At 69.4% G+C, this 57,075-nt stretch carries 48 protein-coding genes and 1 pseudogene (1 of these 49 only partly in view); 19 read left to right on the forward strand and 30 right to left on the reverse strand.

What is annotated here, in order from left to right; translation table 11 throughout:
* Positions 1 to 136 precede the first annotated feature (136 nt).
* A complete protein-coding gene (locus AC4IJH_RS06320; RefSeq protein WP_490850530.1) occupies positions 137 to 676 on the reverse strand; it encodes a GNAT family N-acetyltransferase in 540 nt (179 codons plus the stop codon).
* Between the two features lie 416 nt (positions 677 to 1,092).
* On the reverse strand, positions 1,093 to 1,230 hold the full coding sequence (locus AC4IJH_RS06325; RefSeq protein WP_490850531.1) for a transposase: 138 nt from the start codon (positions 1,228 to 1,230) through the stop codon (positions 1,093 to 1,095).
* A 208-nt stretch (positions 1,231 to 1,438) separates the two neighbouring features.
* Here AC4IJH_RS06325 and AC4IJH_RS06330 point away from each other — a divergent pair.
* Positions 1,439 to 1,918 (forward strand): annotated as a pseudogene (locus tag AC4IJH_RS06330) (RICIN domain-containing protein); the annotation flags it as partial.
* A 394-nt stretch (positions 1,919 to 2,312) separates the two neighbouring features.
* On the opposite strand, the gene AC4IJH_RS06335 reads toward AC4IJH_RS06330, so the two are convergent.
* The 4 genes from AC4IJH_RS06335 to AC4IJH_RS06350 form a co-directional block, all read right to left on the reverse strand.
* Positions 2,313 to 2,750: an ankyrin repeat domain-containing protein gene (locus tag AC4IJH_RS06335; protein ID WP_490850532.1), complete on the reverse strand. Its 438-nt coding sequence runs from the start codon at positions 2,748 to 2,750 to the stop codon at positions 2,313 to 2,315.
* 147 nt (positions 2,751 to 2,897) lie between these two features.
* A complete protein-coding gene (locus AC4IJH_RS06340; RefSeq protein WP_490850533.1) occupies positions 2,898 to 3,443 on the reverse strand; it encodes a GNAT family N-acetyltransferase in 546 nt (181 codons plus the stop codon).
* A gap of 4 nt (positions 3,444 to 3,447) precedes the next feature.
* The gene (locus AC4IJH_RS06345) at positions 3,448 to 3,588 is read right to left on the reverse strand and encodes a hypothetical protein (protein ID WP_490850534.1); all 141 of its coding nucleotides are present in this window, start codon (positions 3,586 to 3,588) and stop codon (positions 3,448 to 3,450) included.
* Positions 3,589 to 3,644: 56 nt separating this feature from the next.
* Complete coding sequence (locus tag AC4IJH_RS06350; RefSeq protein WP_490850535.1) at positions 3,645 to 4,517, reverse strand: helix-turn-helix transcriptional regulator; 873 nt, start codon at positions 4,515 to 4,517, stop codon at positions 3,645 to 3,647.
* A 208-nt stretch (positions 4,518 to 4,725) separates the two neighbouring features.
* On the opposite strand from AC4IJH_RS06350, the gene AC4IJH_RS06355 reads away from it, so the two are divergent.
* Positions 4,726 to 5,577 carry an oxidoreductase gene (locus AC4IJH_RS06355; protein WP_490850536.1) on the forward strand — a complete coding sequence of 284 codons (852 nt, stop codon included), beginning with the start codon at positions 4,726 to 4,728 and terminating at the stop codon, positions 5,575 to 5,577.
* 410 nt (positions 5,578 to 5,987) lie between these two features.
* Here the strand turns inward: AC4IJH_RS06355 and sbnA are convergent, their stop codons facing one another.
* The 5 genes from sbnA to AC4IJH_RS06380 all read right to left on the reverse strand — a co-directional run bounded on the left by sbnA (position 5,988) and on the right by AC4IJH_RS06380 (position 15,145).
* Positions 5,988 to 6,974: a 2,3-diaminopropionate biosynthesis protein SbnA gene (gene sbnA, locus AC4IJH_RS06360; RefSeq protein WP_490850537.1), complete on the reverse strand. Its 987-nt coding sequence runs from the start codon at positions 6,972 to 6,974 to the stop codon at positions 5,988 to 5,990.
* A 185-nt stretch (positions 6,975 to 7,159) separates the two neighbouring features.
* A complete protein-coding gene (gene sbnB / locus AC4IJH_RS06365; RefSeq protein ID WP_490850538.1) occupies positions 7,160 to 8,230 on the reverse strand; it encodes a 2,3-diaminopropionate biosynthesis protein SbnB in 1,071 nt (356 codons plus the stop codon).
* The gene (locus tag AC4IJH_RS06370; protein WP_490850539.1) at positions 8,227 to 9,231 is read right to left on the reverse strand and encodes a TauD/TfdA family dioxygenase; all 1,005 of its coding nucleotides are present in this window, start codon (positions 9,229 to 9,231) and stop codon (positions 8,227 to 8,229) included. The genes sbnB and AC4IJH_RS06370 overlap by 4 nt, the downstream gene beginning before the upstream one ends.
* Positions 9,232 to 9,288: 57 nt before the next feature.
* Positions 9,289 to 12,393, reverse strand: coding sequence for a non-ribosomal peptide synthetase (locus AC4IJH_RS06375; protein ID WP_490850540.1), 3,105 nt, complete (start codon positions 12,391 to 12,393; stop codon positions 9,289 to 9,291).
* Between the two features lie 133 nt (positions 12,394 to 12,526).
* Positions 12,527 to 15,145 carry a Pls/PosA family non-ribosomal peptide synthetase gene (locus tag AC4IJH_RS06380; RefSeq protein WP_490850541.1) on the reverse strand — a complete coding sequence of 873 codons (2,619 nt, stop codon included), beginning with the start codon at positions 15,143 to 15,145 and terminating at the stop codon, positions 12,527 to 12,529.
* Positions 15,146 to 16,506: 1,361 nt separating this feature from the next.
* On the opposite strand from AC4IJH_RS06380, the gene AC4IJH_RS06385 reads away from it, so the two are divergent.
* A complete protein-coding gene (locus AC4IJH_RS06385; protein WP_490850542.1) occupies positions 16,507 to 17,277 on the forward strand; it encodes an oxidoreductase in 771 nt (256 codons plus the stop codon).
* A 69-nt stretch (positions 17,278 to 17,346) separates the two neighbouring features.
* Here the strand turns inward: AC4IJH_RS06385 and AC4IJH_RS06390 are convergent, their stop codons facing one another.
* From AC4IJH_RS06390 to AC4IJH_RS06405, 4 genes are all read right to left on the reverse strand, one after another.
* A complete protein-coding gene (locus tag AC4IJH_RS06390) occupies positions 17,347 to 18,243 on the reverse strand; it encodes a LysR family transcriptional regulator (protein ID WP_490850543.1) in 897 nt (298 codons plus the stop codon).
* A 325-nt stretch (positions 18,244 to 18,568) separates the two neighbouring features.
* Positions 18,569 to 19,186 (reverse strand): TOPRIM nucleotidyl transferase/hydrolase domain-containing protein, encoded by a 618-nt coding sequence (locus AC4IJH_RS06395; protein ID WP_490850544.1) that lies wholly within the window; start codon positions 19,184 to 19,186, stop codon positions 18,569 to 18,571.
* Between the two features lie 292 nt (positions 19,187 to 19,478).
* Positions 19,479 to 23,174 (reverse strand): nSTAND1 domain-containing NTPase, encoded by a 3,696-nt coding sequence (locus AC4IJH_RS06400; RefSeq protein ID WP_490850545.1) that lies wholly within the window; start codon positions 23,172 to 23,174, stop codon positions 19,479 to 19,481.
* 400 nt (positions 23,175 to 23,574) lie between these two features.
* On the reverse strand, positions 23,575 to 24,117 hold the full coding sequence (locus AC4IJH_RS06405; RefSeq protein ID WP_490850546.1) for an ArsR/SmtB family transcription factor: 543 nt from the start codon (positions 24,115 to 24,117) through the stop codon (positions 23,575 to 23,577).
* Positions 24,118 to 24,174: 57 nt separating this feature from the next.
* Between AC4IJH_RS06405 and AC4IJH_RS06410 the strand changes: the two genes are divergently transcribed.
* Positions 24,175 to 25,080: a S41 family peptidase gene (locus AC4IJH_RS06410; protein ID WP_490850547.1), complete on the forward strand. Its 906-nt coding sequence runs from the start codon at positions 24,175 to 24,177 to the stop codon at positions 25,078 to 25,080.
* Between the two features lie 98 nt (positions 25,081 to 25,178).
* On the opposite strand, the gene AC4IJH_RS06415 is transcribed toward AC4IJH_RS06410, so the two are convergent.
* A complete protein-coding gene (locus AC4IJH_RS06415; protein ID WP_490850548.1) occupies positions 25,179 to 25,748 on the reverse strand; it encodes a molybdopterin-dependent oxidoreductase in 570 nt (189 codons plus the stop codon).
* A 536-nt stretch (positions 25,749 to 26,284) separates the two neighbouring features.
* On the opposite strand from AC4IJH_RS06415, the gene AC4IJH_RS06420 reads away from it, so the two are divergent.
* Together AC4IJH_RS06420 and fabV are read left to right on the forward strand one after the other, a co-directional pair.
* Positions 26,285 to 26,881 carry a TetR/AcrR family transcriptional regulator gene (locus AC4IJH_RS06420; RefSeq protein WP_490850549.1) on the forward strand — a complete coding sequence of 199 codons (597 nt, stop codon included), beginning with the start codon at positions 26,285 to 26,287 and terminating at the stop codon, positions 26,879 to 26,881.
* A 272-nt stretch (positions 26,882 to 27,153) separates the two neighbouring features.
* Complete coding sequence (fabV, locus tag AC4IJH_RS06425) at positions 27,154 to 28,362, forward strand: enoyl-[acyl-carrier-protein] reductase FabV (RefSeq protein WP_490850550.1); 1,209 nt, start codon at positions 27,154 to 27,156, stop codon at positions 28,360 to 28,362.
* A 438-nt stretch (positions 28,363 to 28,800) separates the two neighbouring features.
* Here the strand turns inward: fabV and AC4IJH_RS06430 are convergent, their stop codons facing one another.
* Positions 28,801 to 30,030: a serine hydrolase domain-containing protein gene (locus AC4IJH_RS06430; protein WP_490850551.1), complete on the reverse strand. Its 1,230-nt coding sequence runs from the start codon at positions 30,028 to 30,030 to the stop codon at positions 28,801 to 28,803.
* Between the two features lie 264 nt (positions 30,031 to 30,294).
* On the opposite strand from AC4IJH_RS06430, the gene AC4IJH_RS06435 reads away from it, so the two are divergent.
* On the forward strand, positions 30,295 to 31,023 hold the full coding sequence (locus AC4IJH_RS06435; RefSeq protein WP_490850552.1) for a GbsR/MarR family transcriptional regulator: 729 nt from the start codon (positions 30,295 to 30,297) through the stop codon (positions 31,021 to 31,023).
* Here AC4IJH_RS06435 and AC4IJH_RS06440 read toward each other — a convergent pair.
* From AC4IJH_RS06440 to AC4IJH_RS06455, 4 genes are all read right to left on the reverse strand, one after another.
* On the reverse strand, positions 30,944 to 31,411 hold the full coding sequence (locus AC4IJH_RS06440) for a hypothetical protein (RefSeq protein WP_490850666.1): 468 nt from the start codon (positions 31,409 to 31,411) through the stop codon (positions 30,944 to 30,946). The two genes, AC4IJH_RS06435 and AC4IJH_RS06440, sit on opposite strands and share 80 nt — an antisense overlap.
* 136 nt (positions 31,412 to 31,547) lie before the next feature.
* Positions 31,548 to 33,188 carry an ABC-F family ATP-binding cassette domain-containing protein gene (locus tag AC4IJH_RS06445; RefSeq protein ID WP_490850553.1) on the reverse strand — a complete coding sequence of 547 codons (1,641 nt, stop codon included), beginning with the start codon at positions 33,186 to 33,188 and terminating at the stop codon, positions 31,548 to 31,550.
* Between the two features lie 80 nt (positions 33,189 to 33,268).
* Positions 33,269 to 34,903, reverse strand: a complete 1,635-nt coding sequence (abc-f, locus tag AC4IJH_RS06450) for a ribosomal protection-like ABC-F family protein (RefSeq protein WP_490850554.1) — start codon at positions 34,901 to 34,903, stop codon at positions 33,269 to 33,271.
* A gap of 331 nt (positions 34,904 to 35,234) precedes the next feature.
* Positions 35,235 to 35,429, reverse strand: a complete 195-nt coding sequence (locus tag AC4IJH_RS06455; protein WP_490850555.1) for a hypothetical protein — start codon at positions 35,427 to 35,429, stop codon at positions 35,235 to 35,237.
* 227 nt (positions 35,430 to 35,656) lie between these two features.
* Between AC4IJH_RS06455 and AC4IJH_RS06460 the strand changes: the two genes are divergently transcribed.
* Positions 35,657 to 36,106, forward strand: coding sequence for a DUF5959 family protein (locus tag AC4IJH_RS06460; RefSeq protein ID WP_490850556.1), 450 nt, complete (start codon positions 35,657 to 35,659; stop codon positions 36,104 to 36,106).
* Between the two features lie 410 nt (positions 36,107 to 36,516).
* On the forward strand, positions 36,517 to 36,861 hold the full coding sequence (locus tag AC4IJH_RS06465) for a hypothetical protein (protein ID WP_490850557.1): 345 nt from the start codon (positions 36,517 to 36,519) through the stop codon (positions 36,859 to 36,861).
* 234 nt (positions 36,862 to 37,095) lie between these two features.
* Here AC4IJH_RS06465 and AC4IJH_RS06470 read toward each other — a convergent pair whose 3' ends face one another.
* From AC4IJH_RS06470 to AC4IJH_RS06480, 3 genes are all read right to left on the reverse strand, one after another.
* Complete coding sequence (locus AC4IJH_RS06470; protein ID WP_490850558.1) at positions 37,096 to 37,899, reverse strand: SDR family oxidoreductase; 804 nt, start codon at positions 37,897 to 37,899, stop codon at positions 37,096 to 37,098.
* A 177-nt stretch (positions 37,900 to 38,076) separates the two neighbouring features.
* Positions 38,077 to 38,625 carry a DUF1062 domain-containing protein gene (locus AC4IJH_RS06475; protein ID WP_490850559.1) on the reverse strand — a complete coding sequence of 183 codons (549 nt, stop codon included), beginning with the start codon at positions 38,623 to 38,625 and terminating at the stop codon, positions 38,077 to 38,079.
* Between the two features lie 540 nt (positions 38,626 to 39,165).
* Positions 39,166 to 42,309: an ATP-binding protein gene (locus tag AC4IJH_RS06480; RefSeq protein WP_490850560.1), complete on the reverse strand. Its 3,144-nt coding sequence runs from the start codon at positions 42,307 to 42,309 to the stop codon at positions 39,166 to 39,168.
* A 601-nt stretch (positions 42,310 to 42,910) separates the two neighbouring features.
* Between AC4IJH_RS06480 and AC4IJH_RS06485 the strand changes: the two genes are divergently transcribed.
* Positions 42,911 to 43,468: a DUF3291 domain-containing protein gene (locus tag AC4IJH_RS06485; RefSeq protein ID WP_490850561.1), complete on the forward strand. Its 558-nt coding sequence runs from the start codon at positions 42,911 to 42,913 to the stop codon at positions 43,466 to 43,468.
* Positions 43,469 to 44,165: 697 nt separating this feature from the next.
* Here AC4IJH_RS06485 and AC4IJH_RS06490 read toward each other — a convergent pair.
* Positions 44,166 to 44,504, reverse strand: coding sequence for a hypothetical protein (locus AC4IJH_RS06490; protein WP_490850562.1), 339 nt, complete (start codon positions 44,502 to 44,504; stop codon positions 44,166 to 44,168).
* A gap of 570 nt (positions 44,505 to 45,074) precedes the next feature.
* Between AC4IJH_RS06490 and AC4IJH_RS06495 the strand changes: the two genes are divergently transcribed.
* Entirely contained in the window at positions 45,075 to 45,425 is a 351-nt protein-coding gene (locus AC4IJH_RS06495) for a winged helix-turn-helix domain-containing protein (RefSeq protein ID WP_490850667.1), read from the forward strand.
* Here AC4IJH_RS06495 and AC4IJH_RS06500 read toward each other — a convergent pair.
* The gene (locus AC4IJH_RS06500) at positions 45,373 to 45,579 is read right to left on the reverse strand and encodes a hypothetical protein (protein ID WP_490850670.1); all 207 of its coding nucleotides are present in this window, start codon (positions 45,577 to 45,579) and stop codon (positions 45,373 to 45,375) included. The two genes, AC4IJH_RS06495 and AC4IJH_RS06500, sit on opposite strands and share 53 nt — an antisense overlap.
* Before the next feature lie 167 nt (positions 45,580 to 45,746).
* Positions 45,747 to 46,091, reverse strand: coding sequence for a hypothetical protein (locus tag AC4IJH_RS06505; protein WP_490850563.1), 345 nt, complete (start codon positions 46,089 to 46,091; stop codon positions 45,747 to 45,749).
* Positions 46,092 to 46,216: 125 nt separating this feature from the next.
* On the opposite strand from AC4IJH_RS06505, the gene AC4IJH_RS06510 reads away from it, so the two are divergent.
* Positions 46,217 to 46,897 carry a transposase gene (locus AC4IJH_RS06510; protein WP_490850564.1) on the forward strand — a complete coding sequence of 227 codons (681 nt, stop codon included), beginning with the start codon at positions 46,217 to 46,219 and terminating at the stop codon, positions 46,895 to 46,897.
* Between the two features lie 26 nt (positions 46,898 to 46,923).
* Here the strand turns inward: AC4IJH_RS06510 and AC4IJH_RS06515 are convergent, their stop codons facing one another.
* Positions 46,924 to 47,706, reverse strand: coding sequence for an MBL fold metallo-hydrolase (locus AC4IJH_RS06515; protein ID WP_490850565.1), 783 nt, complete (start codon positions 47,704 to 47,706; stop codon positions 46,924 to 46,926).
* A gap of 96 nt (positions 47,707 to 47,802) precedes the next feature.
* Between AC4IJH_RS06515 and AC4IJH_RS06520 the strand changes: the two genes are divergently transcribed.
* On the forward strand, positions 47,803 to 48,405 hold the full coding sequence (locus AC4IJH_RS06520; protein ID WP_490850566.1) for a TetR/AcrR family transcriptional regulator: 603 nt from the start codon (positions 47,803 to 47,805) through the stop codon (positions 48,403 to 48,405).
* Between the two features lie 750 nt (positions 48,406 to 49,155).
* Here the strand turns inward: AC4IJH_RS06520 and AC4IJH_RS06525 are convergent.
* On the reverse strand, positions 49,156 to 49,560 hold the full coding sequence (locus AC4IJH_RS06525; RefSeq protein WP_490850567.1) for a hypothetical protein: 405 nt from the start codon (positions 49,558 to 49,560) through the stop codon (positions 49,156 to 49,158).
* A gap of 97 nt (positions 49,561 to 49,657) precedes the next feature.
* Complete coding sequence (locus tag AC4IJH_RS06530; RefSeq protein ID WP_490850568.1) at positions 49,658 to 50,329, reverse strand: helix-turn-helix domain-containing protein; 672 nt, start codon at positions 50,327 to 50,329, stop codon at positions 49,658 to 49,660.
* A gap of 84 nt (positions 50,330 to 50,413) precedes the next feature.
* On the opposite strand from AC4IJH_RS06530, the gene AC4IJH_RS06535 reads away from it, so the two are divergent.
* The 6 genes from AC4IJH_RS06535 to AC4IJH_RS06560 form a co-directional block, all read left to right on the forward strand.
* Positions 50,414 to 50,785 (forward strand): DoxX family protein, encoded by a 372-nt coding sequence (locus AC4IJH_RS06535; RefSeq protein ID WP_490850569.1) that lies wholly within the window; start codon positions 50,414 to 50,416, stop codon positions 50,783 to 50,785.
* A gap of 70 nt (positions 50,786 to 50,855) precedes the next feature.
* A complete protein-coding gene (locus AC4IJH_RS06540) occupies positions 50,856 to 51,998 on the forward strand; it encodes an NAD(P)/FAD-dependent oxidoreductase (RefSeq protein ID WP_490850570.1) in 1,143 nt (380 codons plus the stop codon).
* Between the two features lie 835 nt (positions 51,999 to 52,833).
* Positions 52,834 to 53,592, forward strand: a complete 759-nt coding sequence (locus tag AC4IJH_RS06545; protein ID WP_490850571.1) for a TnsA-like heteromeric transposase endonuclease subunit — start codon at positions 52,834 to 52,836, stop codon at positions 53,590 to 53,592.
* Positions 53,589 to 55,634 carry a TnsB C-terminal domain-containing protein gene (locus tag AC4IJH_RS06550; protein WP_490850572.1) on the forward strand — a complete coding sequence of 682 codons (2,046 nt, stop codon included), beginning with the start codon at positions 53,589 to 53,591 and terminating at the stop codon, positions 55,632 to 55,634. The genes AC4IJH_RS06545 and AC4IJH_RS06550 overlap by 4 nt, the downstream gene beginning before the upstream one ends.
* Positions 55,631 to 56,686, forward strand: a complete 1,056-nt coding sequence (locus tag AC4IJH_RS06555) for an AAA family ATPase (protein WP_490850573.1) — start codon at positions 55,631 to 55,633, stop codon at positions 56,684 to 56,686. Before AC4IJH_RS06550 ends, AC4IJH_RS06555 begins: the two co-directional genes overlap by 4 nt.
* A protein-coding gene (locus AC4IJH_RS06560; protein ID WP_490850574.1) for a TniQ family protein crosses the window boundary here: on the forward strand, positions 56,683 to 57,075 show its start. 438 nt of this gene lie beyond the right edge of the window; 393 of the gene's 831 nt are visible here — the first part of the coding sequence; it begins with the start codon at positions 56,683 to 56,685; its stop codon lies off the right edge, out of view. The genes AC4IJH_RS06555 and AC4IJH_RS06560 overlap by 4 nt, the downstream gene beginning before the upstream one ends.

Here is a 57,075-nt window from a genome sequence, read left to right on the forward strand (position 1 = left end):
CGCGAGGACCCGGTAGCCGCCGGGCAGATGGCCGGTGAGCGCGTCGAAGTCGCCGCGGCCGCACGCCCAGCCGTGGACGGACCGCCTCACGCTCGCCCAGCTTGATCGCGGTGAGCAGAAGCCACCCAGCCCGAGCTCAAGCGGACAGCGTGACTGCGGGCCGCTGGCCGAGCCACTGCTCGGCGTCCCATGCCTGGAACCGCTCTACCTCGACGAACCCCAGCTTTGCCGCGAGGCGCATCGAACCGACGTTGGCGGTCTGGGTGGCGAGCACCACCGGCTCGCCGGGAAGGACGCCGTCGAACCAGTCGAGTGCCGCCGCGCACGCCTCGACGGCGTACCCGAATCCCCATGCGCGCGGCAGGAACAGGTAGCCGAGATCGGCCTTCCCCGCCGCGGCAGGACGATGGTGTCCCGGTGCCCTCCTGAGCAGGATCTGACCAATCATCGCCCCGTCGAGCTCAACGACGAAGCTCCCGGGCCACCGCTCGGGCACCTCGGGCAACTCGTGCTCAAGTTCGTCACGCGCCCGCGGACCGCCGAGGTAAGTGTGCACCTCCGGCGACGCCAACAGCTCGATGAACGCCGCACGGTCCCGGGCCTCGGATTCACGGAGCACGAGCCTCTCGGTCCGGATCGGGGCAGGTGGCCAGACGACGGGGCCAAGGTCAGTCATGCCAGCCAGCCAAGCAGCAGGATCGGTAACGATCAAGACTCGCGGGCCGCTCAACTCACCTACCCCGCGCTCCTCGCATCCCCTCGCCAAGCCAACAAGCCGCACGGCTTCGTCTTGCGGATTCAAAGATTGGGTTCTCAACGGCAAGACGAATCTTCGTGGTCAGCCCGCCACGCGAGCGTCCGATCGCGTCGTCGGCGGGATCGCCAGCCGGGCCCCTCTTCGCGGGCCACGGCGCCGTTCCGGTGGACGCGCACGATCGTGGAGTCCACCGCGACGGCCCACTCCAGGTCACTGTCGGCGTCGGCTTGGGCGAGCAGCGCGGTGACGGCCCGATCCCCGGTGCCATCGATGGCCCAGTTCCTCAGCCTCGTATGGACGCCCTTCCACAAGCCGTACTCGGCGGTGAGGTGCACTCACTGCGAGCCGGTTCGGAACTTCCATGCGATTGCGTCGGTCACCTGCCGGTGATCACGCCACCGACCACCTCGCCTTGGCGTCCGGTCAGGCAACAACGGCTCTCTCCGTGCCCGCTGCGCGTCGGTCAACGACACGGCCAGAGCAACGATCTGATGCTCGGAAAGAAGTGCCCTCCCGGTTCGGTGTCCCGTCAGACGTCCTCCGCAAGATCAGCCGGAAGTGATCTTTCCAACCCGATGCTCGTGTGACTTCCTGGATCGGCAACCGTAAACAGCAGTCGGTGAAGGGATGACGATGAGCACTTCCCCCGAAGCAACCGCAGGTGACGAGAGCTCCACCCCGGCGAAGACGGCCGGGTTGCCCGATTCGGGCACGGTGGTCTCCTGGGCCAATGTCCGGAGCAGGTTGCGGATGGGGGTCCTGCGTGAGTCAACCAAGGACGGGGCCGAGGTCCACCAGTCCCTCGCTTCCCCGAGGGATCACCAGCGGTGGCGGCTGGTCGTGGTGGGCCAGGACAACGGGGATGCCCTGTACACGATCGAGAACGTGCGCAGCGGCAAGGTCCTGGAGGTCGTCGGAGCACAGAAGGCGGACGGGGCGTTGGTCGCGCAGCGCACCTACGAGGGTGACGACGCACACCACCAGCAGTGGAAGCTGATCCCGGTGGGCTCCGAGACCGGCACCCCGCGGGTGTACGAGATCGCGAACCGGAACAGCGGGCTTTCCCTGCAGGTCGACACCAACGCCCGTACGGCGATCAAGCAGCACGGGGCGGAGGGGGGCGACCAGCGAGGACGCCAGTGGCAGCTGCTCCCGGTGTGACGCACGAGGGGGTTAGGGGTGAGGACGCCCTGCCCTCTTCGGAACCCCGGAGCCTGCGGCTACGGGGTCGTCCGGTGCGACACCAATCGCCTGGAACGCGATGTCGACGTTGAGACCGCATTCGGTCACGTCGCGGGCGGCCTCGCCGCATGGATGGCCGCCCGCGCTTCCTGGAACACTCCCTTGTGGCGCCGCCGCGTGGCGAGGTCCGGGACTCCCGCGTGCTCGGTCAACCGTTGTTGCAGGACCGCGTTGTCTCCTTGAGCCGATGGTTCTCGGCCTTGAGCACATGGACGGTCCGGGCCAGGTGCTGGGCTTGGGAGCCAGGGTCTGTTGCGGAAGTGGCTCTTGGGATCCATCTAGCTGACGGGATTCGTGATGACCAATGCCGCTGCTATGCGGATTGCCTGCTGGTGGTGGCTCCCGCTGCGGTGAGAAGTTCGATGGTTTCGGGGTGGGGGCCTTCGTTGGCCCAGTCCAGCGGGGAGCGGCCCGTTCCGTGGTCTTCGCGCACGTTCGGATCGGCACCGTGCGCCAACAGCTCGCGCACCATTTCGGTGCGTCCCCAGCACGCGGCTGCGCACAGCGGAGTGCCCTCCGAGCCCATTCCGCCGCTGCTCTCGGTGTCGGGGGAGGCACCGGCCTTGAGGAGCATGCGGGCGATATCCACTTCTCCGGTGACGGACGCCAGATACAGGGGGGTGGTCCCCTCGCCGTACAGCTTGTTGGGGTCGCCCCCAGCCCGCAGTACCGCCTTCACGTCGGCAGTGTCGCCCATCAGAATTGCGCCGAAGAGGCGCCGGGAGAGCTTCTTTTGCTGTCGCTGGTTCATAAAGGCCGAGGTTAGCGACTGGGTACGTGGGGAGGCCAGTCATATCCATTCGTTGATGCCGCATTCGACCGTGCGGCGCTCGCGGTAGCCGGCTTTGCCGGACTTCGTTGGGCGACCGCCGTGCGAGCCGAGCCGTCCTTGTTGCCGCTATCGACGAGTGGTGGTGACGTACTGGTCCGACGACAACTCGAATACCCGTACTCGCCTGCCGCAGGTGGGATTGACGGTCTCATGGACCGGATGCATCCCCAGTTTGGTCATGATTCGTTCGGAGGCGTCGTTGCCCACTTGAGTGATGCTGACGATCCGCTCCAGCCCTCGCTCTTCGAACCCGAACCGTACGGCGGCCGCAGCGGCCTCGGTGGCCAAGCCCTGACCCCAGTGGGAACGTCCCAGCCGCCAGCCGACCTCAACCGCCGGCAGTATCTCCGGCAAGAAGTGGGGCACCGAATGGCCGGTGAACCCGGCCAGTTCGCCGGTGGACCGGATCTCCACGGCGAAGAGGCCGAAGCCTTCTGACTCCCACTCGTTCTCCCATGCCTGGATTCCGCTGCGAGTCTGCTGTTCGTCACGGACGCTGCCGTCACGGATCCACCGCATGACCTCGGGGTCGGCGTTGACGGCAGCCATGGGCGCGACGTCGTCCTCGCGCCAGCGACGCAGGATCAAACGGGGAGTCTCCAGCGTGACCATTCGATCATTCTGGATCACGAAGGGGGATCTCCGCCATGCTCATCAGGTACTTGCGATGCACGCCCTGGCTTGAGTTTTCGCCTCTGACCACGTGGTGAGAGTTGCCGCGCGGCACGAAGGGGCAGGTCGCATTGCTCTCGCTCATCCCGGCTCATGGGACGCAGCCACTACGGCCGACCGCTCCTCCCGGACCGGCGGCGTCTAATGATCTGCGTGCTGCCCGTGCGAGGTCTCAGGCTGCCGTATCCACGTACCCAGGAGCCGAAGCGCCTCTTCGGAGCTGGAGCCTTCCTCGGCGGTGTAGACACTCAGCCGCTGGTCCGGGTCGGCGGGCAGGGTGAGGGACTCGTAATGGAGGGTGAGCGGGCCGACGACCGGGTGGTGGAAGTGTTTGCTGCCATGCGTGTGCCGGTACACGTTCTGGTCGGCCCACCAGCGGCGGAAGTCCTCATCCTTGATGGAGAGTTCGCCGACGAGTTCGGCGAGGAGTGGATCGCGGGGATGGCGTCCGGCGTCGCGCCGGAGCGAGGCGACGATGTCCTGCGCGTGGGTGTCCCAGTGGGTGTACAGCGAGCGGGCGGTCTCGTCGCAGAACATGAACCGCACCAGGTTCCGCTCGCGGTGCGGCAGCGCGTCGAAGTCGGTGAGCAGCGCACGTGCCATCCGGTTGGACGCCAGTACGTCCAGTCGCCGCCCCAGCACGAGGGCGGGGGTGTGCTCGAGGATCCGGAGCAGGTCGCGCAGCCCCGGGCGGACCGGCTGCGGACGCGTCGCCGTGCGGCGGGGCCTGCCTGTGGCGGGCTTGGCGAGCTGGAACAGATGGGTGCGTTCGACGGGATCGAGGCGTAGCGCGCGGGAGATGGCGTCCAGCACGGTCTCGGAGACGTTCAGTCGGCGTCCGCGTTCCAGGCGTATGTAGTAGTCGACGCTCACGCCCGCCAGTTGCGCGATCTCTTCGCGGCGCAGTCCTGGCACGCGCCGAGTGCCGCCGTCGTCGGACAGGCCTGCCTGGCGCGGGGTGATCCGTGCCCGCCGGGAGCGGAGGAACTCGCCGAGAGCTGTGTTGCGGTCCATGACGTTCACGATAGGGCCCAAGATCGCCCCGGCGGCTCGCGAAGGGGGGACTGGCAGTCCCCCGGTCCGGCCGTCCCCGGGGTGAAGCGGCCCTCCCGAAAGCCGATCAGAGGCCGATTCCGGTGCTGAAGTGGAACGTGTCGAGACCGGCCGGGGCCCAACACCGCCCCGGTCGGCTTCTGTTCGCATCGCAACGTAAGGAACTCCTGTGTCGGACACCAAGACATTCCTGATCACCGGCGTCAGCACCGGCCTGGGCCGCGCACTCGCGCGGGCGGCGTTGGCCGCGGGCCACCGGGTGGTGGGCACGGTACGCACGCCCGCCGACGCACGGGCTTTCGAGGCGCTCGCCGGCGACGCGCACGCCCGCATCCTGGACGTGACCGACCATGACGCGGTGGACACAGTCGTGGAGGGGACCGAGCGTGACCTGGGCCCGGTCGACGTCCTCGTCGCCAACGCCGGGTACGGCCATGACGGCCTCTTCGAGGAGTCGTCGATGGATGACCTTCGCCGTCAGTTCGAGGTGAACGTCTACGGAACCGTGGCGGTGATCAAGGCCGTGCTGCCGCACATGCGGGAGCGCCGCTGCGGCCACATCATCGCCGTCACCTCGATGGGCGGGCTGATCACCATGCCGGGCCTCAGCTTCTACCACGGCAGCAAGTTCGCGGTGGAGGGCATCCTCGAAACGCTCGGCAAGGAGGTCGCCGATTTCGGCATCCATGTCACCGCCGTCGAGCCGGGCAGTTTCCGGACCGACTGGGCCGGCCGCTCGATGATCCGCGCACCCCGTGCGATCGCCGACTACGACGAGCTGTTCGAGCCGCTGCGCGCCCGGCGCGTCCACGGCAGCGGGCGCCAGCCGGGCGACCCGGACAAGGCAGCGGCCGCGGTGCTGCGCATCGTGGCGGCCGACCAGCCGCCGGCGCGCCTGCTGCTCGGCACCGACGCGCTTCGGCTCGTCCGGGCCGGACGCGAGGCCTTCGAGCGCGACATGCTGGCATGGGCCGAGCTGTCGGCCTCCACCGACTTCGACGACATCGGCCGGTCCGCCTGACGTCACTCGCTGTCGGGCCCCCAGCGCGGGGCCTCGACGGCGGCCGTCGTCACCAAGCCTGGCCGCCCTTGGTCCACCACAGCCGGACCTGCGCGTAGCCGTTCACGCCACCCAGCGCCTCCTGGTAACCGGGGGGTCGGAACTCAAGCTAGCGGGCCCTGAGATGCGACCGGCCACCACGTGATCCGTAAGAAGGCTCCTGGGCAAGGTGCCCGTTTAGAAAGCGGCAGTAGGTATCGGCTGCTTTCCGCAGGGCTGCACTCGCATACCGGTGCTAGCGCGGGCTTGGCGGCGCCTGGCCGGGTGAAGGTGACGATGCCGGAGCGGCGCCCGTGACACCGCGCACGGACGCTGCAGCATCGAGCCGCTGTGCCCCGCCCGGGTGGGGTACAGCGGCTCGGTGCCGGCGGTCAGGCGCCGCGTGCGCCTGCCGTCAGGCCGTCGGCGGGCAGTAAGTCCTCCCCGTAGAGGTCCTGGAGCCACTTGGCGCGGTAGACGGTGTCCAGGTAGCGCTCGCCGAGGTCCGGGGCGATGGCTACCGCGGTGAGGGTTTGTGCGTCGTTGCGGGCCAGCCAGTCGGTTGCGCCGCTGACCACCGTGCCGGTGGAGCCGCCGAAGAGGAATCCTCGGCGGGCCATACGGTGGCAGGCCCGGATGGTGTCCGCCTCTTCGACGCGGATCACCTCGTCCACGTAGGACTCGTCCAGCAGTGCGGGGCGGAGGCTGGTGCCCAGGCCGGGGATCATTCGGCGCCCGGGCGCTCCGCCGAAGGTCACCGAGCCCACGCTGTCCACGGCCACCACCCGTACCGGGTGGTGCGCGTCGCGGAAGTAGCGTGCGCATCCCATCAGGGTTCCGGTGGTTCCGGTGCCCACGAACAGCACGTCCAGATCCGGGAATTGGCGGGCTATGGCCGGGGCCGTCGTGTGGTAGTGCGCCTTCCAGTTGTCCGGGTTGGTGTACTGGTTGAGCCAGATGTAGCGGTCGTCGGATGCGCACAGCTCGCGTACGAAGGCGATGCGCGCGCCGAGATAGCCGCCGCTGGTTCCCGGTTCGGTGATGGTGTGGACCTGGCTGCCGAATGCTTCCATCAGGTCTCTGACCGATGGATTGCAGCGGGTGTCGGTCACGCACAGGAATCGGTAGCCCTTGTTTGCCGCGATCATGCTCAGAGCCACGCCCAGATTTCCGGACGAGGATTCGACCAGGATCGATCCGGGTGTCAGGGCGCCGCTGCGTTCGGCGGCCCTGACCATGGACATTGCGGCTTTCAGTTTGATGGAACCGGCGAAGTTGAAGCCCTCGCACTTCAGGAAGAGTGTGTGACCGAGGATTGACCGTAGGTCGACATAGAGCTCCTCCTCATTGAAGTCCATGGGCACGGAAATGACGGGCACGGTGCTCCCCCCTCGTGCGCAACGGTGCCTTGGTGCGCGACGTGCTTTGGTGTTCCGGTGTGTTCTGGGTTCCTGGGTGTGCGTGGTGAGTTCTTGCGTGTGTGTTCCGGGTTGCTGCGGGTGTGTTCCGGGTTCCCACGTGTGTTCTGGGTTCCTGCGGGTGTGCTCTGTGCGTCTGCGTCCGCTCATCCGTGGCGGCGCAGCTCGTGGAAGAAGTCGTCGATGATGTGCAGTTCGCTGGAGCGGGCCACTTGGTCGTAGACGTACTTGCCGAGCGCCAGATCCAGCACTCCGAGGCCGAAGGGTGAGAAGACCACCGGTCGGTCCGCGGGGATGGATGCCCGTCCGGCCATGACGTCGTCCAGCGTGCCGAGCAGGAAGTCCCGCCTGCCGGTGAGCTGTTCGGCCAGATGGGGCGAGGTCTCGGCCTTGAGGCAGTGCTCGATGTCGTCGACGATGTTGGCCGAGGCGAGCAGGATCTCGGGGGCCAGGTCGCGCAGCGAGATGTGCAGGACGAGCGGTCGGTGGGCGAACCAGGACAGGTCGCTGACGTGCGGACGGCCGGCGACGGTGGCGAAGACGACCAGGTCGCTGTGGCGGATGAGTTGCTCGGGGCTGCTGTGTACCGTGATGCCGCCGCCGGCCCCTGACTGTTCGAGGTAGGTCCGGAAGCCGCTCGCGCTGTCGGCGGACAGGTCGTACACACCGGTTTGCTCGAACGACCAGCCGGTGCCGGCCAGGAAGGTGTGAATGTAGCGGGCGATCAGGCCCGCGCCGAAGAACCCGACGCGTTGGGGGCGTGGCCGTCCGCGGCTGAGCCGGTCGGCCGCGAGCGCCGCCGACGCGGCGGTCCGGGTGGCGCTGATGATCGAGCTTTCCAGGCAGGCGAACGGGTAGCCGGTGTCCGGGTCGTTGAGGATGAGGACGGCCGAGGCGCGGGGAATGCCGGCCACCACGTTCTGCGGGAAGCTGGAGATCCACTTCAGGCCGTCCACCCTCAGCTGCCCGCCCAGCGAGGCGGGCAGGGCGATGATCCGGGAGGTGGGGCGGTCGGGGAAGCGCAGGAAGTACGAGGGTGGGTTCACCGAGTCACCGGCACCGTGCAGACGGTAGATGGCCTCGATGAGCTCCATGATCTGCTGCTCGCGCCCGTGCAGCGCTTGCTCGACCTGGGCGCCGGAGATCACCGCGAACGGCGGGACGGTGATCGGCTCGGTCGTCTCGGACTGGCCTGTGGCAGAGGACGTGGTGGTCATCGGCTGCTCACCTCGATCGTCGGCGAGCAGTCGGCCAGGCGGACCCTGTCGGCCAGTGCGACGAGTACTTCGCGTGGTCCTTCGAAGGGCTCCCTGCTGTGCGCGGTACGGACGTTGTCGACCAGCATCAGGTCCCCGCCCTGCCACGGCTCGCGCGCGGTGTGCGCTTCGTAGACGGCGTTCAGCAGTTCCACGGTGCTCCGGTCGATCGGATCGCCGCCTCCCCAACGGGTGTTGAACGGCAGTGCGTCGGCGCCGTACACCTCCACCAGGTACTCGTGCACCTCGGGGTCCATCGTCCACTCGTTGAGGAAGGCGACCTGGTTGAACCAGCAGCGGCGGCCGGTGACCGGGTGGCGCACCACGGCGCTGCGGCGCTGCCGGGTGCGCAGCCCGCCGTCCGGCTGCCAGGCGCATTCGATGGCGTTGGCGCGGCAGTAGCGTTCGACGGCGCCGCGGTCGTCGGTGCCGAAGGCCTCGGCGTAGGACGCGCCGATGTCCTCGCTGTATGTGCGCGTGAGCAGCCAGCCCTCGTGCTCGAACCGCCGGACCAGTTCGGCGGGCAGCGCGTCGAGGACGGTCGGCGCGTCGGCGACCGCGGTCGCGCCTCCTTCGGTGGGCGCGCTCAGGCAGGCGAAGAGCAGCAGGCCCGGGAACTCCAGCGTGTAGCTCAGTTCGTGGTGCATGCACATGGGCTGGTTCGACGGCCACGGCGTGGCGGAGTACACGCCGTGGCCGTAGGCCTGCCGGGGTGCGAAGGTCTCCATCTCGGTCATCACGTCGGGGGCCAGCTCCCGGAAGACGGCTCCGGTCCCGGCCACATCGCGCAGGCCCAGTCCGCGGACCAGGACCGCGCCGTGCTCGGCTACAGCGGTGCGTACGGCGTCCCGGTGCTCGGCTGCCCAGGCCGGTGGGTCGGCGGCGGAATCGGTGCGCAGGATCGGGGGTTTGCCGGGATCCAGGTCCACGGTGAGCAGGGCTGCTGAGGACGGTTGCGGCATGGCGATGTCCCTTCGGTCGTAGTGGTTGCCGTGGTGATGGGTGCGCCGGCGGGCCGGTCAGCCGGGGTTTGCGGGGGAGGCCGGCAGGCCGGCCGCGCGCAGCACGGTGTGTGCTGCGTTCGGGGCGTCAGCGGCGATGGTCACGGTGAGGGGCACGGACGGATTCTGGGCCGGCGGGGTGCCGTCCGAGGCGTCGAGGAACACTCGCTGTACGGGTATGCCGCGCGCTTGCAGCTGCCGGACCGTCTCCAGCGCGTACGCGATACCCGAGGAGTGGCCCCACAGCACGATCCCGTCCGGACCGCGCCGCGCAGCCTCGCTGATCCCGCTGACCTCGCTGATCGCGGCGATCTCCGTGACGGCCTGCTCGGCCACCTGTGCCGGCGAAGGGCGGGGATCGGCTCCGGGGGCCGGTTCCTGGCCGGGTGGCTCAACGGCGTACGGGGGCAACTCGACGCCGTACACCGCCATCCCGCTGCCGTGCAGGGCCTTGGCCACCGGCTCGAAGCCCGCCGCACTGTCCCCGGGCGAGGGGAAGCAGACCAGCACGCCGACCGGTGGCGCACCGTCCGGTGGCGATAGGGACCGCAGGAGCCGCCGCGGCGGCTGGGAGCGGCCGTCGATGTGGCCGGCCAGGTCGGCGAGGACCGGGTGGCGGGTGATGTCCTTCAGGGAGACGGCGCGGTCCAGGGAGATCGCCAGCTTCACCGCCGACAGTGACGTACCGCCCCGGTCGAAGAAGTGGTGGTGGCGTCCGATCTGCTCCTGCGGGACGCCGAGAACTTTGGCCCAGGCCTGCGCCAGCCGCTGCTCGGTCGGCGTACGCGGGGCGTGGGTGTGCGTGAGGCCGTCGTCCTTGGCATCGTCGAGTTGGCTCGCGAGTGCGGTCAATGCCCTGCGGTCGGTCTTCCCGTTGGCGGTCAGCAGCAGGCTGGTTTGCCGGTGGAAGGCGGACGGGACCATGTACGCGGGCAGCGAGGCGCCCAGGTGGTTCCTCAACTCCTCGATGTCCACGGGCCGTTGGCTGCAGTAGAAGGCCACCAGGTGTGCGCTGCGGCCGGTCCGCTCGGCGACCACTACGGCCCCGTCGCGGACGCCGGGCACCCGCAGCAGCGCGTTCTCGATCTCGCCGATCTCGATGCGGAAGCCGCGGACCTTGACCTGGGTGTCCCGGCGGCCGAGGAAATCCAGCTTGCCGTCGGGCCGCCAGCGGCCGTGGTCGCCGCTGCGGTACAGCCGTCGGCCCGCGCGGTGCGGATCGGTCAGGAAGGCCGGCCGGGTGCGCTCGGGGTCGTTGACGTATCCGCGGCCGACGCAGATGCCGGAGAAGACGATCTCGCCGGGGGCGCCGAGCGGCACGGGTGACAGGTGCTCGTCGACGACGTAGAGGTGCACGTTGCTCACGGGAGGGCCCAGCGGGACGCGGTCCCCGTCCGGCGGCCTGTCCATGACCTCGTGGTTGGTGTCGTCCGAGGTCTCCGTCAGCCCGTACGCGTTGACCAGTTTGATCGCGGGCTGGGCTGCGAACCAGCGCTGGGTGAGTTCCTTCTTCAGCGCCTCGCCGGTGACCGAGACGCACTGCAGGTCGGGCAGTGCGCGGGGGTGCCGCTCCAGGTGGGTCACGACGGCTTCCAGGTAGGACGGTACGACCTGGAGTACGCCGACGCGGCCGTCGGCGATCGTCTCGACGAACCGCTGGGCATCGAGGATCACTTCTTGGTCGACGAGGAGGGTCCGCCCGCCGACCAGCAGCGCCGAGACCAGTTGCCACAGGGAGATGTCGAAGCACTGGGGTGCGGTCTGGGCGACCACCTGCCCCGCGCCGATCCCCAGGTCGTCGATCTTGGCGTAGAGGTGGTTGAGCATTCCTGCGTGCTCGCACATCGCGCCCTTGGGCTCACCGGTGGAGCCGGAGGTGAAGTAGATGTAGGCGAGCTGGTCGGGCGCGATCGCCAGCTCCAGGTCGTCCTCGGCGCGGAACTCGCCGTGGTCCGCGCCGTGGCCCTCGCCGTGGTCCTCCTCGTAGGCGGGCACGATGGAGAGCACCTGCGTCGCGGGCACTGTCTTGAGTGCCTGGTCGAGGGCGGTGGTGCTGCCGGTTTCGGTCAGTACGAAGCCGCACTCGGCGCGGGAGAGCATGGCCGCGATGCGCTCGGCCGGGAAGTGCGGCTCGATGGGCAGGTAGACGCCACCGGCCTTGAGGACCGCCAGAACGGCGGCCATCCAGTCCAGGTTGCGCTCGGTCACCACCGCGACGACGTCTTCCCGGCCGAGCCCGCGTGCCAGCAGGGCCCGGCCCAGCCGGTTGGCGCGGCAGTTGAGCTCCCGGTAGGTCCACTGCCGCGTACCGTGCGCGGCGGCGACGGCATCGGGGTGTTCCCGTACCCGCTGTTCGAACACCTCGTGCGCGCGGCGGTCGGGCAGTTCGCGGTGGGGCCCGGCGAGCCCCTCGGTCTGGAAGCGGTGTTCGGCGGCGGACAGCAGGCTCTGGTGCCGGTGCCCGGCGTCCGGGTCGGCGGCCAGCAGCGCGAGCGCGGTGAGGTGATAGCCGGCGATCCTGGCGGCGCAGTCCGCGTCCAGCGCCTCGGTTCGGTAGCGCACCCGCAGCGCGAACTGCCCGCCGCTCTCCACGATGCCCACCCCCAGTACGGCGCCCTGGGCGAGCTCGCCTATGTCTCCGGCCGGGCTGAATATCGTCTCGAACGGCAGCTCGGTCAGGCCGAGTTCACGCCTGAGGCCGTCGAGCGGGACGTGCTGGTGCGCCAGTAGCGCCGCCTCGGTGCGACGTGTCTGCAGCGCCAGCGCTCGCCATGACCCGGGCTCGGTCGTCAGGTGGCAGGGCAGGGCGGCAGCGCCCTGCCCTGCGAGATAGCCGGTGGTGACCTCGCGCTCGCCGGACAGCGCAGCGAGCACCTTGGCGTGTACGGCCAGCAGCAGCGAGCCGAACGGCAACGCCAGGGCCTGCGCCCGCCGACGGGCCGCCGATACGAGGTCGCCGGGCATCGGCTCCTGGTGTACGGCGAAGCCCGGCGCCGGATCGAGAGTCCACCGCGGGATTGCGGTGAACCCGCCGGCGGTCAGCACCCCCCGCCAGAACTCACGGCCGTCGGTCACGGGCTCGTTCCCAGCCTCGTCCCCGGTCGTCTCCATCGACATGCTCATCGGTCATTTCCCCCCTCATTGGTGCCGCGGTCCCGCTCTCCCTGCGGTGACCGTGGTGCGGTGACCACAACTGCGGCAGTTGTCGCGGCCACGAAATGCTCTGCGTACGGTGATGACCACCCGCTGCGTACGGTTATGACGGCGCCCGGTGACTTCCGGTCATCCGTTCCGGATCCGGCCCCGAGGTAGAGCCGTATTGCTGCGGAGCCTCAACTCGGCGCTCCGTGGCGGGATTTCCGGCCCACCGTGCGCGCTCCGGGACTTCCTCGCCCTTCATGAGGAATGAGTCGGCGGCCAGCACCGCGCCGTGCCCCATCGTCACGCCGTAATGGACGAGGGCGCCGACACCCAGGGTGCAGCCGTCACCGAGCGTGCTGTGGTCGGACTTGAATGTTCCGTCCTCCTGCGAGTGGCACTGGATCGCGCTCCCCGCATTGAGCGTGCAGTCGTCACCGATGGTGGTGAGCGTCCGTTCCGACGGATAACAACCGTCGTCGAAGACCCTGCGGCCCAGCCGGACTCCCAGCAGCCGCCAGAGCACATTCTTGAACGGAGTGCCGTTGAGGGCGTTGAAGTGGGTGTCGGGCACCTTCCACAGGCGTTCCTGCCGCCAGAAGTTCGGGTCGTAGATGGAGCACGCCTGGGGCCGTAGCGGGCGAAATCGCGTGAGGCAGCGTTCCACCAGCACGAAATAGCCCGCCGAGAAGCCGAAGGCGCCCACCAGGCAGGCAGCGACCAGCAGCTGTCCGAGTGCGTCGTACCGCTCGACGGCTGCCAGGCCGAACAGTGTGAGCACGAAGAAGTGCAGCCACCGGATGCACAGGAAAAGGCCCATCGTGCGGATGTTGTGACGGTTCTTGGCGGACAGGCGGCGGCGCAGCTCGTCCCCGCGCCGGAAGTGGTCGAAGCGGGTGTCGCGCTCCACCGACCGGGGGATTTCGAAGCAGGGCGAGCCCAGCAGGCCCACCCCTTCGCGGATCTCCCCGTCGAGCGGGACCATCACCTTGGTCGCCAGCAGACAGTTCTCGCCCGTCCTGCCCCCTGCGGGATAAGCGATGTGGTTTCCCAGGAAGTTGTGTGCACCGATCGACGTCCGGGACACGCTGAAGGACGTAGCGGAGAATTCGGCGTTCATGATGGAAAGCCCGTCCGCGACCATTGTTCCGCTGCCCACCGAACTCAGGTACGGGTTTTCGTGTTTCAGCCCGATACCGAAGTTGGAGCCGGTCTGCTCGACGTGGGACAGGCCGTATCCGAGGTGGCGCAGGTAGTGGACGATGTACGAGCTGTCGCCGAAGAGCCAATGGAAGAACTTGACGTTGGTCAGGCGCGTGATCGCCCGGTGAACCGAGTAGTGGAAGCCGTACAGCGGATAGACCTTCCCCTCCTCGATCACCAGGTGCAGCAGACGCGGAAGGGTGAAGACCGTGGCAAGTCCCACGACGACGAGGCCGAAGAAGAGCACCAGGGACAGCAGCAGCGCATCGGTGTAGAACGCCGACGACGTGACCGACTCCGCATGCGGATGCAGCCAGTCGGCCAGCATCGGCACCTCGGTGAACAGCATGCACGCTCCCCCGACGGCCAGCGGCGCGGCCACCAACAGCACCTGCACAACGGTGGCGAGTGCGAAGCCGACCCGCCGTGGCGTGCCGCACTTCGTCGGCGCGACCCGTGCGTAGTCCAGCTCCGTACGCTGGGCCGGCGATCCGTGCCACCGCTGGCCGCCGGGTACGCACTCGCCGCTCTGCAGCGCGGAGGTATGGCCGAGCTGCGCCCCGTCCCCCATCGAGGTGTTGATGTCGAGCACGGTCTTCTCGCCGATGAACACCTTCCGTCCGAGGGTGACCCGACCGGTCTGGATACGCCCGGCATGGGCCCGGTAACACAGGAAGTACGAGTCCTTGCGGATCACCGAACCGGCGCCGATCGTCAGGAGGTCGGTGCACACCGGAACGGTGCGGGACAGGATCGTGACGTGCTTGCCGATCCTTGCGCCCAGAGCCCGCAGGTACAGCACGTACAGCGGATTCCCGATGAAGAAGATCATGGGGTTGGCGTGCAGCAGGACCTTGACGGTCCAAAAACGCAGATACGTCAGGCCCCATACCGGGAATTCGCGAGCCTTCCACCGGCCGATGAGTATCCATTTGGCCGCGATGGGGAAGGCGCACAGGCCGACGAATCCGGCACCACCGAAGACCACGGAACGCCAGTAGACATCGCCCAGGCTCGACCCCGCCGAGACCCACTCGTAGGACCAGGCAGTGAGGCGTGCGGCGAAAAATGCATACCCGAGAAAGATGAGCAACTGCAGTGCACCACAGAGGACATAGCGCAGCGTACTGCCCGGTGGCGTCACCTCCGCCGATGCAGGGCCCGATGCCCCATTGACCGCTGGCTCATTGGCCGACGGCGCGACGAGGGCCGACGCAGGCGCGGTATCCGCACACGCCGCCGCCAGTCGCCGGACGGTCGAATTCTGATAGATGTCCTTCATCGATACCGACGGCAGATCATCCCGTTTCCTGACCCGGGCACAGAAGTGAGCCATCACCAGCGAGTTGGCCCCGAGATCGTCGAAGAAGTGGGCATCGGCCGACACCTGGTCCATGCCCACGAGACCAGCAAGCAGCTCGGCGAATTCCTTTTCAACGCTGCTCCCGGTACCGGCCCTCAGGACCTCGTGACCGTCCGGGGCAGCTAATGCGCCGCCCGGATCATCCGTCCAAACTTCAACAGGTTTGCCCATAGTGTGAACTCCTTGAAAGTGAGTGACAGAAAAGACGAAAGCCGGACTCCGTGCAGGCGATGCGGCGAAATCTCAGCCGCGACCGTCGCCCCGTGGGCACGCGATTCTTTCGAGCGGGCCCGATCCTTGCGCCGACGGGCCCGTGGCCCGGCCGATCACGCTCGCGACCTGGCTGCTGATCTCCAGATCGATGCCTTCGGCGGCAACGCGATCGGCACCTGAGGCCACTGTGCACAGCCGTACACCATCGTGACCGGCGGGATGTCGAGCGGGAGAAGAACCCCGCGCGCCCCCTCACGATCCCGCTGCGTGGTCTCCTCCGCGCTCACCGACAGGTCACGGCCCGAAGCGCGGGCCGAGTGACAGGCCTTGCGACACGGAGCCGGTATCGGTTCGCTCAACGGCCCATGCCCGTCTGCAAGCTCTGTCAGATAGCGCTGTCGTTGTGCCATGCCCCTGGCATACCGCTATGAGCCGGGCCGCGCAGCCGGTTCCACTGGTTCCGCTAATTCCGTAATCTGCCTGAGCCAAACGCAGCGGGCCAGCGCACATTAGACGGTCACCAGGGGCTGGCGACACCAACGCATCGAGCACACATCAATCGAGCACGTGAACGCACGCGGCTCCCCCTATTTCCACGACAGTCGGAGACCACAGACACCAGGAAAGGGACGGTAAACACGCGCCCCGATACTGCTACTGAGTCTGTTGGCAAGATGCTGTGAGGTTGATGCCGCTCGCCGCGAGTCGTATGTCTCAGCGATCGCGAGCGGTACGGGAATTCGCGAATTCCGCGACGCCCAACCCGAACCTCGCCGGCCGGAACCGTGGAGGCCTCGCCCGACGCCTCGGCGGCGCGCAGCGGTCCGCGCGCACCGAGGTGGGCGTGGACGCCCTGCTCACGACGGGCCGATCCGGTGGTGGTCGTCGCACTGCGGGTGTGCGTTCTGCCGGAGCTGCGGGACCACTCGTCCAAAGCTGCGGGACCACTCGTGACGGACGAGCCACCCCACTGCCCGGACGTGCAGCTCCAGCCCGGCCCGCTGGAACTGATGGCGGTCTGCCAGAGCCCACCGCCGTCACGCTGCACGACCTGAACCTGGCCCCGGCGTTCTGTGACCGGCTCGCGGGGGCGCCCCGATCCGCTTCCTGTGCCGGTCACGGGCGGCGGGGCCGGGGGGCCATAGGAGTTCCCTATAGCACCTGCTGATATTTCGTCTTTGCCTCTCGTTCTTCTCCGTACGTACCGTGAAACAGCTCGACGAGGTGCTCACCGCGATTTCTCCGAAGATTCGCACTCTGCGCACGTCGATCCTTATTCCTTCGAGCGGACAATTACGTACTTTGAGAGGGCCGGTGGCATGACCACAATCGAGAACGGATCGAAAACGCGAGAACTCGCGGGAAAGCGGGCCCTGGTCACGGGTGGTTCTCGCGGAATCGGAGCGGCCGTCGTGCGCCAACTGCTGGACGCGGGCGCCGAGGTGCTCACGACCGCCAGGTCGGCGACGAGCACGGTGCCGGAGGGGGCCACCTTCGTGGAGGCCGACGTGCGGACCCGGGCTGGCGCAAAGGCGCTCGCCGCGGCCGCGCAGGAGGCGCTGGGCGGGGTGGACATCCTGGTCCACAACGTGGGCGGGGCGCTGCCGTACAAGGGCGCTCTGGCCATTCCCGACGAGGAGTGGCAGGACGCGCTGGACCTGAACTTCCTGGCGTCGGTGCGGCTGGACTCGCTGCTGGCACCGGGGATGCGGGAACGGCGTTCGGGGGTGATCGTGCACGTCTCCTCGGCCGCGGTCCCCACCGTGGCACCACCGTTCCTGCACTACGTGACGGCGAAGGCGGCGCTGGAGGCCTACAGCCGGGGACTGGCCGCGGAGCTGGCCCCGTTCGGAATCCGGGTCAACACCGTCTCTCCCGGCAGGACCGCCACCCCCGGCGGCGAACAGACGCGGGAGCAGTGGGCGCGCCTGGACTCGGGGCCGGGCCAGGACACCACCACTCCCCCGCTGGGGCGCGATGGCCAGCCCGACGACATCGCCCACGCGGTGCTGTTCCTCATGTCCGACCGGGCGAGCTGGCTGACCGGGAGCAACCTCGTCGTGGACGGCGGTGAATTCCCCAGGGGCTGACGCCGACAGCATTACGGAACGCCGGTTTCGGCACAAAGAATTCAGCGGCGCCCGCCTCCTTCTCGCCTGTCAGGACACCGGTGAGAAGGAGGCGGACGTGTGCCAGGTCTCTTGCCGCAGGATTTCGAGCAGGGCCGTTTCCGCCGGGCCCGCGGCGTGCCGGAGCACGGCGATAACGGGCTGGGACACGGCCGGGGACACCGGGCGCACGAGGTGCTCGTGACCGTGGGGCACCGCGGAGGCCGGGACGAGCGTCACCCCCAGCCCGTCGGCGGCCCAGCGCACGGCCGTCGCCGTCTGGGACACCCGGGCGGCCGTCACCGGGGGCAGCTCGTTCTCCCGCAGTACGTTCAGCAGTACGCCGTCGAGCGCACTGTCGCGGTCGAACCGCACCCACGGCTCCCCCGCCAGTTCGCGCAGCTCGACCCGGTCCGCGGCGAGCAGCCGGTGCCCCGTGCCCAGCACCACGACGAACTCCTCGTCGCCGAGGTGGTGGGCGTCGGCGGGGCTCCGCTCGCACGCCGCCATCAGGGCGAGATCCAGCACGCCCCGGCGGCACAGCCGCTCCAGCTCGGCGGAGCTCGGCTCCTCGAAGACGGTGACCTCCAGCCGCGGGAAGCGACGGCGCAGCGCGCCCAGCGCGCCCGGCAACTGCCGCGTGCCAAAGCCCATCTGCGCCGCGACCACCAGCTCACCCACCAGATCATCGGCACCGGCCCGCGCCGTCGCCCTCGCCCGCCGCGACGCGCGCACCGCGACCTCCGCCTCCCGCAGGAACGCGCGGCCGACCGCGGTCGGTACCAGCCCGGTCGGCGTGCGGGTGAACAGTTTCACGCCGAGTTCCCGCTCCAGGCCGCGGATCTGCTGGGAGACCGACGGTTGAGCGACGTGCAGCAGCTCTGCCGCCGCCGTCACCGAGCCCTCCTCGGCAACGGCCAGGGCGTACTCGAACTGACGAAGGCTCATCGGATCCCGTCCCCTCCCTGCAATGGACCACGGTCCATCCCGTGGCAACCGTGGTCATCGTAAGCCGAATGCGCAGAGCCTCCTGGCGGAAGACATCAGCACCACAGGCTCACAGGCGTCACCGGTGTTCCGTTCGCCAGCGAAGAGCTCCTCGCGCCGAGAGTGTCGCCAACCGAGCGGCAACACACGGCAGTTGTCCACAGCAGCACTGGATCCCGGGGTGGCGAAACCGCGAATCCGCCGCATCCTAGAGATCCGCTGCCGCTCCCCGACCGCTCCCGCGAAAGGCAGCGTCACGGCAACGCGGCCACAGCTGTCCCGTCGGTCACAGGCTCGTGAGGAGGTCGTCGAGCGGGGCCGGCACCTGTCCGGGGTCGAGGGCTTCGACCAGGAGGCGGCCGTAGCGGATCTTGCGGCCCTTCTTCGTACCGAGGAAGCGCCGCAACTGCTGTTGCAGGGGCCGGCCGTGGCGTGCGGGCTGGTGCAGGAAGGTCTGCCAGGGCCGCAGGTCGCCTTCGGCCCGGATGATCTCCTCGACCCGCGCCGGGCCCAGCGCGCGGATCAGTTCGTCCTCCAGGTCCGCCACACACACGAAGAAGCCCCGGTGCGGCTCCCGGGCCCGCTCCCAGCCCCGCTCGTAGAAGCGCTGCTCGCCCTCGTCACACAGTCCCCTCAAGCGCAGGCCAAGACCGGGCGGCCCGAGAAGACCGGCAAAGCGGCCCACGCTCATCGCCCCGCCCATCGGCACGACGCACACCCCTTCGGCGGCCAGGTCCCGGCCACGCCCTACGGCCAGCGCCTCCACGGCAGCGAGATCGCTCGGCCCTTCCAGCAGCACCGCCGTCCGCAGCCCCAGTTGCACCGCCAGATCACTCGCCGGTTCGCCGGGCCCGCCGGCCGCCCAGCAACTGACCGCATCCCGGAACGCCTGCATGTCCGCCATAAAGCGAGTCTGCACGCCCACCGACCGGCACGACACGGAATATTCGACGGCCCAAGATTTTCAGCGGCCCGGCGCCCGGAGACGGTCGCGACGAGATCCTGATGGGCTGGCACCGCTGTGATGCGAACGCACTGCGCTTCACGGCCCAGGACTCGCCATCACCTCGCCACGCTCATTCCTCGCTCACGCAGGGGCCTGCATCGGTTGGCATCGAGGTTCTGCGGCGGGTTCTGACGCTGCAAGGGCGTGCGCGTATCCGAATCCGCAGCTGTTCGCCGTCCGGATCGGGGCTTCAGGAGGGGCATACGGGCCGGTGCGGTTGGTCGGGCAGGTAGGTCGCGCGTTCCTGGCGCGTCAGGTCTCGGTGGACGGCGTTGCATATCTTGCTGACGGATTCGGTCGGGGTGAGCAGTTCGACTTCCCACAGTCGTACCGTCGTGTCGGTGCTTCCGGTGGCGAGGGTCTTCCCGTCGGGGCTGAAGGCCACCCTGGTGACCTCGCCGGTGTGGCCGGTGAGGGTGGTACGGGGCTTAGCGGTGGCGACGTCCCACAGCCGCGCCGTTTTGTCTGCGCTGACGGTGGCGAGGGTTTTCCCGTCGGGGCTGAACGCCACGCCATAGACCTCGTTGGTGTGGCCGGTGAGAGTGGCCTGGGTCTTGCCGGTGGCGACATTCCACAGCCGCGCCGTCGTGTCCGGGCTGACGGTGGCGAGGGTTTTCCCGTCGGGGCTGAAGGCCACGCCGGTGACCTTGTTGGTGTGGCCGGCGAGGGTGGTACGGGGCTTAGCGGTGGCGACGTCCCACAGCCGCGCCGTTCCGTCAGTGCTTCCGGTGGCGAGGGTCTTCCCATTGGGACTGAACGCCACCGCGAAGACCTCGTCGGTATGGCCGGTGAGGGTGGTACGGGGCTTGCCCGTGGCGATGTCCCACAACCGCGCCGTTTTATCGATGCCTCCGGTGGCGAGGGTCTTCCCATCGGGGCTGAACGCCACGGCGTCGACCGCGCCGGCGTGGCCGGTGAAGGTGGCACGGGGCTTGCCCGTGGCGACATCCCACAACCGCGCGGTGCCGTCGACGCCTCCGGTAGCAAGGGTCTTCCCATTGGGGCTGAACGCCACCGAATAGACCGCGCCCTCGTGGCCGGTGAAGGTGGCACGGGGCTTTCCGGTGGTCGCATCCCACAGCCGCGCCGTCTCATCGACGCTGGCAGCGGCCACGGTTTTCCCATCGGGACCGAACGCCACCTCGTTGACCTCGTCGGTGTGGCCGGTGAGGGTGGTACGGGTTTTGCCGGTGACTATGTCCCACAGCCGCGCTGTCGTGTCTCCGCTGCTGGCGACGGTTTTCCCGTCGGGGCTGAACGCCAGCCCGCGGATCTCTTGGGTGTGGCCGGTGAGGGTGGTACGGGTTTTGCCCGTGGCCACGTCCCACAGCCGAAGTGTTTCGTCGGCGCCTCCGGTCGCGAGGGTCTTTCCGTCGGGGCTGAATGCCACCGCGTAGATCTCGCCGGCGTGGCCGGTGAGAATGGCGCGGGCCTTGCCGGTGGCGATGTCCCACAGTCGCGCGTCATTCTCTCCGCTGCCGGTGGCGAGGGTTTTCCCGTCGGGGCTGAACACCACCTCGTAGACCTGTTGGGTGTGGCCGGTGAGCGTGGCGCGCGCCGTGCCGGTAGCTGCGTCCCACAGCCGCACTGTCTTGTCCAGGCTGCTGGTGGCAAGGGATTTCCCATCAGGGCTGAATGCCACCGCAGAAACCGTGTTGGTGTGACCGGTCAAGGTGGCACGGGCCTTGCCGGTGGCGACATTCCACAGCCGCGCCGTCTTGTCGTCGCTGCTGGTGGCAAGGGATTTCCCATCGGGACTGAACGCCACCCCAAAGACCGCGTCGGTGTGGCCGGTGAAGGTGGCGCGGCGCTTGCCGGTGGCGACGTCCCACAACCGCACCGTCTTGTCGAGACTGCTGGTGGCAAGGGATTTCCCATCGGGACTGAACGCCACCCGGCGGACCTCTTGGGTGTGACCGGTGAGCGTGGAGCGGGCCTTGCCGGTGGCGACGTCCCACAGCCGTACCGTCTTGTCGTTGCCTCCGGTGGCGAGGGTCTTCCCATCCGGGCTGAACACCACCGCGAAGACCTGGTCGGTGTGGCCGGTGAAGCGTCGCTTGAGCGGGAGTGCGGCAGCGGCGTAGAGACTGGCGGTGGCTTCCGTCGTGGGCGCGGTGCGATGGGCCTGGACGGCCAGCAGCGCGGCCACATCGGAGTCGCTGCCGAGCAACGTGGTGGATTCTGCGGCCAGTTGCCGGGATTGAGCTGTGTGCTGCGCGGTGACGGCCCTGTTGCGCTCCCGGTCGCTGCTGAGGCTCTGCTGCCAGGCGATCACGCCCGCGGTCACGGCGAGGACGAGGAGGACGGACAGGCCCGCGGCGAACCTGCGCAGTCTCCGGGTGGCTCGGACGGCTGCCTGTCTTTCCTGTTCGCGAGCGGCGGTGCTGGCGGTGAGGAAGTCCCGTTCCAGTTCGGTGAGGTCCTTGTGCTGATGGGGACGGGGGAAGTATTCCTGCGCGACGGACAGGCGGGCGCCGCGGTAGAGGGCGCCGAGGTCGCGGTTGAGTTCGGCCCAGGTGGTGGCGGCTTCGGTCAGGCGCCGGTGGACGCGGAGGCGTTCGCGGTCCTCGTCGATCCAGCCGCGCAGGCGGGGCCAGCCGGTGATGACGGCCTCGTGGGCCAGGTCGACGCTGTCCTGGTCGAGGGTGACCAGGCGGGCGCGGGCCAGCCGGTCCAGAACGTAGCTGGTGTCGGCTTCGTCGCCGGTGTCGAGTTCGGCGCGCTGGATGGGACGGCGGGTGTCCGGGACCCCGTTGCCAGGAGTGATCAGGCGGAGCAGGATGCGGCGGGCCAGGTCTGCGTGCTCGGGGGCGAGTTGGGTGTAAAGGTCCTCGGCGGTACGGGAGACCGAGCCCGTCACTCCCCCGGCCGCCTCGTAAGCGGCGAGCGTCAGGACCGGCCCCCTGCGGCGCCGCCAGGTTTCCAGGAGCGCGTGGGACATCAGCGGCAGACCGCCCGGCTCGTCCACGGTCTCGTCCACCAGCCGGGAGGTGAGGGCGCGTTCGACGGTCAGCCTCCGGTCCGTGGCCGGCTTGACGATGGCCTCGCGCAGTTCCTCGGGGCTCATCGGCACCACCGGCAGGCTGGCGTCGCGTACCGCCTCCGCCAGGCGCCGGTGCGCCAGGCAATGACTGTAGAAGTCCGCTCGGACCCCCAGGACCACCCGCAGCCGGTTGGCGGGGTCGCGGGCCAACAGCAGCCGGTCGATGACCTGGTCGCGTTCGTCCGGGTCCTGGCAGAGGGTGAAGACCTCCTCGAACTGGTCGACGATCAGCCAGGTATCGCCCTCGGCGCCGGCCGGAGCCAGGATCTGCTCCAGAGTGCGTGACGGCCGGGCGCCGGGCGTGAGGATCCGGATGGCTGCGGGCCGGAGCTCTTCTTGCGCGACGTGCTGGAGACGGGGAATGAGCCCGGCGCGCAGCAGAGAGGACTTGCCGCTGCCGGAGGGGCCGAAGAGCGTGACCAGCCGATGCTCCCGGACCAGCTGCACCAGGTCCTCGGTGAGCTGGTCGCGGCCGAAGAAGCGGCCTCGATCGCCCGGTTCGAACCGGGCCAGCCCTCGGTAGGGCGCGGTCGCTTCGTCCTCGTCGGACACCTGGGCGGTCACCTCGTCGGCGACCCCGCGCCACCGCTCCTCCCACTCCTGGGCGTCCCCGCCGCAGGCTCTGACGTACGCCAGGGTGACCGGGAGCGACGGCAGCCGCTCGCCCCCGGCAGCCTGCGACAGCGTGGACGTGGAGAACTCGCACCGCCCGGCCATCTCCCGGTAGGTGATGCCGCCTGCCTCCTGGCGCACCTGCCGCAGCTCGTGGGCGAACCGCTGTAACGAGCCCGCCCCCGGGTCCAGCGGCCGCTCCCGGCGCCCTGGCCCACCTCGTTGCTCCACCTCGCGCCCCCTTCCCGGAAGGTTCCGCAGCTGCGTGCGCTGATCCTCGCGGTGTGGCACCTGCCCCGGCTCAGAGCGATACGGCCAGGATGCCCGCCGCTGGGCCGACCAGGGGCGAGAACGCCGAATTCGCTCGAAGCGCCAAGTCAGGGCAGCCAGGCGAACGTATCCGGCACCCGTAGCAACCGGACCGCATCACCCCGCCCTGCCCTGCGATCAGCCGTCGTCGTCCCGCTCCTCGCGAGCTGTTGCCATACGCCCCACTGGCTGGCGCCAGAGCGACTTGGGGCAGCGGCCTGCGTCTGGCGGCGATAGAGAAGGTGTCCCGGTAGCGGCGGAACCCGATCCGCACGGTGGTCCCGCTGCGGACGGACTGGCGCGAGGAGCCACCGCCGCGCGGTCAGGCGGAACCGCTGGTGCTGGTCGGCAGAGCCTGCTGATAGAGCGCCACCAACACACCATGCACGGGCTGGTCCTCTGCATCCTCCTCGGCCTCATCGACCAGTTGGGCGAGGGTCTCGCCGAGTTCTCTTGCCTTCTCGGGGCTGAGACGCAGGTGACGCAGTGTCAGGTGGGTCTCGGCGGGAGAGCGGTCCAGCTCCTGGGCGACCGCGGCGAGCATCGCGGCGGTGCCTGCCGCTCGGGGTTCGGCGACGACCATGCGGCGGGCCGTGCGCTGGTAGTACTGCTCGGTGCCGCCGCGGACCTGGCGGGTCTCGGCGATGTGGATCAGCCCGGCTTCGCGGAGCACTTTGAGGTGGTGGGCCACGTTGCCCTTCTTCGCGTCGAGCTGCGCCGCAAGCTGGCTGGTGGTGGCCGGCCGGTGGCCCAGGGCGAAGAGCAACCGCTGACGCAATGGATGAGAGAGCGCCGCGAACTGCTCAGGCGCACCGATCTCCAGGACGTCCTCGGGAGGCGGCAGATAGGGAGGCTGATCGCGCATACCGAAAGTGTCTAAACTCTTTGACGCTTTCGCAAGGGCAGTGCTCTACTCCCTGCCATGACGACTCAGACGAAGCTTTCGCCGGCCCCTGTCATCGACGAGACAGTCCAGCTCCTGACCGAGCACTACGTTTTCCCCGAGATAGCCGAACACCTCGCCGGCCTGCTGCAACGACGCCTCACCGAGGGCGCCTACGACGTCGACGACGCCGAGGAGCTCGCCCGGCTGGTCACCGCGGACCTGCAGTCCGTCAACGGCGACCGGCACCTGAGACTGAAGCACCACGCCGACCCGGTGTCCCCGAAGCAGGGGGCGGCCACTCTGGACGCCATGCGCCGGGACTTCGACACCTCGCTGGGCGGTGCGCCCCGGGCGCAGTTGCTCGACGGAGGGGTCGCCGTGGTGGAGCTGGCACCGATGCTGTTTCCGCTGGAGTGGGCCGCCGAACCCCTGGGCGCCGCGCTCACCCTGGCCTCCCGCGCCCAGGCGCTGATCGTGGACCTTCGCGCCAACCGGGGCGGCGACCCGGACACGGTCGCCTTCGTCTGCAGCTACCTCCTGGACAAGCGCACCCACCTCAACACCATGCGATGGCGCGGCGGCGAGCGCACCGAGCAGTCCTGGAGCCTGCCGTACGTTCCCGGCGCCTGCTTCGGCGGCAGCAAGCCGTTGTACGTGCTGTCCAGCAGCAGCACCTTCTCCGCCGCTGAAGAGCTGGCGTACGACCTCCAGCAGCTCGGCCGCGCCGTTGTCGTCGGCGAGCGCACCCGCGGCGGCGCACACCCGTGCAAGGGCTGGACGGTGCACCCCCACTTGGAAGCCACCGTCCCCATCGGCCGCGCCATCAACCCCGTCTCCGGTACGAACTGGGAGGGCACCGGTGTGCAGCCGGACGTCCCTTGTGCTGCTGCCGACTCCCTCGCCCACGCACACACACTGGCCCTCGCCCGGCTGGCAGGCTGACTCCGTTGTCAACGGCCTCGTAGCGCGGCTCACCTCGGATGAGCCGCGCATGCAGTCCCCGCTCAATCCAGTCGGAGGGGGCAGCGGTATCGCTGCGGCTATTTGCGGCTGCCTCGGGCGCTGAGTGCGCGGATCGGCCCGATCAGTGCCCGGTAGACCGGCCGCACCACACGGCCGGGAAGACGGCGATGGCGTTCCTCCTGCCAGACCCTCGCCCGGCGGTGCGCCGCGATGGGCGACCACCGGTCGGGGTCCGGGGGTTCGGAGGTGTGGCATTCGATGCGGCAGAGGTGCTTCGTACTGACGAAGCCGTACTGGCTGGGGCTGACCAGCCGCACCGGAGCACCGTGGTCACTGTCGAGCGGCCGTCCGTCGAGACGGTCGGCGATGAGTACGTCGTCGGCCAAGGCGTCCTCGAGCAATACGATCGACCGGTGGCCGTCGAGGCCTTCGAAGACGATGTGGCTGATCGACGCGCCCGGCGCGAGCAGCGGTTCGACCTGCGTGCGGTAGAGAGCCTCGAACGCGGTTCCTTCCCACAGCAGGCCGGTTGCCGACCACCCGGCGACACAGTGGAAGTCCGCTCCGAGCTCTTGTCGTGGCAGCTTTGCGAGGTCGGTCACGGACAGGGTGATGGCTTCGGTCAGCGCTCCGCTGATCTCGATCACCGGGTTCGCGGGGACAGGCGGGGGCGGGTGGTGGAGATGTGTGCCGAAGCGTGGGAATCCGTTGACGGCACGTTGACCTGGGGGAAGCGGCATGTCGACCCTCCAATGAGCGGGTATCGAAAGGTGGTGCCAACGTGGACTACCTGGCGTTCGGCGCCTTGGAGCCGGCTGATGGTGCGGGCTCGGTGCGACCACGACGAAGGGCGGCTCCGCTGCGAGGACGAGGTCGTCGGGGGCCCTTCGCCTCGGGGAGATAGCTGCCGCGCCGTCCTCGTTGGCACAGGCGACCGCGCGGGTGGTGCCGAGGCCGCATTCCCGCCGCGCGTGCCACCTTCGTCCTCCTGCCTCGGAGCACGGCACCGGCCCCCCTCGCGCGACGGTGTGGGGTTCGAGCGCTTCGGCGTCCTGGCGGTCCGAGCCGGGCGCGTCATCGACGAGTGTGGACCGCCGACGGGCTGTTGTGAAGCAGCTTTCTAAAATACCTCTCTAATCTTGCTGAGCTAGGCTGCCCGTCATGACGTCTACGCACCCGCACCATGTCGCCTAAGCAGCAGCGCAGCGAGGCCACGATCGACCGCCTGCTGACCAGCGCGCTGCACGTATACGCCTCGTCCGGCCAACAGGGCTTCACCGTGAACGCAGTTACCGCGGCAAGCGGCGTCAGCCTGGGCAGCCTCTATCACCACTTCGGCAGCTTCGACGGCCTCGCCGCAGCCCTGTACTCACGGTGCATGGAGCAACTGTGCACCCGCGTGACGACCTCGCTCACCCGTACCCGCACCGCCCGTACCGGCATCCGCGCGCTCGTCGAGGCTTACCTGCGCTTCACCCAAGAGCAGCCGGACGCCGCACTCTTCATCCACGCCTCCACCTACTCCGGTTACCTCGCAGCCCACGCCGAGAGCATCCGCGAAGCCATGGCGCCCATGCGCAAGGCCATCTTCGACTGGCTGCGGTCACGCATCCAAGCCGGCGAAGTCGTCCCCCTCCCCGAGCACATGACCGAGATGCTCGTCATCGGACCCGTTGCCGAGACCGCGCGCCACTGGCTTTCCGCCCCCGACGAGGTCGACCTCGCCCAAGCAGTGCGGATACTGCCCGATCGCATCTGGCGTTCCCTGCGGCCAGATTGAGGACAACCGCAGTGATGTGATCACCACAGCCGTTCGCCTCTGGCTGCACACATGACCTGCCGGTCGGCAGGTTCGTCCCGTACCCCGCGGGATGAGACGTGGGTGCCGCCAACGGCCCTGCTGGAGCTAGTGGGGAACCCTCCAAGCCCGGCTGGACATCCTTGTGCCGGTCAAGATCACCGTGTTCATCCGCACGGCCGCAGACTTGCAGTACGCGGTGGCCGAGGCGGCCGCCGCGTCCTTGTCCGTGACGACACCTGGGACACCACACCGTGAGCGAACGCGTCATTGCGCCCAAGAGCCGGGGCTTCCTGTTCCTCGACTCCCATCCTGACGGCTGCCGACAGCTGGTGGAGGAGATGTGGCAGGCCGTCCCCGCCCCGGTCAGCGCCGAGGGCGAAGGGCCGGTGGCTCTGGTCATCGGCTCGTCCGCCGGGTATGGCCTGGCCGCTACGATCGCGGGCCTGGCCCGCGTCGGTATCCGTGGCATCGGCGTGTGCTTCGAGAAGGCGCCCGGGCGCCGCACCGGTACGGCCGGCTGGTATCGCACCGCCGCCACCGCCCGGCTCGCCCAACAGCACGGGCGGGACATGGTCTTCCTCAATGGGGATGCGTTCAGCGACACGGTGAAGGAGCAGGTTGCCGACCTGCTCGCCGAGCGGTTCGGGGGACGGGTCGACTTCCTGATCTACTCGGTGGCCGCTCCTCGCCGCACCGACCCGGACACCGGCGACGTGTATGCCTCGGTCCTCAAGCCGGTCGGCTCGCCGTACACCACCAAGACTCTCGTCTTCGACGAGCACGGTGCCCCGGAGGTGAAGGAGGTCACCACCGCGCCGGCCGAGGGCGACGACATCGAGCAGACCGTGGCGGTGATGGGCGGCACCGACTGGGAACGGTGGATCACGTTCCTGGCCGACCGGTCCCTGCTCGCCGACGGCTTCACCACCGCCGCCCTGTCCTACATCGGCTCGCCGCTCACCGCGGCGATCTACCGGCAGGGCACCATCGGCGCCGCGAAGTCCCATCTGGAAGCCACCGCACGCACGTTGGACGAGCGCCTCGGCAAGACCGTGGGCGGCCGGGCGGTGACCTCGGTCAACGCCGCTGCCGTCACCCAGTCCTCCACCGCCATCCCCGGCATCGCCCTGTACGTCGGGCTGCTGCGCGGCGTCCTCGGCGACACCATGGTGGCTCCGATCGGCCAACTGGTGGAGCTGTGGGACCAGCTGACCGGCGTCCGGCCGCTCGATCTCGACGACGAGGGCCGGGTCCGCCTCGACACCTGGGAACTCGGCCCCGCCGTGCAAAACGCCGTCGCCGAACGCTGGAGCACCGCCACCAGCGACACCATCACCGAGCTCGCCGACCTCGACTGGTTCAGCGACGAAGTCCGCCGCCTGTACGGCTTCGCTGTCCCCGGCGTCGACTACACCTCCCCCGTCGAAACCGACGTCCCCTGGCCCACCCCCACCACCTGACCCGCGCCCCGAACGTCTCCCCTCGCGCCGGCCCGCCGAGGGCGAGGCAGAAGGGCTGCCGCGTTCGGCTGGTTCCACCGCGACGGGTTGAGCACCTGCACCGCCCACCGGCCGGACGGCAGCCCGACCTTGTGCTCCGGGCGGGCGTCCGGGGCTGTGGCGGTGTCACGCGCAGAAGGCCTGCACCTTGGTGTCGGGGCCGTCGACGTCGACGGTGACGTCGTCGGGCTGCTCGATGAGCTCCCCGATGCGATGTGCTGCGGCGTGGACGGATGGTGAATGCGGTCCTGTTGGTGCCTCGATTGTTCAGGCCGGGGCCGCCCGAGGGAATCGCACCCTCGGGCGAGCCCGGCCTCGGGCAGGCAGGGCCACGACCGCGCTTCGCGGCGACGTCGGCGGTTCGGGCGCCCAGGGGCGCAGCGGGGCACAGGGCCGGTGTCAGTCGTCGATCGCCTGGTAGAGCGTGGTCCAGAAGTCGTGGATGAGCTGCGCCGGGTCCGGGACGGACAGCCCGACCTGGGTGAGCAGGGTTCCGGTGAGCTGGTTGTGCGGGTCGGCGTACGTTGAGGTGCCGGTTCCGCCGTCCCAGCCGAACTGGCCGATGGGCGCGTAGTCGCCGCGGTAAGTACGCACCGCCATCCCGAAGCCCCAGCCGCCTTGCTGTCCTTGGCCGAAGGACACCTGGACGGCGTTGCGGGCCTGGGCGGATCGGGTGGTCTCCTGCTCGGGCGTGAGGCGGTTGGTGGTCATCAGCTGGACGGCGGGCCGGGACAGGATCCGCTCGGACCCGTGCATCCCGTGGTTCAGCAGCATCTGGAAGTAGGCGTGGTAGTCGTCGACGGTGGAGACCAGCCCGCCGCCGCCTGCCGGGAACGCCGGAGGAGCGCTGTAGCGTCCGCCCGCCGCCTCGTCCCACACGGTGAACTCGCCGGTCTGCGGGTTGGGGACGTAGCTGGGCGGCAGCCGGTCGATCTTGTCGGCGGGTACGTGGAAACCGGTGTCCTTCATCCCCAGCGGATCGAGGATGCGCTCGCGCAGGAACGTCTCGAACGGCTGGCCCGTGACCCTCGCGACGAGCACGCCGAGTACGTCGTGGCTGATGTGGTACTGCCAGTGCTCTCCGGGCTGGCGCATCAGAGGCAGCGTGCCGAGGCGGCGCATCCACTCGTCCGGCTCGGGCAGCGGCTCCGCTCCCTGGCTGAAGACGCCCCGCTCGAAGATCGCGTTCATGACCGGAGAGCCCATCGCCGTCAGATCTATGCCGAGCCCGAACGTGGAGGTCAGCAGGTCCCGTACGGTGATCGACCGCCGCGCGGGCACGGTGTCGTCCAGCGGGCCGTCGACACGCTTCAGCACCTGGCGGTCGGCGAGTTCGGGCAGCCACTGCTCCACCGGATCGTCCAGCCGCAGCCTGCACTCGTCCAGCAGGACCATGACCGGCGCCATCGCGACCGGCTTGGACGTGGACGCCATCCGGAAGATGGTGTCCCGGCGCATCGGCGCGCCACCTTCGTGGCGCATGCTGCCGATCGCTTCGACGTGCGTCCGACCGCCCCGGCTGACCAGCGCGACCAGCCCGGGGATCTTCCCTGACTCGACATGCCGTTCCAGCACCTCGCGCACGCGCTGCAGCCCGGCCTTGGAGAAGCCGTCGTTGCCCGTTCCCACGATGAACCCCCTTGTGTACCGTCACCATCGTTCAGGAATCTCTGAACGACTGCGACAGTACATTGCGTTCACTGATGTGTCAAAAGATAATCGGAGCCCAACTAGCCCGCCTTACAAGGCGACATAGGCCGATATTGCAATGAATGTGACGCCGAATGCAATGGGCGATCAGGACCTGGATTGCAATGGGCTGTGCGTGAAAGCATACTTTGCAGATGCGGACGCCGAGTTCCGCGCACGCCGACAGAGAGGAGACGAGCACCGATGCCCGGAGGCAGGCTCACCAATGAGGAGCGTCAGCACATCGCTGCGGGGCTGGCCGAGGGGCTCGGATACACAGAGATCGGCCGGCGCCTGGGACGGCCCGCCTCAACCGTCATGCGGGAGGTCACCCGCAACGGCGGACCCGACGATTACAGGGCAGACCGGGCCCACGAGGCCACACGGCAACGCGCCCGCCGGCACAAGCAGGCTCCGCCTGCGGCGCCGCCGATGCCCGACGACGGCCACGGACGTGACCCCCAAGCAGTCCACGACTTCACAGAGTCCTTCACCACTCTCCTCGAACAGCAAGGCCTGCCCCGGATGATGGCCAGGGTGCTGGCCTGCCTGCTCGTCACCGACTCCGGCGCCCTCACCGCCGCCGACCTGGTCCAGCGGCTCCGCGTCAGCCCGGCGTCCATCTCACACGCCGTCACCTTCCTCGAACAGCAGGGAATGCTCAAGCGGGAACGCGATCCCGGCGGGCGCCGCGAACGCTATGTCATCGACGATGAGATCTGGCTCCGGTCCACCCTCGCAGCGCTGCAGATGAACGACACCCTGGTGGCCGCATCGCGGCGCGCCACCGAGATTCTCGGGGCGGCGACCCCGGCCGGCGCCCGATTCGAAGCCTCCGCCGAATTCCTTCTCCTCATGAGCGAGTCCCTCCAGACGGCCTTGGAGCAGTGGCAGCAGAAGCAGTCCGCCCGAAGCACCAGGCAACCGTCATGATCTCTCGCTGCTTGCGGCGTGGGCCGAGCAGTTGTACGCGACGTCGACGCCTCAGGGCGAATGCCTGCTTGCCGAGGGCGTGGAGGAGCGCCGGGCGTTCGGCGGCGTCGGTGCCGGACTGGTGCCGGTAGCCGAAGAATCGGTTGCCGCAGCACTCCATGCCGCACCCCTGGCGCCGTCCACCGCGCGAGCGCTGCGAGCCGCATCGTTGACCACGGCCAGCGCCCCGTCGTCGAAGTCCTCGCCGCGGCACCGGGCCGTGATCAGCTGGTAGGCGGCCCCGTACGGTCCTCGCCCGCCCCACGCCGACCCGCCTGGCCGACGAGACGGAGTCGACCAGGCCGGACTTCACGTACCACGCGTCCAGGCGGTCCAGTGCCGCGAACATCTCGCATCGCGCCGTGCGGCGTACCCGGAGCGTGGCCGCGAAGTCCAGGGCCGGATTCCCGCGCACAAAGACATGATCCACGTTCACGTCACCGTCCTGGATCCTGACGGGTGGACGATGGCGCTCGCATGGATCGTCAGCCGCTACAACAGGGGCCTCCCCGCGTGGCGTTCAGCCGGATCTCGCGGCCCGGCCAGCGCCGCCGCAGCCAGCGGTCGTGGCTGGCCAGGACGACCGCGCCGGGGCCCGTACCCAGTGCGGACTCCAACTCGTCGCACAGGCGCGGGGAGAGATGGTTCGTCGGCTCGTCGAGCAGCAGCAGCGCCGGAGGGCGGGCCATCAGGAGCGCCAGTGCGAGCCGGCGGCGCTGCCCGACCGACAGGTGTCCCACCGGCTTGCCGAGGTCCGCCTCGTGCAGCAGTCCCAGCGTGCCCAGCGGGACCGCCTCGGCCCGCTCGGCGCCCAGGACGGTCTCGTAGGTCTCCTGGGCGCTGCGGTCCGGGCGGTCGAAGACGGTGTCCTGGGGCAGCATCCCCACGGTGAGGCTGCGCCGGCGCCGTACCTCTCCCCCGGCTTCGAGCCGCCCGGCGAGGACGGCCAGCAGGGTCGACTTCCCCGCGCCGTTGCCGCCGGTGACCAGCAGCCGTTCGCTCGCCGACACATCGAGGCGGTCGAGGGCGAGCCGGCCCGGTACGTGCACCCGGCGCAGGGAGAGCAGGGTGCCCTCCGTGGACGGCTGCGTCAGTGGGGTGTGCCGCAGCCGCAGCACCTGCGGCGGCGCCGCGACCTGGTCGCGTTCGAGTTCCTGCAGCCTGCGGGCGGCGTTGCGCACCCGCCGTGAGATCTGGTGCTGTACGCGCCCGGAGCGGTGGCCGTAGCCCATCTTCTCGTTGTCGCGCCGCTCGCGGCCCGGTGCGACCAGGTGGGCCGTGACCTCGGCCGAGCGGCGCAGCGCTTGCAGTTCCTGCTGTTCCTCGGCATGCCGCCGCAGCCAGCGCTCTCGCTCGGCGCGCTTTTCCACCAGGTAGGCGCTGTAGTTGCCGCCGTAGCGGACCGGGCCCTCCCTCGTCGGGTCGAGGTCGATGACGTCGGTGCAGACGGCGTCGAGAAAGGCCCGGTCGTGGCTGGCCGCCACGACGACGCCGGGCAGGCCGCGCAGTTGCTCCTCCAGGAAGGCGGCGGCGCTGTCGTCGAGGTGGTTGGTCGGCTCGTCCAGCAGCAGGGCGGAGGGTCTCCTCACCAGCAGCGCGGCCAGCGCGAGGCGGCCGCGCTGGCCGCCGGAGAGGGAGTCGAGACTCCGCCCGTGCGCCAGGGCGCCGAGGCCGAGCCCGTCGAGCACGATCGCGGCGCGCCGGTCGGCGTCCCATGCCTCGCGCTGCTGCGCGTGTTCGAGGTGGCGGGCGTAGGTGTCGAGCAGGTGCGCGTGGCCGGGGGCGTCCTCGGGGGTACGGGCCAGGCTCTGGGTGAGGCGGTCGAGTTCCGCGAGGGTCTCGCGCGCCTCGCGCAGGGCGTCGTCCAGGACGTCGGCGATCGTCGACTCGGCTTCGTAGGGCATCTCCTGGTGCAGGAAGCCGAGGTCGGGCGGCCGTACGACGCTGCCCGAGTCGGGCTCGTCGATACCGGCGAGGATGCGCAGCAGGGTCGTCTTGCCGGCGCCGTTCTCGCCGATCAGTCCGATGCGGTGGCCGGGCGAGGCGGTGAGGCCGATTCCGTCGAGGACCCTGCGGGTGCCGAGGGTGCGGACGATGTCGTGGGCGAGCAGGGCAGGGTGAGGCATGGTGTTCCGTCCGACGTGGTCGTTGCTGGGCCCACCGGGTGCGCTACCTCGGGCGTGGGCAGGGTCGACACGTCAGCGCCTCATGCGTGCGGTGCTCCCGTCTCGGTCAGTTCGCCGTCGGCGACCCGCAGCCATCTGTCGACGCCGATCCGTTCGAGGAAGCGCTCGTCGTGGCTGACCACCACGAACGCGCCGCGATAGCACGTCAGGGCGCTCTCCAGCTGGCGCGCGCTGACCAGGTCGAGGTTGTTCGTCGGCTCGTCCAGCAGCAGCAGTTGCGGGGCCGGTTCGGCGCACAGGACGCAGGCCAGGGTGGCGCGCAAGCGTTCGCCGCCGGAGAGTAGGCGTACGGGCAGGTGGGCGCGGGGGCCGCGGAACAGGAAGCGCGCGAGCAGGTTCATCCGCTCCGCCTCCGGCCGGTGCGGGGCGAAGCTCGCGAAGTTCTCGGCGACGGTGCGGTCGGGGTCGAGCAGGTCCAGGCGCTGCGACAGGGAGGCGATCCGTCCGTCGGCCCGCTTGATGCTCCCGCTGTCCAGGGCGAGTTCACCGGTGATCAGCCGCAACAGGGTGGTCTTGCCGGCGCCGTTGGGGCCGGTGAGCGCGATGCGTTCGGGTCCGCGAATGGCGAGGTCAACCCCCTCCCTCGCGAACAGGTCTTGCTCCCCGTGGCGGATCTGCATCCCCTCGCCCAGGATGACGGTGCGTCCGGCGGGGACGTCGGTGTCGGGCAGTTCCAGGGTGAGCCGCTGCTCGTCGCGTAGGGCGCGTCCGGCGTCGTCGAGCCGGGCCTGCGCCTCGTGGACGCGGGTGGCATGCATCTGGCCCGCTCGCCCGGCGGATTCCTGGGCGCCGCGCTTCATGTTCCCGGCGAAGATACGCGGCAGGCCGGCGTTCTTCAGATTGCGGGCGGCGTTGCTCGCGCGGCGCTCGGCCCGTTCGCGGGCCTGCTGCATCTCGCGCTTCTCCCGCTTCAGCTCCTGTTCGGCGTTGCGTACGTTCTTCTCCGCGACCTCCTGCTCGGCGCGCACGGCCTGCTCGTACTGGGTGAAGTTGCCGCCGTACAGGCGCAGTTGACCGCGGTCGAGTTCGGCGATGCGCTCCATGCGGTCCAGCAGGGCCCGGTCGTGGCTGACGACCAGCAGCGTGCCGTTCCAGTCCGAGAGCACGTCGTAGAGCTTGTGGCGCGCTTGAACGTCGAGGTTGTTGGTCGGTTCGTCCAGCAGCAGGACGTCGGGGCGCTTGAGCAGTTGCGCCGCCAGGCCGAGGCTGACGATCTGGCCGCCGCTGAGCGTGTCCAGGGTCCGGTCGAGGGCGAGGTGGCCGAGGCCGAGCCGGTCGAGTTGGGCGCGGGTGCGCTCTTCGATGTCCCAGTCGTCGCCGATGGCCGTGAAGTGCTCCTCGCTCACGTCGCCGGACTCGACAGCGTCGATGGCACGGATCACCGCATCAACACCCAGGATCTCGGCCACCGTCGGCTCACCGGTCAAAGGAAGTGTCTGCGGGAGGTAGCCGACCGCGCCGTTCACGGTCACCGCCCCTGCCGCGGGGCGCAGTTCACCGGCGATCAGCTTCAACAGAGTGCTCTTGCCGGAGCCGTTGGGCGCCACCAGGCCCGTACGGCCGGCGCCGACGGCGAAAGACAGGTCCTCGAAGACCGGGGTGTCGTCGGGCCAGGAGAAGGCCAGCTGGGAGCAGATGACACAAGCGTCGGACATGGGAATGACCTCATGAGGAAAAGAGGGCAGGCCACTCCATCGGGAAACCGCTGCACGGAATCCGGCGCGCGAAGGGCACTGCACCTGAGACAGGAAAAAGGGGACGGCGAGATGACCACAACGGCGGCACTTGCCAAGGGTGCGCCTGCCGGTGGTCGATCAGATCCGGGTATCACCCGGAGATGTCGTCGTCACCCACCATGTCTGAAGACTCCTCTACGAAGGATCACTGCCGCGGCAACCGTATCAGGCTCCGCGCGGCGCCCCAAAGCCCTCCCCCACCGCGGCCGACGCGAAGGTCCGCGGCCCGCCCGGAGGAGGAGGGCACGCCTCAGAGCACCAGGTCCCACGCCAGACAGGTGAGGAGATCCCTCGTCCCTCCGGAGCTGCCGGCGTCTCGCGCCGGGTCCCTCGGCGAGGCCGGCTTCACCTCGACCATGTCCTCGTAGGCGACCCGCTCGGGCAGCGCGCCGAACCGCGCGTGACGTATCGCCGAGCCGCCGTCCTGGGTGTTGCCGTCCTGCATCGTCAGCCTCCCGTTTTCTCAACGCCACTGCGCGCGACCCAACTCCCCCGCCGCGCCACACAATCCAGCATAAACACGCGCCCAAAAAGGAGTTGATGATCCCTCAGAGACGGTCCGCGTCGTTGGGGGCGCCCGCGCGGCGAGAGGCGCCTACGGCGCGCTGCGGGAGCTCGGGCCCTGCATGAGGCGGCTGATCTGTGAAGAGGCAGCTTGGGGACACTTGGCCGGTGGATAACGCGACCGCTCTCGAACTGATTCGTCTGGACGATGGAAACCAGACGGTCAGCGTCACGCTGGCCGACCGCGCACCTGCCTGGGCCTCAGACTCCTACGCTGCCGACATCGTCATCACCAGCGACTTCGTGAACGCTCAACTGCGGATCGACGTGACCACCGAGGACCTGGACCACTGGGCTGACACCCTGGACCGCATCGAGGCAGACAACGTTCAGGCTCCTGGAGGGGACGCGCTCACCATCGACTGGCCGCCCGTAGGCAAAGACGGGTACCTCCGCCTCATCGCGGACGACCCCTACGTGCTGGAAATCCATGACCAGCCCCAGACACAGATCACCGTGAGAGTCCCCCTCGATCTGGACGACGGGTGGACCCCCAGGCACGTCAGCGGCTCCAGGACGTGCGCGAGCTTCTCCGTCCGAACGGCTGAACTCCCGTAGACGCGCTCGGGTCCATGGGCGCCGAGGCAGCGGTGGCGCGCAGTGGCAGAAGGTCAGGCCGCTGCAGCCCCGGCGGGCAGCGGGCCGATCACCGCACGGTGATCGACAAGTCCTGTCCCGCGCGCACCGAGGTGCCGTGGCCGGCCTGCCCGAGCAGTACGGACCTTGGCAGACCGAGTGCGACCGGCACCTTCGCGGATCGGCGATCGTCATACTCGGCCGATCAAAGGCCGACGAACAGCCTCCGAAGGTGTCGATGCAGTCCTTCCGCCCCCGAACCTGACGGGGTCCGCCCGTATGCGGACGCCCATGAACACACGCTCGCAGGCAACTAACAACGGCGAAACCGAGGCGCGGGACCCTGAGCGCAGGATCCCGCACCGCGCCTAATGGAGAATGGACACATAGACATGATCGAGACTCCTCCCATCTGGAACGGGAAGAACCAGCGGTACAACGGACTCAGCGATATCCGTTCACTGTTCGGACTATCCCTTATCGATGCGATCGTCGGATACTTGGTTCTGGGGGCAGCTCTCACAAGTGCCGGTTTCGAATTCATCTCACATCCAGAACGGGAAAGGCCCATCGATTGGACAGTTCCGGCCGTCACCTTGTGCGTTATGTCCGTGATCTGCTGGTTATCGGCCTGGCCACTGTTCCGCAAACGCCTCTATATCAGCGGAGCGTTTCAGATCATCCTCGGCTCCGGATTGCTCGCACTCCTGGCCCTGGCGGCCGTAGCCCGAGCATGAGGAGACCGAAGGATATGCACGCACGCCGGAAATGGACCTTGCCTCAGGAATCGACGCCTGGTCATGCACCCGCAGACTCGGCGATGCCACCTGCCGATCCATTTCACCAGCATGTCAACCGCATCAAGATGCTGAAGCGCCAGATGTTCGGCCGCACGAGATTCGAACTCCTCCTCAAACGAGACGTGTTGGCGTGACCGGGCGTGTGGCGCTTGAGAATCGAGCTTTGGGCGCCTACGCGAGGCCGCCGTTGCTCATCAGTAGCTGACCGTTGATCCACTCGCCTTCCCTGGAGCACAGGAAGTCCACGAGATGCGCGGTGTCCTGCGGAGTGCCCAGTCGGCCGAGGGGGGCGCTGCGGATGCAGTGCTCGCGGACTTCTTCGGGCATCCAGCCGGTGTCGACCGGCCCGGGATTGATCGCGTTGGCGGTCACACCGAGGTGGGCGAGTTCGTGGGCGGCGGCCAGGGTGATGCGGTCCAGGGCTCCCTTGCTGGCCCCGTAGGGCAGGTTGCCGACGGTGTGATCACTGGTGAGGCTGATGATCCGGCCGGTTCCCCGTTCTGCGGCGAAGCGGCGGCCGAACTCGCGAATGAGGAGCCAGGGGGCGCGCGCATTGACGGCGAAGTGCCGGTCGAAGCTCTCGACGGTGGTGTCCAGCAGCCCAGAGTCGACAGACTCGCAGTGACTCATCACCAGCGCGGTGACCGTGCCCATCTGCTGTTCGACCTTGTCGAAGACACGTGCCGGGGTGTCCGGGTCGGCGAGATCCGCCTCGATCGCGGTAGTGGACGCACCGTGTTCGGCCAACGATTTGCTGATCACTTCGGTCGCGCCGGGCTCCCTGCCCCAGCTCATACGGTCGTCGTAGGGGGTCCAGTGGGTGAAGGCGATGTCCCAGCCCGATGCGGCCAGCCGACGGGCGATGCCAGCGCCGATACCGACGGTGCGGCCCACCCCGGTAATCAGGGCGAGCGGGCGGTCGGCCGAAGAGCCTTGTCCGTGGGCAGGTCGGTCATGATCGGTGTTCGTCGTCACGGTCCGGAATGGTCGACGAACGACACCGCAGCGTCAATCGCTTTCCTGCGACGTCGCGGCAAATGAGCCAGGGTACGCGGCACACGTGCCTCGCCCGTTACTGGACATAGCGGCCGAGACGGGGGCCGGGGCCTGTCCGGCGGATCTTGCCGAGCCAGGCCCCGGCCCTGGGACGACTCAGGGCTTGAACATGAAGGTGAAGTCGACGGCGACCTTGCCGCTCAGTCGGCCTGCCGAAACGAGCTTCCCCTCGGTGATCAGTCGCTCGACCTCGGCGCGCGAAAGACCGAGCCCTTCCGCGATCAACCGGACGGGCCGGACAGGGATGTGCGCCGCGAAGCGGACAGAGACGTCGAGGGACTCGCCGTCTCTGTCATCCGATCCGCTGGTATCGAGGCGCCAGGCGTTGTCCCAGTCAAGGGCGATGCGGTTACGGCGCCGCACGCCCGGGTCCTGGAGCAGTTCGGCCGTCAGGTCGGGGTCGTTGCCATGCAGCCGGTCCAGCAGCTCAGGTCGTACGGAGCGCACATTCATCCGCTCCAGGACCGTGAGCTTCGCAGTGTCCCCGCAAGCGGTACAGAGCACGAGGAGCCAGGCATCGATGAGCTTGTGGTGTGCGTTGACGCGAAATTTGCCGCTTGCCCGGAAACGCCCGGACGAGCACGCGTGGCAACGTCGGACAATGAGAGGCAGGCAGGTGGGCACGACCACCCAAGTGTTGAGCACAGAAGTACACCAGTTCAGTGAGAAATTCCGCAGCGAAAAGGAGCGCGGCGCACAAAAGCGACGCGCGACGAATCAGCGCTCGGGGTGTCTCACAGGGTGTACAACGGCACTCCTTTGACAAGGCGACAACGTGCAGCAGCACGGTAATGGCGCGCAGCGGCGCGGCTCCACTGAATTTCGATCCTCCGACGCGGGTGGGCCGCCAGTGCGGACTGCCTCCATCGCTCGTAGAGGGCCAAGGGCTGTCCGGCAGCAGCGTCCACCACCTCAGCCAGCAGTCGGCGGATCAAACCCAAGGCATCCACACCAGTCGTATCGCGGGACGGAGCACCCATCGAGGCGGCACCCCCGCATCCTCACAGCCGTATCGCGTGGCCCCCGTGCGGAAGCTTTGAGCACAGTTCGCGGCGTACCGGCCCTTCCCCGGACATCGAGACGCTGCGCGGGACGCCAAGAGTCTGTCGAGCGGTGACGCGATCGCGGCCATCGCCCGGTGCGTCAGGATCGTCCTCCTCGGGTACGTGTGGGCGGTCTCCACGTTCAGGATGCGAGCGTGACCTCGACCAGCTGAGACCAACAGGTCCGCGTCCCCTCCTGAGCCGCCTCGGCGAACCGCGCGTCGCCGAGGCGGTGCCTCACGGTCTGCTCGATCCGCGCCACGTCCGGGTGGGAGCGGTCCTGCAGCCCCCGTACGCCCGCGCTCGCCGCGAGCAGCCGCGCGGCCTGGTCGTGCTCGTCGCGGCGCAGTGCCAGGTCCGCGACCCCGACGAGCGCCTGCGCGATCACCGGCGCGTGCCCTGCCTCGGACGCCGCCTTGCAGGCCGCCGCGCGGTGCGCCCGGGCCTCGTCGAGGTCGTCGGCGAGGTAGCCGAGCAGGTCGTGCGTCACCGCACGGAGGGCCGCCTGCTCCGCTTCGTCCCCCAACACAGCTGTCGCGACGCCGAGTTGGCGGCGCGCCTCCTCGACGTCGCCGCCCCAGCGGGCGAGTTCGGCCTTCGAGAAGGCAAGCAGGGCCAGCGCGCCCGGCCAGGTGACCCGCTCTGCGCACCGCTGTGCCTCGGCGATGGCGGCCGCGGCGGCGTCCTCGTCGCCGCGGAGCCAGTACAGCCGCGCCTGCATCGACCGCATCCGGATGAGGTCGTCGGTGGCACCGACCTCGGTGACGACCGCGATCGCTTCCTCGTAGTACGTGCACGCATCGGCGAACTCGCCGCGCATGGCGACCCGGTCCGCCAACTCGGTCAGGGCGAACGAGATCCCGAACCGTTCGCCGAGCGCCCGGAACTCGGTGACCGCCGCCTCCAGGTACGCGTCCGCGTCCCGCCCGCCCTGGCCGATGACGATCCGCATCTTGCCCAGGTGCAACCGGGCCAGTGCGCGCACCCAGGGGTCCTCGTCGTCGAGGAGCGATTCGAATGCGGGCAGGAATGCCTCCGGCGCTCGCAGCATGCGTTCCAGCGGGGTGACAAGCCCGATCAGCGGGTGGCCGCCCTGGCTGCGCCGGCTCAAGTCGTACGTCTTGTGGATCCACTCTGCGGCCCGGTGCTCGTCGCCCGGCCCGGAGGTCATGAACAGCACGACCAGCCCGTACGCCGTGGCCCGGACGTCGTCGGTCACTTCGCCGGGCATCCTGGTGGCCGCGGTGATCAGTTCCATGCCCTCGGTTTTGTGCCCGCTGAGCCACCAGTACCAGCCGGCGCCCGCCGCGAGCCGCATCGCCGCCTGTGTCTCACCGCTCGCGAGTGCGCCGCGCATCGCGGAACCGATGTTGTCGTGCTCGGCCCGGAGCGTGGCCAGCCAGTCCAGCTGCTCGGCACGGCGAAGGTGCGGCTCCGCGGTCTCGGTGAGTTCGGTGAAGTAGGCCAGATGCGCGTGGCGCGCCAGGTCCGATTCCCCCGCCTCGGCGAGCCGGTACCCGGCGTACTCCTTGATCGTGCCGATCATGCGGTAGCGCGGTGCGCTGTCGCCCTCGGCGAGCAGCAGCGACTTCTCGGTCAGCGCGGTGAGCAGATCGAGCACCTGCTCCTGCCCGACCGCGCCGCTCGCGCACACTCGTTCGGCCGCTTCCAGGCTCGCCCCGCCGGAGAACACCGAGAGCCTGCACAGCACCATCCGCTCGGCGCCGGTGAGCAGTTCCCAGCTCCAGTCGATCACCGCGCGCAGCGTCTTGTGCCGCGGCAGCGCGGTGCGGCTGCCGCCGGACAGCAGGCGGAACCGGTCGTCGAGACGGTGGGTGAGCTGGTCGATGGACATGGTGCGCAGCCGGGCCGCGGCCAGTTCGATCGCCAGCGGCATTCCGTCCAGTGCCCGGCAGACCCGTACCATCGTCGCCAGCGTGTGGACGTCGCCCGCGAGATCCCGGCGCACCGCCCCGGCCCGGTCCCGCAGCAATCGGACGGCGGGTGAGGACTCGATCTCGTCCGGGGCCGCGTCCGATCGCGGCAGGGCCAGCGGCTCGACCGGCCACAGCGCCTCCCCGGTGATGCCCAGTGGTTCGCGGCTCGTCGCCAGGATCCGCAGCCGCCGGCACTCCCCCAGCACCCGGTGGGCGAACACCGCCGCGGAGTCGATCACGTGCTCGCAGTTGTCCAGGATCAGCAGCGCCTCCCGCTCGCGGATCGCGGCGATGAGCCGGTCCGTCAGGTCCGCGTTCGGGGTCCCGCCGAGCAGGGCGTCCCGCAGGCCCAGCCCGGCGAACGCCGACTGCGCCACGTCGCCGTCCGCGCCGATGGCGGCGAACTCCACCAGCCAGACCCCGTCCGGCAGGTCGCCGAGCAGCGTGCGCGCGGTCTCCGTGGCCAGCCTGGTCTTCCCCGAGCCGCCCGGCCCGATCAGGGTGGTGAGCCGGTGCTCGGCTATGAGCTCACGGACCGCGGCGACATCGGCGCCCCTGCCGACGAAGCTGGTGAGCTCGGCACGCAGGTTGGTCTTACGGCTCTCCTCGCGCCGCCCCAACTCACCCCGTAGCAGCGCGACATGCACAGCGGACAGCTCCGGCGAGGGATCGACGCCCAGGGCTTGGGCCAGGATCTTCCGCGTGCGCTCGTACACCAGCAGCGCCTCGCTGTCGCGACCGGCCGCGACGAGGGCACGCATCAGCGCGGCGACGAGCCGCTCCCGCATCGGATGCGCGGCCACCAGGTCGGTCAGCTCCGTGACCACCTCCGCACCGCGCCCGAGGGTGACCTCCGCGTCGAACCGCTCCTCCGTGGCGGTCAGGCGCAGCCCGTCGAGCCGGGCGACCGCGGCGTCGAACGCGGCGCTGTCCAGCAGACCGACGTCCTGCAAGGCCGTACCGCGCCACAGTTCGAGAGCCTCGCGCAGCAGCCGCACCCGCCGGGAGATGTCTACGGTGCGGGCCTGGCCCGCAATGAGGAGGCGTTCGAATTCCACGGCGTCGACGGCGTCGGGCTCCACCGTCAACCGGTAGCCGTCCGTCTTCCCCTCGACCGCCCCGTCCGGCAGTGCCTTCCGCAGGCGGGACACCAAGCGCTGCAGGGCGTTCGTCGCATCGGCTGGCGGGTGCTGCCCCCAGATCCAGTCGACGAGCGACGCCTTCGGGACCGCGTGCCCCGGCTTGAGCGCGAGGGCGATCAGCAGCCCGCGCAGCCGAGCGCCCGGTACGTCGACCAAGCCGCCGTCGTCCGTGCGTACCTCCAATGGACCCAGCATCCCGATCTGCACCCGCTGATTTTGCCACGGGCGTTCGACAGGCATCCAATTGCTTCCGCGCTGCGGGATGTTGTCGTGGTGACGCCCCCTGTGCGGGCGCGCGCACTGCGGCTCGTCGCTCCTCGCCGAGGGGCAGCCCATCATCCCCAAGTCCGCCTATCCCCGCGTTCTGACGAGGGCGGCGTGCAGCACCACCTGTGCACGCACCCGCAGCCGGTGCTCGGCCCTGTGGCCGTAGGCCGTCTTCTTCCACCGCACGCGTCCGGCGGCACTCGGTGCTATCGGACAGAGGGCTCGGACGGGCATGGCGGGCGAACCGATCGGCCCAGGTAGATCACTGGCATCCCGCAGCCCGCCCCGCCCGCCACCGCCCCAGCCCCCGTAATGACCGGTGTACGAGGCCACTTGGACAGGAAAAACGCAACTTCGACAGGGCCCGCACAGGCAGCTACCTTCACCTGGTCCTCGGCGATCGCCCACGGTCGCACAGGAGTTCCTTCAGGCCGAGCCACCCGCGACGGGATGAGCTGGTCACGCCCCACCAGTCCTCGCCCATGCCCAAGCCACCGAACCGGGTCCACACCACCAGGCACCCCCAACCAGGGAGAGACGCATGCCCCATCTTGCGCTGTACACCTTCGGCGTCCTGAAGTCACCCCTCGCCGATCCCACACCCCTCACCCGCGAACTCCACGCCAGCGGCGAGGCCATCTACCCGAAAATCAGCCAGCACCCCGGATACCTCACTCGTGCCCAAGCGGCAGACGGCAGCCAGGGCACACACTTCGACTTGGACTGGGGTGCCTGGGGAGAGTTCGCCGTACCGACCTGGTACGGCAAGGGCCGCACTGCGGAAACCACCGCCCTGGACGCGACCCTCTCACTGTGGACCGGCCTGCGCCCCGCCTTCGACGCCATCTACACCGGTCTCCACCGCGAGGCGCTGAACAGGCGTTACGACTGGTTCGAGAGGACAGGACACCCGAGTTACGTGTGCTGGTGGGTCTCCGACGACGTGATACCCACCTGGCAGGACGGGGTTTCCAGGCTGGAACACCTCCACCACCACGGCTCCGCTCCGCACGCCTTCACCTTCCACCACTCATTCGCCCCGGACGGAACCCCGACCAGGATCAAAGGCATCGGGCCGAAGAGCGACCAGGCTCGCTGACAAGGAAGCCTGAACGACTGGGTCCGCTGTCCCTGCCCACCAGCGGCTTCGCCGGCACCCCCGAAGACGCCCTCGACTGCGCCTGCGGCCTCTACCTCACCGACCCCGGCATCTGCCCCCGCACCACACACAACACAAGCTCCACAGTCCCCCCGAAGGATTTACGGAGCCGACCGCTCAGGGGACCTGATGAGTCTGCGCGGAACCACGGAGGCTACGGATACCTGCGGTGACGTTGCCGACGCCATGCTCACCGCTGTCGCGCTGATGTATGACCACACGGGAGTCACCGCGTTGACCGCGGCACCGGATTCTGGCCGCGCCTGCGAGCAGCGGAAGGCCCTATGCGGATCGGGCCGACGCAGGGCCTTGAACGGGACACAAAGGGGGGATGCCCCGGTCTGCTCAGGCCTTCGGCCGGTGGCAGCCAGCACGGCGCCATGGCCGGAGCCGACAGCTCCAGCACGCCGGCCGCCTCAGCGGGGACGGCCCTTCACCAGGGGATGCAAGTCCGGGGAAGGTCCGTACCGAGCGAATCGGGGGCGCCGCTGCACGTCACCGCAGATCGGCGCTCCCCCACGATGCGGCGGCCGGTCCGGCAGCAGCCCGCACCACGCGAGCGGGCCCGGCACAAGGCCGGGCCCGCGCACGCAGCCCACGCCGCCGCCCCAACAAGCGGCAGAGGCAGCGGAAGAGATCAGCCGAGCGGCACGCCAGTCGGGAGACCGCCCATCATCGGGCCCCGGGCACCGGCGGCCTTGGGGGCGTCGCCGACCTTGGTCTTGGCGTCGGTGACGTTGTCCGTCTTCAACTTCTCCGCGACCTTCTGCAGGCAGCCGACGAAGGCATTGATGTCCAGCTCGCTGAGCGGGTTCTTCAGGTCCTGCTTGGTCTTGGTGTCCGAGTCCAGCAGCTGCTTCTCCGCCTGCTTGGCGGCACCAGGAACGTTGTCGACGTCGTCGGCGAAGGCGGGCGAGGCGACCCCCATGGCCATCACAGAACCGGCAACGACCGCAGCGGCCTTCGTGTACTTCACTTCAGCGTCCCTCTCTGACGGCGGCGTCTGAATACGGCCACGACCCTCGCGCCGCCCGGACGACTTGCTGACCGTCCGGAACCCCACCGTCACCACCCATAACGGCGCTCGCCACGGACGGGAACCCCCGATCACCCCAGGGCCGTCCACAACCACCCGAATACCGCAACCGTCGTACGATGAGACACCGACTTCCCAGGCGGTACCTCCTCGAAGGTTCCGGGGCGAACCAGTCGCCGGGGACCTTGCACATCGCCGCCTCGACGTCCTTCGAGACGATCGTGCCGTCCGCGATGAGCCGATGAACAACCTTGCCGCGCACCTCAGCCGCCCGGTCGGTTTCGGTGGCCGCATCGTTGATCGGCGAGTCCTTCCTGTAGTGCAACGTCTCACTCAACTGCTCGGCAGGTTTCGGGGATTGGGCTCTCCTGCTCCCGGCCTCCCGGAGGCCAGCCACCGGGAGGCTGTCCTCTCGCTATGCGCGCCTGGCGGCATGGAGCATGGCTTGATTTGTGGGTCACTTGGCCGCCTCGGGCGGGATGGCACTTGTTCGACGCCCTGCCCTGGTCGATGCCCCGTCTCAGGGACGGCGCGCCCCGCTGGCCGGCGACGATCTCAAGGCGCTGGGTGCGCTGCTGGACGACTCGGCCGAGGCCCGGGTGGAGTGCTCCCGAGCTGTGCGCCTGGCTGAAGGAGGAGCGGGGCGTGCAGGTGTCGGCGGCGTGGCTGGCCGAGCTGCTGCACCGCGAGGGGTTCCGGCGGAAACGCACCCGCGACAGTCTTCGGCACAATGCTGGCCCCGCCCTCCAGCAGGCTGCCCGGGCCCGGCTGGGGACTTGCGGACTTACGGCTTCGAGGGAAATCGGATTCAGGCGTGCTGGCCTGGCGGTTCGGCCGGTGGGTGATCAGCAGGCGGTGTAGCGGACGGGGCGAGTTCGGTGCTCGTCTGTCGGCGGGTGGCGCGCTGGGCGGACCGGTCGGAGAGCAGACCGGCGATCGCGGGGTGGGCCTCGGCGTAGGTGTCGCGCCGTCCGATGCAGCGCGGGCTGCCGGGCCGCTGCCCATGGTCGGGCACGTTCGGCGAACAGCTCGCCGAAGTGAGCGTGCGAGACACCGGATAGGGCAGGAGGGGAACAGGCCGCACGGGCCCAGGCCAACTTCACAACTCACCCAACCCGTGCGGCCCTTCTCATGTCGCGGCCAGGCAAGGGCAATCAGTGAGCCTCCGGAGAATGTAAGGGCTCAGCTCCCCGCGTCAGCAAACATCTCCGCGCGCTCGCGATGCCAGTCTGCGGCCGACTGCGCCAGGGCAGGGCTGATAGTCGATCCCAGCATGCTGCCCAAGCGTTCGACCTCCTCTGCGAAGCGCAGGTGCTCGCGCCGGGCGTACTCCCGGCAGGCGAGGCACGTGACGCTGCCCGGACGCGGCGAGGTCATCGCATACGGCACCCGCAGCCCGCATCCGGTAGCGACGACGCTCGGCAGGTTACCCACCAGGCCGAATGTGGATGCCACCACGTTGCGGGCGGCGGCATCCCCGTGGAACACCTTCGACTCGACATGGATATGCGGATCGTTCCCGCCCATGTGTCCCCCTTGCCCCAGCAACCGGACTGGCCGGGAGTACTCCCGGTCGGCCGCAGACCGCAAGCTCAGTCTCCCATGCCGCGGCCCGGCCACGGCGATCACTCATTCCCCCGAGGCCGTTGCGGGTGGAAGCGCATGCGGGCTCGCGCGATCTGATCTTCCTTGACGCGTCGGGCTTCGCATCCACCATGCCCATCGGCTACGCCTGGTCCCGCATCGGGCAGCGCGCGGTGGTACCGCGCGAGGACGCCCGCGACCGGCGCGTCAACGCCCTCGGCGCTCTGATCGTGGGCGTAGGCGCCGACCTGCTGCGGGAGCACACGCCCGGCAAGATCGACGCGACCGTACTGCTGGAGCTGGAGTTCGTCTGCCGACCGCCGGCCGGCCTGCCCGGCAAGGCTGCCTCGCTGTCCCTGGCCGCGGACGGTCTCGGTCCTTCCATGCCCGTGTGGCGGCGGCCGAAGCCGTGCACGGTGGTCCTGGACAACGCCTCCGCGCACATCGCCAAGGCGTTCAAGGGGCGTCGTGAGCAACCGGCGAAGATCGGGGTGGAGCTGTTTTACCTGCCGCCCCTCAGCCCCGAACTCGACGACATCGAGCACATCTGGCGCGCGACACCCTCTGATCGCCGTCGCCGGGGAAGTCAGTCGCCGGGGGCGTACCGCCCACGCATCTCGGCGAGTTCTGCCTGGCCGAGACCGGCAACTCCAGTGAGCCCAGCGCCGTCGTGCTCCAGCGCCCGGCGTGCCCACCGGAAGTCGTGGCCTCTTTCGTGCGCATCGGGCCTACATCCCGTTGCTGCTTGAACCCGTTGGCGCGGCGGAGTCTCCGGTCATGTGGCCAGGTCCAGCCATTCCCCGACGGCCAGCACGTGTGCGCGCCCTCCGGCGTGCGTGCGGAACTCGTTCTCCGGGTCGGAGACCTCGACGTAGCCCGCGATCTTGTCCGGCTGCTCCGTCTCGTAGTGCATCGGCACTGCGTACCGGGCGTCGAGGATCTCCGCGGCCGCGGCGGCCTGCCGCGGGTCCAGCGCGGCGGGCAGCGGGCTCGGCGGCTGCAGGTGCGGCGCGTCGACCACCGCGCCGTTGGCGGGCAGGAACACCGCGTCGAACGGGCTGAACCGGCGCGCGATGAGCCACCAGTAGCCGTGGAACATCGTGTCGCCGCCGTGGAAGACTCGCCGCCCATCGGCCTGCACCACCCAGTTCAGCTGCGGGTCGCCCAGCCCGTCGACGGCAGGGACCGCGGTGACGCGGAACGGCCCGACTTCACGGGTGGTCCAGGCATCCACGACCTCGGCAGCCAACTGGTGCACGGCCAGCTCGCGTTCGGCCGGCAGGGTCGTCACGTTGTCCACTTCGTCGCCGTGACCGGGCGCCGGTCGCAGCACCGGCGCCCCCGGTATCAGCACGTCTGCGAGCGCGGACGCGTCGGTGTGGTCCCGGTGCAGGTAGGTGACCAGTGCGGCGGTGACCTCCCCGCTCGGCACCACCAGCCCCTCGCCGGGCTTCCACCCCGTGAACAGCGGTGAGAGGTCCCGCACGTAGTCGATCACCAGCCGCTGGCCACCCGCCTCGATCTCCAGCCCGGCCCAGCCCAGTCGTCGCACCCGCATCTCGCACTCCTTCGTCCCGGTAGTCGACTGCCGCGGAATTTAGCGTACGAGCGTTCGTTAAATCAATAGCGAACGCCCGTACGCTATCCTCGTCGCATGTCACCACGACGCTCAGCGGCCGAAGCACAGGCCACCAGGGGCCGGATCCTCGACCGTGCCGCCGAGATCGCCTCCGAGGAAGGGCTGGACGGCATCACCATCGGCCGGCTCGCCGAGGAGCTGGAGATGAGCAAGTCCGGGGTGCACAAGCACTTCGGCACCAAGGAGACGCTGCAGATCTCCACGCTGGACAAGGCGTTCGTGGACTTCTGGCACCGGGTGGTCGAGCCCGCACTGGCCGAGCCGCCGGGGCTGCGGCGGCTGCGCACGGTGTGCGCCAACTCCGTGGGCTACCTGGAAGCGCCACTGCTGCCCGGCGGCTGCCTGATGACCGCGGCGCTCACCGAATACGACGGCCGCCCCGGCCGGGTCCGCGACGCGGTGGCCGAGGTGTGGTCGCGCTGGCGCGAACAGTTGCGGGCGGACCTGACCGCGGCGGTGGAGAACGGCGAGCTACCCGGCGGATTCGACATCGACCAGGCACTGTTCGAGATCGTCGCCGCCGGGCTGGCACTGAACGCGGCCATGCAGCTCCAGCACGACCGGACGGCCGCGGGCCGGGCCCGCCGCGCGATCGAACGGGCCCTGGACCAGGCCTGACCGCACGTCGGACCGGGCACTGACCGAGGTCGGTTGTATCGACAGCACCCGCACGGGAGGGCACTACAGGCTTCTGACCTTGGGTTTCCCGCACTCGATGTTCAGCGAGAATGCCCAATCTTCACTGCGAGAGGTCACCCCGTCTCACCGAAGGGCTGCCAACGTGCCATGCGCAGCGGGTTGTTGACGTGGCGCATGGGCTGTTCGTTCGCCTGCACGCGGCATCAGGTGCTGCTGGCCGACATCTACCCGGCGTGCGGCCGGATCCCGCGCCTTCACGCCCATCCCCGCCGGGAGATGCCACACCCGGGCCTGTGCGCAAGAGCCCCGCGCCCACGGGTCCGCGCGGTCATCGCCGCCACCGCCCGCTGGCGCAGGCCCCAGCCATCGGCCTGCCGACCGACGGTGGCACGGCACGAACCCAGCGCCTCACCAATGGCCTGCGCGGACCCGGGCCAAAGGTGCGCTGACCGTTGTACGGGCCGAGCGGCGCACCATTGCAGGCGGTACGGCGCGACGCGCGCTGCCTGGGCGGACTCGTCCTCAACCACGCCGTCACCGCGGATTTGACCGACGTGGCCGGACCCGAGACCCCCAGCGACTTGAGTACTACCGCTGCCACCCGCTGCCCGCAGGTCAACGCACGCACGCAGGGCTCAACACCTCGCCCTGCACAGCCACTTCGCTCCCGACGACGCGGCTGCTGCCGCCGTAGCGATCACAGCGGCAGTACGGATCCTGACCGCAACGTCAGCGTCCGCCGCCGACCGGGCGGCGCAGTGGCTCGCCGAGCGAGTGGCGGCCACCGGCCGCCCCCTTCACCTCGGTGGCGTCGCCACCCTGGGCCGCCACCTCGCGCCTGGTCTCCAGCCACTGCGCCGCAGCCTTGAGGCAAAGATGATGCCGTCGGCACGGCTGCGCCACTGAAGCCCCGTCACCTCCAGCCGCTCCCCGAGCAATCAGGACGCCAGCGCCCGGATGTCGCCGACCGTCCTGTGGCCCGAGTGCGATCTGCGCCTGGCGCCGCGACACGCCAGCGGCAAACCCGTAGCGCGACACGCGGACGAACTCCTCGCCGTCGCCTTCCTCCTGGTCGGCAACACCACCGCGATCGGTGCCGCTACCCGCCTGACGGGCACCCCCGTCAGCAGCCACAACGTCTCCCCTGCTTGCGGAACTCACCCGCCGCCGCGACTGCGCCGACGCCGGATCTCTCGGGGGGTGGGGTATGCCGGGCTGGTAGGGGCACGCTCTACGCTTCAGCGCATCGCAGAGAGGCAGGCGTACGCCCGATGAAGTCCCGTGCAGTACGCGTGAGATGGGCTTGGTCGGCGAAGCCTGCCGTGGCCGCGGCCAGGGTGGCAGTCGAATCCGGCAGGTCGGCGATCGCGGTACGGAGCCGGCCCCATCGGCGCAAGCGGGCGAGCGCGATGCCCACGTCCTGGCGGACCAGGGCGCGCAGCCGCGGGGCCGACAGGCCGACCTCGGTGGCGACGGAGGTGATGGGCAGGTCCGGATCGCGCACCGTGCACAGGTCGATGGCGTGGGCGACTCTCGCATCGAGCGGGGTCGGGTCCCCGGCGAATGCCCGCAGCTCGGTGTATCCGGCGGCGAGGTCCACGCCGGTGCCGGGGCCGTGGGAATCGGTGGTGCCGAGCCCGGCGAGCAGGCGGCGGACCTCGCCGACATCGAGTCGTATCGGCTCCGGGCGGGAGGGCAGCAGCCAGGAGTCGATGAACAGGGCGATGTAGGGCGAGGTCGCCGCGCAGCTGTGGGCCAGCTGAGGCGGAACGATCAGCCCGGGCGCCGCGACCATGGGCCGTTGCGGCTGGTGGAGTTGGGCGTGGCCGCCGATCGGCAGCACGGCTTTCCACGCGGGCAGCCGGTGTGGGGCCACATGGAACGGGCGGGATTCGGCGAACATCGTCGCTTCGGTTCCGCAGGCGAAGACGATGCGGCGATCGTTTCGTTCAAGTGCCCAGGCACGGGGTGAGCTGATCATCGTGCCATGCACGCTATCGCTGCCGTCGCTTTGGCGGTGTTCCTGGTTGTCACGGGGGTCATGCATTTCCTGGCCCCCGGCTACTTCCGCACGCTGGTGCCCGGATGGCTCCGCCGGGCACGGCTCCTGGTGGCCGTCACGGGGGTGGCGGAGGTCGTGGTGGGTGCGCTGGTGCTGGTTCCGGGCACCAGGTCGGCCGGGAGCTGGACCGCCGCCGCCTTGATCACCTGCTACCTGGTGTCCCACGTGGACGCGCTCCGAGGCGCGCGCCCGGACCGGCCCCGGGTGCTGGAGCGGCCGGCCGGTGCGGTAGCCCGGCTGGTGGTGAACCTCCTGTACATCGCCTGGGCGGTTGCCGTGGCCAGGTCCGCGGCCTGACGCCGGTGCGCGGCGACCGATTGTCCGAGGCGGCGCCGAAGCCGCCCGTAATCCCAGAGGAAGTCACGCCATGAGTCATCGCCTCGTCGTCGTAGGTGCCGGGTACGCCGGTCTGCCGGCGGCCAAGCGCCTCGCCCGCAAGCTGCGCCGCAGCGATGTCACCGTCACGCTGGTCAATGCCTCGGACCGGTTCGTGGAACGGGTCCGGCTCCATCAGCTGGCCGCCGGGCAACGATGGGCGGGGCCATCGTTGCGGCAACAGCTCAGCGGTACATCGGTCCAGCTGGTCGTCGCACGCGTAACCGCGATCGACACCACTGACCGGACCGTGTGTCTGGACGCCGCGCCCGGAGCGATCGGCTACGACACCCTCGTGTACGCGGTGGGCAGCCGGGCGCAGCTCGACGAGGTCCCCGGGGCAGCCGAGCACGCCTACACCGTCGCCGACCTCGATCAGGCGATGCGGCTGCGGCACAGGGTTGCCGAGATTGCCTCCGGCGGCACGGTTGCGGTGGTCGGCGCAGGGCTGACCGGTCTGGAAACCGCCGCGGAACTGGCCGAAAGTTACCCGCAGTTGCAAGTCCGGCTGTTCACCGGTGCCGATGACGTCGGGTCCGGGCTCACGCCGCGAGCCCGGACCCACCTGCGGCGCGCTCTGGACCGGCTGGGCGTCTCGGTGCATTTGAAGACCGTCGTCACGGCGGTGCGGCAAAACGGCCTGGACACCCGCGATGGCACGTCGTTCGCCGCTGACACCGTTGTGTGGACCACCGGGTTCCGTGCGCCGGAGCTGGCCCGCGCGGCGGGGTTCGCCACGGATGAGAGCGGCCGGATGCTCATCGATGCCACCCTGCGCTCGGTCTCGCACCCCGAGGTGTACGCCGTGGGCGACGCGGCTGCCGGGGTGTCGGTGAGCGGAGCACCGAGCCGCCTGTCCTGCCAGGCAGCCCTACCCATGGGCCGGAGTGTTGCCGATGCCGTCGCGGCTCGGCTGACGGGCCGGGAACCCGGGCCAGTTCGGATCGGTTACGTCTTCACCAACATCAGCCTCGGCCGGCACGACGGTATCGTCCAGTTCACCCACGCCGACGACCGCCCGCGCAGGTTCGTCCTGACAGGACGCGCCGCGGCGGCCTTCAAGGAGACCGTCGTACGAAGCACGATACGTTCCGGTACGCGCGGCGAGCCGGGCAGGGACGAGCCGGATTGTTGAGCCAACCCGCCTACCGCAGAGCATCTTGTGACCTCACGAGGTCCGCTCAGAATTCCGGCGGCCGGTCGACGGTCCCCCACCGGAGCACGCTGGAGCCGCCATTCGCGCATGAGCCCCAGGGATGGCAGGTCAGTTTCGGCGTCACGGACGTGGAGGACGCACTCCGGGGGGTCCGCGAGCTGGGCGGAAATCCTCTGTCCGAACCCGGCTATCCGCCCTCCAGGTGAGATGGTTCCGTGCTGGTCCAAGACCTCCGGGGCGGAACATTCGCGCTGACACCGGCACTCAACCGAGCGGCAGCCGGACAGAACCACGTCCGGACCGACGATGTGAGCCCCGCCGATAAGCGGCAGCCGCTCGCGGCCCTCAATGCAGTGGACCTCCGGGACGCCCCAGGATGCCGACACGGTTGTGAGACTGCGCAGCTGGACACAGCGTGAGACACCGCGAGAATCAGCAGGTCACCGCCCCGGGGCATGCCCTCGACGGGGAGAACCTCCAGCCCCGGGGGCTCAGATTTCATGGCCGAATCTCAGACTGGTTGGCCACTGTGAGGCCACTTGGCCACGCTGTCGAAACAGGCGCCTGCCCCGCCGCACCCCAACTGGCAGATTCTCAATGCTCTGCAGACCGACCTTGCGGATTCTCATTCGCCGTGAAGGCGGACCAGACGCCGATGTCCGGTCTCACTGGACCTTGTGGCGTCTCACCTGTCTCAGGTGGTAGTCGGTCGATTCCCGGCGTGCGTGGCTGGCTCTGCCCGGTTTTCACCTTTCAGGGTGGATTGAGTCTCATCTGATCTGGCTGGTCTCACCGAACCCGTGATGGTCGTTCCATGGACAGGACGGGTGCGGTATCCGATGAGGCGCTGCTGGAGGTGGCGGGCTTCGATGTGGCCTGGGTGGAGGGCGGGGTCGAGGTCCGGCGGCCGTTGAGGGACGCGGTGGGGATCGCGTTCGAGGGCGTGCCGCCAGTACGTGAGTTTCCGTCGTACCGAGGCCAGCGCCACTTCCCGGGGTTGTACTGGTCGGCGACGACGGGCCGTCATGTGGGTTTCGAGTCGTGGCTGGAACGGGACCACGCGATGCTTCTCGACTTCGACCCGCACGTGACCGGGTTCGCTTCGCAGCCGTTCTGGCTGAGCTGGCGCGATGAGACGACACGACGGGGACGGTCGCACGCGCCCGACTACTTCGCGCGGGCCGTCGACGGGACGGGGCTGGTGATCGACTGCCGTCCGGTCGACCGGATCGACGAGCGCTCCGCGGTGGCGTTCTCGGTGACGCGGCAGGTGTGTGAGGCGGTGGGCTGGGCCTACCGCCTCGTCGGGGCACTTGATCCGGTCCGGGTGGCGAATCTGCGCTGGCTGGCCGGCTACCGGCATCCACGCCACGCGGCGGCGGCGGGGACGGTCGCCGCGGTGAGGGCGGCGTTCGCGGTCCCGGCGCCTTTGATGGCCCAGGCCGCCACGGTCGGGGATCCGATCGAGGTGCTGCCGGTGGTGTTCCACCTCCTGTGGTCTGGGGTGCTGGGGGCGGATCTCTCCCGTCCGCTGGGTGATCTGACGTTGGTCGAGCGGAGGTACGGGCGATGAGTGGACTGCTGCCGCGTGGGGTGCTGAGTGTCGGGGACCGGGTGCGGTTCGGGGACAGGGTTCATTCCGTCGTCGGCCTGGCGGGGACCTTGGTCCGCCTCCTCGACGATCACGGGGCCGCGAGCCTGGTCCTGTTCTCCCACCTGATGGCCTCCGAGGGGTTCGCGTTGCTGGACTCCAAGCCAGGGGCCCCGGGGCTGCCGCCGTTCGGTCTGCTGGACACCGTTCCTGAGCCTGCGCTGCGGCGGGCGAAGTTCTTCGAGCGGCACCTGATCGAGGTGGAGACCGGTCTGCTGCCGGACGCGCCGCCGGGGTCCAGTCCGCGTCCGGAGTACGACCCGAAGTGGCGCAAGCTCAGTGAGCGCATGGTCGCCAAGGCCGAGGAACTGACGGTGTCGGGCACACCGGTCTCGGACCGGACGCTGTTCCGGCTGCGGGGTCTTTGGCGCGAGCAGGGGATCTGGGGGCTGGTGGACCGCCGGGTCATGCGCGGTTCCCAGCCGCCCGGAGGAAGTGCCGACGAACGCCTGGTCGCGGTCGTGGTCGAGGTGCTGGCCGCCCAGGAGAACCTGTCGACGGGCACCCGCAGCCGGGTGATGCGCCAGGTTGAGCGGCTCGTCGTTGAGCGCCACGGCCAAGGCGTGGTTGCGATCCCGTCGCGGGCGACGTTCTACCGCCTGATCAAGGAACTCGACGAAGGCAAGCACTCGTTCGGGGCGGCGACCACTCGCCGGTCCCAGGGCCGGCGTCCGCAGGAGCCGTTCACGCCGACGATGGCCGTCCGGCCCGGCGAGGTCGTCCAGATCGACACGACCCCGCTGGACGTGCTGGCGGTGCTGGACGACGGGGTGACCGGTCGGGTTGAACTGAGTATCGCGGTCGATGTCGCCTCGCGGACCATCTGCGCGGCAGTCCTGCGTCCGGCCGGGACCAAGGCGGTCGACGCGGCCCTGCTGCTGGCGCGGACTCTGGTCCCGGAGCCGATGCGGCCCGGGTGGGCGGAGGCATTGCGGATGTCCGCGTCGCTGATCCCGCACGCACGGCTGATGAGCATCGACGCCCGACTGGAGCACGCCGCCGCCAAGCCGGTCATCGTCCCGGACACCATCGTGATCGACCACGGCAAGGTCTTCATTTCCGACACCTTCACCGCGGCCTGCCGCACCCTGGGCATCTCCGTCCAGCCCGCCCGCCCGGCCACCCCGACCGACAAGGGAGTCGTCGAGCGGACGTTCTCCTCGATCAACACCCTGTTCTGCCAGCACGTGGCCGGCTACGTCGGCTCCAACGTCACCCAGCGCGGCCAGGCCGTCGAAGCCGTCTGGACTCTGCGGGAACTGGCCGAGCTGTTCGAGGAATGGTTGATCGCCTGCTGGCAGAGCCGGCCCCACGACGGACTGCGCAGTCCATTCCTGCCGAACAAGGCGCTGTCGCCGAACGAGGTCTACGCGCTGCTGGTGACCCGCGCCGGGCACCTGCCGGTCTGCCTGACGGGCGATGACTACATCGAACTGCTGCCGGTGGAATGGCGGAAGATCAACGACTACGGGATCGTGATGGACTACCGCACCTACGATTGCCGCGAGTTGGGGCCCTATCGCCGCCAGCCCTCCGGCGTCCCACTCAAGGGCGACCTTTGGGAAGTCCACTACGACCCCTACGACCTGTCCCACGTCTGGGTCCGCGACAGCAGGGCGGGCGGATGGATCACCGTCCCGTGGACCCGGCTGGGCACGGTCTCCGCGCCGTTCGCGGACTTCACCTGGCGCCATGCCCGCTCCCTGCTGGCCACCCGAGGCGCGGACGACACCGACGAACAGAGCATCGCGGCCGTGGTCGAGGACCTGCTGACCCGCGCCGGAACCGGCCCGGACCGCAAGGTCGCCGCCCGCACCCGAGCGGCCACCACCCTGCCCGCCCGACCTGCCCTCGACGCTCCGCCGGATTCCGACGCCGACGCCGAGCCGGTGTCGGAGGAGGTCCCCGGCGAGGTCGTCCCGTTCGGAGTGTTCGACGCCTTCACCGATGGGAGCCGCGCATGACGCCCCCGCCGGAGCTGGAGGAGGTCGACCATCCGCTGACGACGAAGGAGGGCTGGGCCGCCTTCGTCAACGAGATGCCCGCACCGCCGCTCGTGCTGCCGCCAGCAGCCTTGCAGCGGCTGTCCGAGGCCGAGCGCGCGGACTACGACGCCGCCCGGGAGGACTACCACGCCCAGCTGGTGATCGTCTCCACGCCGACGATCCGCCACGTCGCCGCCACCGGGCGCAAGCGCATCTTGCTCAACCGACACCAGTACTCGGCTCGTCGCGGACTGATCGTCTCCGGTCCGGCGGGCACCGGCAAGACCACCGCTATCACCCAACTGGGAAAGAACTACGAGCAGTTGACCCGCCGTCGCGGCGCCATCTCGCCCGGGGCACTGCCGGTCCTCTACGTCACCGTCCCGCCGGCCGCCACGCCCAAGATGCTCGCCATCGAGTTCGCCCGGTTCATCGGGCTCCCGCTGCCGTCCCGGTTCAGCCAGGTCGAGGTCACCAACAGGGTCTGCGACCTGGTCTGCACCCTGGGCTGTCGACTCGTTCTCATCGACGAGCTGCACAATCTCGACATCCAGACCAGGATCGGTGCCGAGGCATCGGACCAGATCAAGTACCTGTCCGAACGCATCCCCGCCACGTTCGTACTGGCCGGGGTGGACATCGAGGGCACCGGCCTGTTCGCCGGGCGGCGCGGAGGCCAGATCGCCAGCCGCTACAGCCTCATCCCAACCAGCTCCTTCCGCCACAAGACCCCGCAGGAGCAGGCGGCCTGGCAAGCCCTGGTCGCCACGCTGGAGAACGCGCTGCGGCTGCACGCCCACCGCCCAGGCACCCTCCTCTCGCTCGCCCCCTACCTGCACGACCGCACCGCGGGCATGATCGGCAGCCTGTCCCACCTGGTCCGCGAGGCCGCCCTGGACGCCATCCTGGACGGCACCGAGAAGATCACCCGCGCCGGCCTGGAAGCCGTCGACCTCGACGAGAGCGCCGAACAGCAGAACCTGCCGCGCGCCCGCCAGCGCCGCGCCCGCGAAGCACGAAGGACCGCATGACCAGCCACCTGCGGACCCTGCCCGTCGCGCTACCGCCCGTCCACCGCGAGACGATCGGCTCCTACCTCAACCGACTCGCTGACGCCAACCACCTGCCCATCGGCCACCTCTCGTTCCTGATCGGCCCCAACCGCCGCCACCGGCGCGACGACAACCGGGTCGGTTACTGGACCCCCGCCGCCCTGCCCCGGCTGGCGGCTCTGACCGGCCAGAGCGTCCCCGCGCTGATCCACGCGATGCCAGTCCTGGCCGACGTGCGCGAACCCGCGCAGCACCGCCAGCGGTTGGCCATCGAAGAACTGGCTGAGCCCCGTCGGCGCCCCGCCTGCCGTCTCTGCATGGCCCGTCGTGGCATTCACGGGCTCGTCGTCCGCAGCACCCCGCACCAC

Source organism: Streptomyces sp. UF-297, assembly GCF_058245575.1.

Bases quoted from the DNA above. Each gene is read 5' to 3' on its own strand.
- AC4IJH_RS06375 (WP_490850540.1), bottom strand. From the start codon at position 12,393: ATGAGCATGTCGATGGAGACGACCGGGGACGAGGCTGGGAACGAGCCC.
- AC4IJH_RS06535 (WP_490850569.1), top strand. From the start codon at position 50,414: ATGCACGCTATCGCTGCCGTCGCTTTGGCGGTGTTCCTGGTTGTCACG.
- AC4IJH_RS06390 (WP_490850543.1), bottom strand. From the start codon at position 18,243: ATGAGCCTTCGTCAGTTCGAGTACGCCCTGGCCGTTGCCGAGGAGGGC.
- AC4IJH_RS06495 (WP_490850667.1), top strand. From the start codon at position 45,075: ATGCCCCGTCTCAGGGACGGCGCGCCCCGCTGGCCGGCGACGATCTCA.
- AC4IJH_RS06345 (WP_490850534.1), bottom strand. From the start codon at position 3,588: ATGAGCGAGAGCAATGCGACCTGCCCCTTCGTGCCGCGCGGCAACTCT.
- AC4IJH_RS06530 (WP_490850568.1), bottom strand. From the start codon at position 50,329: ATGTTCGCCGAATCCCGCCCGTTCCATGTGGCCCCACACCGGCTGCCC.
- AC4IJH_RS06410 (WP_490850547.1), top strand. From the start codon at position 24,175: ATGACGACTCAGACGAAGCTTTCGCCGGCCCCTGTCATCGACGAGACA.
- AC4IJH_RS06350 (WP_490850535.1), bottom strand. From the start codon at position 4,517: ATGGACCGCAACACAGCTCTCGGCGAGTTCCTCCGCTCCCGGCGGGCA.
- AC4IJH_RS06455 (WP_490850555.1), bottom strand. From the start codon at position 35,429: ATGCAGGACGGCAACACCCAGGACGGCGGCTCGGCGATACGTCACGCG.
- AC4IJH_RS06440 (WP_490850666.1), bottom strand. From the start codon at position 31,411: ATGTTCGCGGCACTGGACCGCCTGGACGCGTGGTACGTGAAGTCCGGC.
- AC4IJH_RS06420 (WP_490850549.1), top strand. From the start codon at position 26,285: ATGTCGCCTAAGCAGCAGCGCAGCGAGGCCACGATCGACCGCCTGCTG.
- AC4IJH_RS06395 (WP_490850544.1), bottom strand. From the start codon at position 19,186: ATGGCGGACATGCAGGCGTTCCGGGATGCGGTCAGTTGCTGGGCGGCC.
- AC4IJH_RS06520 (WP_490850566.1), top strand. From the start codon at position 47,803: ATGTCACCACGACGCTCAGCGGCCGAAGCACAGGCCACCAGGGGCCGG.
- AC4IJH_RS06380 (WP_490850541.1), bottom strand. From the start codon at position 15,145: ATGGGCAAACCTGTTGAAGTTTGGACGGATGATCCGGGCGGCGCATTA.
- AC4IJH_RS06335 (WP_490850532.1), bottom strand. From the start codon at position 2,750: ATGAACCAGCGACAGCAAAAGAAGCTCTCCCGGCGCCTCTTCGGCGCA.
- AC4IJH_RS06445 (WP_490850553.1), bottom strand. From the start codon at position 33,188: ATGCCTCACCCTGCCCTGCTCGCCCACGACATCGTCCGCACCCTCGGC.
- sbnB (WP_490850538.1), bottom strand. From the start codon at position 8,230: ATGACCACCACGTCCTCTGCCACAGGCCAGTCCGAGACGACCGAGCCG.
- AC4IJH_RS06550 (WP_490850572.1), top strand. From the start codon at position 53,589: ATGAGTGGACTGCTGCCGCGTGGGGTGCTGAGTGTCGGGGACCGGGTG.
- AC4IJH_RS06515 (WP_490850565.1), bottom strand. From the start codon at position 47,706: ATGCGGGTGCGACGACTGGGCTGGGCCGGGCTGGAGATCGAGGCGGGT.
- AC4IJH_RS06340 (WP_490850533.1), bottom strand. From the start codon at position 3,443: ATGGTCACGCTGGAGACTCCCCGTTTGATCCTGCGTCGCTGGCGCGAG.
- AC4IJH_RS06435 (WP_490850552.1), top strand. From the start codon at position 30,295: ATGCCCGGAGGCAGGCTCACCAATGAGGAGCGTCAGCACATCGCTGCG.
- AC4IJH_RS06540 (WP_490850570.1), top strand. From the start codon at position 50,856: ATGAGTCATCGCCTCGTCGTCGTAGGTGCCGGGTACGCCGGTCTGCCG.
- AC4IJH_RS06370 (WP_490850539.1), bottom strand. From the start codon at position 9,231: ATGCCGCAACCGTCCTCAGCAGCCCTGCTCACCGTGGACCTGGATCCC.
- AC4IJH_RS06545 (WP_490850571.1), top strand. From the start codon at position 52,834: ATGGACAGGACGGGTGCGGTATCCGATGAGGCGCTGCTGGAGGTGGCG.
- abc-f (WP_490850554.1), bottom strand. From the start codon at position 34,903: ATGTCCGACGCTTGTGTCATCTGCTCCCAGCTGGCCTTCTCCTGGCCC.
- AC4IJH_RS06405 (WP_490850546.1), bottom strand. From the start codon at position 24,117: ATGCGCGATCAGCCTCCCTATCTGCCGCCTCCCGAGGACGTCCTGGAG.
- AC4IJH_RS06320 (WP_490850530.1), bottom strand. From the start codon at position 676: ATGACTGACCTTGGCCCCGTCGTCTGGCCACCTGCCCCGATCCGGACC.
- AC4IJH_RS06465 (WP_490850557.1), top strand. From the start codon at position 36,517: ATGATCGAGACTCCTCCCATCTGGAACGGGAAGAACCAGCGGTACAAC.
- AC4IJH_RS06555 (WP_490850573.1), top strand. From the start codon at position 55,631: ATGACGCCCCCGCCGGAGCTGGAGGAGGTCGACCATCCGCTGACGACG.
- AC4IJH_RS06505 (WP_490850563.1), bottom strand. From the start codon at position 46,091: ATGGGCGGGAACGATCCGCATATCCATGTCGAGTCGAAGGTGTTCCAC.
- AC4IJH_RS06485 (WP_490850561.1), top strand. From the start codon at position 42,911: ATGCCCCATCTTGCGCTGTACACCTTCGGCGTCCTGAAGTCACCCCTC.
- AC4IJH_RS06385 (WP_490850542.1), top strand. From the start codon at position 16,507: ATGACCACAATCGAGAACGGATCGAAAACGCGAGAACTCGCGGGAAAG.